Below are 46590 nucleotides of genomic sequence, written 5' to 3' on the forward strand. Positions count from 1 at the left end.
GTTGCTATGGTATTTGCGGTTGCCTGATCATTTTGGGCAATCTGATAATCTATTTCGATATTTTCTCCTTCTATGTACCCCGCTTCTTTTAAAGCATCAACAAAACCCTTATAGCTGGCATCCAGTGCATCATGTCTAACCAATTGGTTTACACCGATTTTTATTACCTTCTCTTTTTTTGAACATCCGGCAAGAAGGCTTCCTGCCATTGCGACAACCAGAAGGGCAATTATTGTTCTCCTCATTTCCTACCTCCTTATATTATATAACCAAATTCCTCTGCTTTATCACTTTGACGCTTTGACGCTTTTAATGGGTAAAGTATACTATGGTTTATAATATTCGTCAATACCTAAATTTAATTGCAAAATAAATTGTGAGGTACAAATACTATATTAAGAGCGTAAGCTATCATTTCATTATTAAAATAAAAAAAAGCTTTGCCTTTATACCCAAACGTAGTTTTAACGGCAAAGCCTTAAAATTCTTAAGATATTTTTTTCAACAACAATTCGTATGCCAATTTTGGATCGTCTACATCGATAACCGTTTGCTCCATCGGACACATTCCGTCTTTATTGCGATTTAAAATATATGGAACCTTTTTTTCATATTCATAATAAATATGATATTTCTCAAGAATATTTATGGCATGATCGCTTATCAGAGGTGTATATATGCTGCGAACCTTGCCGTATATCAAAAGCATTGCCGCAGCCCTGCCTATTACCTCATCTGCCACGTCTGCCCCATTAAAAAACTGCGGATCTTCCTTAAGTTTGCTGATAATAGGCATAATCCCCTTAAGATTTGATTTATAAACCTTATCCTCTTTTACAGCAACACAGGTACAGACCAATTGGTTTAATAATTCTTTTACATAATTTAATGACATTTTATCCTCCACGGTGCGGAAATTTTTCTTTCATTTATATATCCAGATTAATTAAGATATAAACTATTATTAATCTATTGAATTCGCATTGTCAATGGTTATTGCAAATATATTTAGTCTATCTGTCACAGGGATAATATAAACCTCTGTTTCATATATTGATTATATAATAAGGTTCGAGGTTAAGTATGCATATACATGTGGTACAACCGGGTGATACCATACAATCTATTGCTGAAACTTACGGTCTTCCGCCTGAAGTAATAGTACGGGACAACGGACTGGATTTCCTCGATAATTTGGTAATAGGCCAAACTATAGTAATTGCAACACCTCAAATAGTTTATACGGTAAAACCTGGTGATACGCTGACAGAAATTGCAGCATCTCACAATGTTTCGGTAATGCAGTTGCTTCAAAATAATCCGTATCTGGCAGACAGGGAATTTATTTATCCGGGTGACAGAATAGTTATAAGTTATGAAAAAAACGGATATATGGCAACCCACAGTATTACCCTCCCCTTTGTCCATGTCAGGACTTTAAGAAAAACTTTACCCTATCTTACATATATATCCGTAGTTAATTATACTGCTACAGACGAAGGAGATATTATAACTTATTATGACGATACCGAGTTTATCAGGCTTGCAAAAGAGTACAATACAATTCCTTTAATGTTTTTAACTACTTTGACTCTTCAGGGAGAAGCAAATATAAAGGCAGCCTTTAATCTTATTCTAAATGAAGAAATCCAGGACAGACTGGCAGAAAACATTCTTAATATACTTAAGTCCAAAGGGTTTTATGGAATAAATATTTCGTTTGAATTTATAACGCCTTCCAATCTGCCGTATGTCGAAAGTGCTTATGCAAGAATTGCAAACAGAATTATTTCGGAAGGATACCTGGCTTTTGCTACCATTAATCCCGATATCAGAATGACAGGAAGTACCGTAGAATTTTTAAGAATAGATTATTCCCTATTAAATCAAATTATAGACAATGTTCTTTTTATGAACTACGAATGGGCTGTTAATCCCAATCCACCTTCTCCCATAAGTTCCATATATAGTATAGAAATTTATCTGAACTATTTGCTGGAAACTATTTCACCGTATAAGTTGAACCTCGGAATTTCTACAATCGGATATGACTGGGAACTGCCATTTTTTACAGGTGTTTCCCAAGTCAGGGCATTAACCTATGACAGTGCCGTTGCCTTAGCACGTAATGAACAAGTTCCTATCCATTTTGACGAAATATCCCAAACACCGTTTTTTCTGTATACAGAAAACGGCGCCACTCCCAGAGAACATATTGTTTGGTTTATTGATGCAAGAAGCATAAATGCCCTGCTAAATCTGGTTGCCGAAAATAACTTACACGGTATAGGTATATGGAATATAAGCGTTTTTAATCCACAGTTGTGGCTTCTTGTAAATTCTCAATATGATATTATAAAGAGAGAAGTAAGTTAATACAAAGAATCGGCCTACAGCCGATTCTTTATTAATAAACTCGTATATTTAAATATTATTAAATCTTTATTTTAACTGATCCTGCAAAATAAGCACAAAAAAAGTCCTAACCCAGCAAAACTAAGTTGCCAAATTAGAACTTTAAAAATGCACCTCCAGGGGCTCGAACCCTGGACACCCTGATTAAGAGTCAGGTGCTCTACCAACTGAGCTAGAGGTGCTTGTCTTTAACGCCGAACGCAAATGTTATTATAAGCTATGAAATTAATTTTTGCAAGTACTTTTTTGAATATTTTTAATATTTCTTCAAACCATTTTTATACATTATTATTTTAAAAAAAAGACAGGGCAGGATTTTTCGCAACTCCTACCCTGCCGACAATCAAATTATTCTTATTGATTATTTACTGGCATCAAGTTTTTCTTTAAGGACATTCTTAGATACAACCCCGACTACATTGTCAATAGCTTCGCCGTTCTTAAAGATGATCATTGTGGGAATTGACATAACACGATATTTTCTGGTAGTCTCCGGGTTTTCATCTACATTAAGCTTTCCGATTTTAACGCTTCCTTCATATTCTTCTGCAAGTTCATCTATGATAGGAGCCATCATTTTGCATGGTCCGCACCAGTCAGCATAAAAGTCCACCAAAACCAGCTTGTCCGACTCTAAAGCTTCGGTTTTAAAGTTGTCATCTGTAAATTTAAAAGCCATATTTTTTCCTCCATTCTAACTATTTGGGTAGATTAATGTCTATTAATCACCCAAATACAAATGTTACTGTATATTATTCCATCAAGTAAATATTATTATGTGATTTTATAATATGTTAAGATTCCTAAAAAGTCAACTTTTTATATCCGTTTTATTTATAAGTCTTCTTTTTTGTCTTTGTTGCCTTGTTTAATATTTCTTCTACTTCATCCCATGACCTTTTTAGTTTCATGACCTTTTTATTCAGCTTATAGTTACTTCCGGTAATCTTTGCAATTTTATACTTCCAGTTTTTTTTCATATTAAGTCCTTAAACTCTTTTTTTACATTGTATTTGACCGGTGTCAAAATTATACTTAACGGCAGATTTTCATCATATAGATCGGCTTTCCTTGAGAAACAAATTTTTCTTCGTATTCTGTCATAATATTGCCTTTAGCAAATTCGCTGTTATGAAGGTCATAAGTAACCGCTTTAAATTTCCATCCCGCTTCTTTCACTTCGTTTAACGAAAATTCAAAAAGGTCTTTGTTGTCTGTCTTAAAAATTACTTCACCGTCTTTTTTAAGGCATTTATCATACATATTAAGAAAATTTCTTGAAGTTAGACGTCTTTTTGCATGGCGCTCCTTGGGCCAGGGATCGGAAAAATTAAGATAGATTCTTTCAATTTCATTTTCTGCAAATATGTCCAAAAGATATACTGCATCAAAACGTAAATAGTATAAATTATTAATTTCAACTTCTCTTCTTTTTTCCAATGCCCTAAACAGCACGCTGGAATACTTTTCAATTCCTAAATAATTTATATCCGGATTCTGCAAGGCCATTTCAGTTATAAATTTTCCTTTGCCGGTGCCTATCTCAAGATGAATAGGATTGTCGTTTCCAAAAATGCTTTTCCAGTTACCTTTTAATTTTTCCGGTTCTTTTATAACATATATATCATTAGCCACAGCTTCCCTGGAGCCTTTTATATTTCTTAACCTCATTTTCATTCTCCTTATCCGTATTTTTATAAAATTATTTATCGCTATAAGATTATAATTATAATCGGCCTTAACGTCAATTGTTGCAGTTTTTGCGGTAATTAATAAAGGTTAGCCTATTTAAAAAATTATTATTTTATAGTATACTTGAAACGATGCAAAAGTTAATGATTTTTATTATTTGAAATCAAAATAATATATAAGGAGAGATAGCATGAAAGTTATAGCCGTAAACGGAAGCCCAAGACCAAAGGGAAATACATATCATGCTTTAAAAGTTGTCTGTGATGAGTTAAACACAGAGGGTATAGAAACAAAAATTTTGCAGGTTGGGAACATGAAAATCGAAGGCTGTATATCCTGCTACAGATGCAAGGACGGTTATTGCATACATAATGATGAAATTTTAAATAATATGATAAACGAAATATATGAAGCTGACGGATTGCTGCTTGGCAGCCCGGTATATTACTCCGGAATATCCGGCACCATGAAATGTTTTCTTGACAGATTGTTTTATGCCAGCCGCGGAAAGATGCGCCATAAGGTAGGTGCTTCCATAACCGTCCCCAGACGAAGCGGAGGCATGCCGGCCTTCGAGCAACTTAACAATTACTTCCTTATATCCGAAATGCTGGTTGTTTCATCTTATTACTGGAACGTTATCCATGGCGGCAAACCCGGTGAAGTGCTTGATGATGCGGAAGGAATATCTGTATTAAAAAACTTGGCCAGAAATATGAGCTGGGTTATTAAAATGAAGGAGGAAACCAAAAATATTCTGCCCGCACCCGAAAGTTACCCAAGATCATGGATGAATTTCATCAGATAATTGTTGCTAGTTTTGTTTTTACATTAATTTACGGAGGTTTTTATGAAAAAGCTGATTCTATCCATATTATGCATAATAAGTCTAAGCCTGTCCTGTCTAAATACAAATGCTTTTGCATCCGCATATGAAGATACTGATACCTGGCCTCAGGGACCTAGTGTTTATGCTGAAGCCGCTATTGTTATGGAAGCTTCTACCGGGCTTATTTTATATGAAAAAAATATACACAACACTTATTATCCAGCCAGCATAACAAAGATATTATCAGCCTTATTGATAATTGAAAATTCGTCACCCGGAGAAGTAGTTACCTTTTCCCGTGATGCCGTATTTAAGGTAGACTTAGACAGCAGCCGGATAGGAATAGATGTGGGTGAACAGCTTACCATTCAGCAATGCTTATACGGAATTTTGCTGGAATCGGCAAATGAAGTAACCTATGCCGCAGCAGAGCATGTAGCCGGAAATATAGAAGAATTTGCCAGGATGATGAACGAAAGGGCAAAAGAAATTGGTTGCATGAATTCTAACTTTGTTAATCCTCACGGCCTGCCTGACGATAATCATTACACTTCGGCTTATGATATGGCTTTAATAACCAGAGAAGCTTTAAAAAACGATACTTTCAGAAAAATTTTTGGGACAAGAACCTATCAGATACCTCCGACCAACAAGCAATCGGAAACCAGATATCTAAGAAATCATCATAAATTTGTACTTAAGCAGGAATATAATTATGATGGTACGGTGGGAGGAAAAACTGGATATACCAGCAAGGCCAGATATACTCTGGTTACCGTTGCAAAAAGAGGAGATTTGGAATTAATTTGCGTAGTGCTTAAAGACGATTCGAGCAGTCACCAATATGAAGACACTATGAAATTATTGGATTTTGGATTTAATAATTTCTCAATATATCCCATATATGAGTTGGAGAGCGTAGACGTTCAGAAAGAAACTCCTTTTTTCACCCGTTACAATTCTATGCTGGATTATGCAAATACATCGATAAAAACTGATGAAAAAGGCTATCTGGTTCTTCCCAATACGGCATCATTTGAAGATGCAAAACGGGAAGTTATCTTCTATCCTGAAGCGGAAATAAATGAAGGACGCAACGTTATAGGCAAAATTTCATATACTTACGGTGGAAAATATGTAGGCGGTGCGGATATCCTGTTTAACAATGCAGATACTCCTAAGTTAAATCATTATTATGTTGACAGAAAAGAAGTTCAAAATAACGCAGGCGAAACCAATGAGGACAATCCACCCGATGACGATTCTGAGCAAACAAAGTCTAACGGTTATTTTCGACCTGTAATAACAGCAATAATTGTAGGTTTCTTTGTTTTGGTAATAGGTTTGTATTTTGTTCTTGTAGAAATGCCAAGGTTAAAACGCAGAAAAGCTTATTATAAAAGACGGGCCGAAAGAAAAAGATATATGGACGATAATTACCTTGACTTATAAAAATAAGGTTCTATAATAAATGTTGGGGTTTGTGAAACAGTTAGTTCACAACCCCATCTTTTCAGTTTATAATAAAAAAAGACCTCCCAGTGCCAGTCAATCATCTAACCACCAGGAGGTAAATTCAAATGCCTAATAATCTTATCACAGATTTATTAAATTTGGAAGGCATTTTTGTAAAAAAAATTACTCAAGCAGATAATTATTTAAAGATTTTTATTGAAACTAAAGCCACTACACAGACCTGCCCTTGCTGTCATCAGCCTACAAAACAGATACATGATTACCGTGAGCAAAAAATTAAAGATTTACCTTTGCAGTTTAAAGACTGCTATCTCATTCTTAGAAAAAGGCGATATCGCTGCAAGTGCGGAAAACGTTTTTTTGAAAAATATCATTTTTTAGCCCGTTATCAGCAACGTACCACACGTCTTACTCAATACATAGCGAATGAATTGCGTAATTCAGTTTCTATAAAAGCCGTCGCTGATAAAGCTAATGTATCTCATTCAACGGTCACTAGAATTCTGGATACCATTCATTATTCCAGTTCTCCATTGAAAGATGCGATTGCTATTGATGAATTTAAAGGAAATGCTGATACAGGTAAATATCAATGTATTATTGTTAATCCTAAGAAGAATTACATTATGGATATTCTACCTGACAGAACAAGGTCTCATCTTTCTGCTTACTTTAAAGAATTGAATCGTAATGACAGATACCGGGTTAAGTTCTTTGTTTGTGATATGTGGCAGCCATATGTTGATTTAGCTTATAGTTATTTTCCCAATGCAGTAGTTATAATTGACAAATATCATTTCATTAGGCATGTAACCTGGGCAATTGAAAATGTACGAAAAAGAATTCAAAAATCCATGACTCCTACTCTAAGAAAATACTACAAAAGAAGTCGAAAATTAATTCTTACCAGGTATTATAAGTTAAAAGATGAAGATAAAAAAGCTTGTGATCTTATGTTACTTTATAACGATGATTTAAGGAAAGCTCATATGCTTAAAGAATGGTTTTATGATATTTGTCATAATGAAAAGTATTCTATTCAAAGAAAAGAATTATTTGAATGGATAAAGAATGCAGAAAACTCAGGCATTAAAGAGTTTAAAAAATGTGCAGCAACTTTCAGACATTGGTCAAAAGAAATACTAAATGCATTTAAATATGGCTTAACCAATGGTGTAACAGAGGGATTTAATAATAAAATAAAGGTACTTAAGCGTATATCATATGGTATAAAAAACTTTGAAAGATTTCGTACACGTATCTTACATTCTTGCAATTAAATAAAAATAAATATGACTGGCACGAGGTTTATTTGTCATGCCCAAAAACAGGTATTGGTGAGTCAATCATAAAAATAGGCTCTAAGCCTAGTGTTTTAGCATGATTCAAACATATCATACCCCAACACTTGACAAAGAGCCAAAAATAATTATTAAATAAAAAACTGCCGTGATTTTAAATCATAATTTATTATAATTATGACTTAAAATCACGGCAAATGAATTTATATCGGTGTTAAGTTTATGTCATTCTAAATATCTTTAAATAATTTATAATTATATCTTTAAATCATATATAATTAAATCTTTAAATTATTTATAATTAAAATTGTCCTGATAAGATTGCAGCAAAGTAATAACTTCCTTTAACTCTTCTTCGTAATTGATACCCTTGCATATTCCCCTTACAGCCTCTATTATTTCTTTAGAATCCTGATAACTGATATTTGCAGGTATATTCCGATTATTTATCTGTCCTTCTTTTTCATTTTTTAATAAAGTACAGATCTGTTTTAATTCTTCTTCTGTTCTGTTTATACTTTTTTTTAGTGCCGCATATGTTGCTTTTTGTATGTTTAACATCTCTGTCAGAGCCACATCCCGTTTTTTTGCATCAAGCTTTCTGGCTTCATCCCATAGAAGCAACGTTTTCTTATACCTGCCGGATATATGCTCCCAGACGGAATCAAACCATAAATATCCCGTAAGTATAACCACAATTCCTATTCCGATAATACTGAAAAAATCCTGTTTAGGTGCATTTAAAAGATATGCTTCTCCAAGAATAGCTATAATAAAACCGGCACCAAAAAGTATAATGCTTATTTTGCTTTTCATTCGTATCTACCGCCCGCTTTACATTGTCATCATATATATCGGCATAAATGTTTCTTATATTAACTTAAGGGAATTCTTACGGTAAATTTAGAACCTTTGCCAAGCTCACTTTCCAATTGAATAGTTCCTCCGTAATAATTGACTATATGCTTAACAATAGAAAGGCCGAGCCCTGTTCCGCCCATTTTTTTGCTTCTTCCCTTATCAACCCGGTAAAACCGTTCAAAAACCCGGGCTTTTGATTCTTCAGGAATTCCTACTCCTGTATCCTCTACAATAAATATGACTTCGTTGCCTTCTTTTTTAATTATGATATTTACTTTCCCGTTAGGTTTATTATATTTAATTGCATTTGATATAAGGTTGTTTAAAAGTTCCTTCATTTGTCCGTCATTTGCCTTAATAGTAAGAGGTTGACAATTAACTTCTATTGTAATATTGTTTTGTGCCGCCATAGGTTTTAAAGAAGCTATAACCTCATTTACCAGTGGAGTTATTCTTATGTCTTTTATAGTAACCTCCGCTTCTTTTGTTTCCAGACGGGAAATCATTAAAATATCGTTAATCAGGTTTGCCATATTCTGAGCTTCTTTTTTTATCCGGTATAAAAATTCTTTCTTCATTTCTTCATTGGCAGCCATGTCATTTTCCAAAAGTTCAACGTATCCCCTGATAGAAGTAATTGGGGTTTTAAGTTCATGAGAAACGTTTGTGAAAAATTCCTGTCGTACCATTTTCTCAAATTCTATTTTCTTTAAGGATTCTTTTACCACATCCGCCATTCGTTTAGTAGTATCGGCGATTAAATTCAGTTCATAGTATTCATACGTCCGGAAAGAAAACTCCGGAATGTTCTCTTTTAGCTTTAACATTTCTTCGGAAATCTCATATAGAGGTCTTGTAATGGATCTTGCAAGGCTATTTGCCAGGATCATGGAAATCAAAAGTGTAACTCCCAGGCTTAAAATAAAAGCCGGAAGCAGTATAGACATATAACTGAATACCCCTGAAAAGGGTTTTGATAACCTAAGAATATAATTTCCCTGTTCTGACATATAGGAAACATAAAGCATTGATATATTCAGGCTTTGAGATTTCCTCTTAGCATATCCAATACCATCTTTTATTGCTTTTTGAATTTCTTCCCTGTCCAAATGATTTTCCATAGATAAAAGATCTGATATTTCACTATCAACGAGAACATTTCCTTCGGTATCTATAATCGTAAGCCTGGATTCGGCATCCTCTAATATATCGCTTAATTTATTAAGCTGTTTTTTCAAATCTTTTTTATAATCCAGTGATTGGTCTATGATTTTAATAATATTAAGTAGGTTTTCTCTGGTTTTATCAAGCAAAATATTGCCGATTGCGGCACAAAAAATGCTGCCGCTAAGTATTAACGCCAGTAAAAGTATAATTATATAATTTTTAAATATTGCTCTTTTCATAACTCTTCACTAACGGTATCCTTTTATTTTTGCTTTTATTTTTTTGATTTATTACTACTATATTTATTTTTATTTTATAAAACGGTAACCGACACCCCGGATAGTTTTTATTACAGATCCCATAGGCCCAAGTTTTTGCCGCAGGGAACGAATATGAATATCTAAAGTTCTTGATTCTCCCACATATTCGTATCCCCAAATATGATTAAGCATTTCATCTCTTGAAACTACTCGAAAGCTGTTTTCAAAAAGATACAGCAACAGCGCATACTCTTTATAAGTAAGCTCAACCGGTTTATTTTCTACGAACACTTCTCTGGTCATCGGATTTATAGTAAGTGCTCCAACAGTCAAAGGCTCTTTGATTTCTTCTTTATCTACCCTTCTAAGAAGTGATCTTATCCTAGCAGCAAGTTCTAAGATCCCAAAAGGTTTTGTCATATAATCATCGGCCCCGACATCAAGTCCCGCAACTTTATCAAGTTCCTTGTCCTTGGCTGTAAGGCATATTATCGGAATATCTTTTAGCAGTGCATCCTTTCGGATATACTTTATCGCCGAAAGACCGTCCATTCCCGGAAGCATAATATCAAATATGGCCAAATCCGGTTTTTCGTTCTTCATACTTTGTAAAGCAGGTTCCGCAGCCTCAAATGTCCTTATCTTATATCCGAATCCCTCAAGGGCTATCTTAATCAGTTCCCGGATGCTTTCATCATCTTCAATTATATAGATATATCCCATCTTTACCTCCTATTAAGGCTATAACAAACGGATATTGTTCAAGGAGCCGGTTACATGAAATTCGGTCCATTCGCATATATTTACGGCATGATCTCCTATTCTTTCAAAATATTTTGCTATCATTAAAATATCTACACATTGATCCACCTGATCAGACGATGTTTTTAAGATACCGGCAACCTCAAGCTTAACCTTATCAAATAATTCATCTACATAATCGTCCCGTTTTATAATATCTCTTGCTTTATTTAAATCAAGACATGTAAATGCTTCCACAGCATCATGAACCATTGACTTAGCTGCCATTCCTATTTCGGGAATATGCTTAACCAGATCATATATATGCTCTCTTTTTTCACGAATAATAAGCTCAGCTATATCTGCAGCATGATCTCCGATACGTTCCATATCTGTGACCACTTTTAAGGCTGTCGTTACCATCCTAAGATCACCTGCAACAGGCTGCTGTCTGACAATTAAGTATAAGCACCGTGCTTCAATGGCTTTTTCTATATCGTTAATGATTCTGTCCCCCATTATTATATCTCGGGCCAAATTCACATCCTGATTTTTAAAAGCTGTCATTATATTATCAATTGCAGCTTCTATTAAGCCGGCCATTTCATATAAATCATCTTTTAGCAATTTCAGTTCTGTATCAAAATTAATTCTTGCATTCATTATATCCACCTTCATTATAATTTTAATTTCGTTATCTGTCTATGTCAAACTCTCATAACAACTATATGCTGAAAATTACAACAAACATTAATATGCCCTTTAAACTGCTTATCTATAAACAGAAAACTATTTGTAAATTAACCTTATATTTATCCAAATCTGCCCGTAATATAGTCCTCTGTCCGTTTATCTGAAGGTCTTGTAAACAAGTTATCAGTTGAAGCATATTCTACTAATTCTCCCATTAAAAAAAATGCGGTGTAATCGGAAATCCGGGCAGCCTGTTGCATATTGTGGGTCACTATAACTAGGGTATATCTTTTTTTTAGTTCCAGCATCAGATCTTCTATCTTTAAAGTTGAAATCGGGTCCAATGCGGAAGTAGGTTCATCCATTAATAGCACTTCCGGTTCTACAGCCAATGCTCTGGCAATACACAGTCGCTGCTGTTGCCCTCCGGAAAGCCCTAACGCAGGCTTTTTTAGCTTGCCTTTCACCTCTTCAAATAAAGCTGCATCTCTTAAACTTTTTTCTACAATTTCATCTAATTTGGCTTTATTTTTTATTCCATAAAGTCTGGGCCCATATGCCACATTATCATATATTGACATCGGAAAGGGATTTGGCTGTTGAAATACCATTCCTACTTTTTTTCTGAGCAAAGTAGTATTCACTCTTTTATCATATATATCCTCTCCATCCAGTTTTATTGTTCCCGTTAATTTTACTTCCGGTATAAGATCGTTCATCCTATTTAAAGTTCTAAGAAATGTGGATTTTCCGCATCCAGAAGGTCCTATAAGAGCCGTTATTGACTTTTCTTTTATATTCAAATCAATATTTTTTAAAGCATGATTTGAGCCGTAATATAAATTAAGATTTTTAACATTTATTTTGTCTTTCAATATAACTTCCTCCGTTTTATGATATATTTTAATTTCAAATTTATTATCCACATACCGGCCTTTATTTGCGCTTTTTATCCACATTCATCTTGTTTAATAAATATTTTGTTGACACATTAATACCTAAAACCATAACCAGAAGAACAAATGCTATACCGAAGGCTGTATCATATTTTGCCTTTTCCATACTTAGGAATAATTCTATGGTAAGAGTTCCACCAGGCTGCAGAATCTTTTTAAGTAGACCTTCGAAATATTGGCCTAATTTTGGTAGCAAGTGGCCGCTTCCTGCGGTAAACATTAAAGCTGCCGATTCTCCAACAATTCTTCCGACAGACAGAATAATTCCGGCTATAATTCCCGGCATTGCTGACGGAAGTAAAATAGTTCTGATCATATACCACTTTGTTGCCCCTATGCCTAATGCTCCTATCCGATAACTGTCCGGTACCGCCTTTAGGGCTTCCTGGGTATTTCTCGTAATAAGCGGTAGTATAATCAAAGTAAGAGTTAGAGATCCTGTAAGTAAGGAATATCCCAATTTTAATGTCGTCCCAAAAAATACATAACCGAATAATCCGAAAACAACCGAAGGAATTCCGGATAATGTTTCTGTTGTAAATTTAATTAACCTGACTAATCTACCCGGCCTGGCATATTCATTCAGATATATAGCCGAACCCACACCCAAGGGTATGGCTATCAGCAGAGTAAGAATAATAATATATAATGTATTAACAATATTTCCCGCTATTCCTGTTGTACCTTTCAATGCACTGGATTCAGTAGTTAAAAACTGCAAATTTATATAAGGAATTCCCCTGTAACTTATATAGCCTACTATTCCAACTAAAATAATAATTGAAAGAAAAGCACAAAAATATATGATACCGTAAGCTATTATATCCAGTTGCCTGGTCTTTTTTTTATAAAGAGTTCTTTGTTCCACTTTTTAATCCTTTCTTCATTACTTTATTTAAAATTAAATTTATAATCATTATAAAAGCAAAAAGTATAAGGCCTATGGTATATAAAACCCGTTTATGAGTATCTGTGGCATAAGACATTTCCGCTACAACTGCAGTTGTAAGAAAGCGAACCGAGTTAAAAGGTAAAGGCAAATTGGCATTGTTTCCGGCAACCATTGTGATAGCCATAGCTTCACCAACAGCACGACCCACACCTAGAACAATAGCGGTTACAATACCCGATTTTGCTGAAGGCAAGATAACTTTAAAAATCGTCTGGATACGAGTTGCTCCCAGGGCTAAAGAAGCATCTGCAAACTTCTCCGGTACCGATTTTAAAGCTGATTCACTGATATTGATTACCGTAGGTAGTATCATAACAGCCAGGACTATTACTGCGGAGAGCAAATTAGAACCACCTGTATACTGATGGTCAGGCGTATCCGCAAATAATATAAGTTCTATTTTATACATAAGAGGATTTAAAATTATAATTCCTATTAATCCATATATTACAGATGGTATTGCAGCCAGCAATTCTATCGCCGGTTTAACTATTGAAACCAACGGCTTTGGTGCGGCATATGCCAAAAATATAGCGGTTCCGACTCCAATTGGAACACTTATTAAGACGGCCATAAGGGTTCCAACAACAGAAGTCAGTATTACATATAAAATACCATAAGAAGGTACTTCTGCATTGGGTTGCCAAAGTGTTCCGAAAAGTATCTCTTTTATTCCTACTTCATAGAGAGCCGGAATTCCGCTTATTATCATATATACAGAAATTGAAAATACAGCAAAAACCGCAAAAAAAGCACAAATAGCAAAAATTATGTTTGCAGTTCTTTCAATTTTTTCTTTAGATTGATTATTGTCTATAACAGAGAAACTATTATTCATATTGGCTCCTTTTTTGCCTTACAATTTTTATTCTGCCGGAATTAACCCGATGCTCTCTATCAGTCTTTTTCCTTCTTCTGATGTCAGAAATTCAAAAAATGTTCTGACAATTTCATTTTGTTTTGAAATTTCTCCTGCCGTTGCCATAACAAAAGGCCGGCTTAAAATGTATTTTCCTTTCGCTATATTGTCTGCCGTTGCATCTATTCCTTCAATTTTTACTGCATTAACCGTATCGTCCAATATATCAATAGATACATATCCTATAGCTCCCGGTGTTGTTACCACCTTTGCCATAACTCCTCCCGTGCTGTTTATTTCATTTGCATATTTACATTGATCCTCAATACCTAAAATTTCTTCAAATGCTCCTCTTGTTCCCGAACCGGATTCGCGGCCAATTACTACTATCGGTTGGTCTTTTCCTCCAAGTTCACTCCAATTTTTTATTTTTCCTGTAAAAATACCAATTATCTGATCTTTAGTTAAATCATTTACAGTATTTTCTTTATCAACAATTATGGCTATACCGTCTATTGCAACAATATTCTCTACCGCTCCGGCTTCTTTTTCGCTTTCTTTAAGATTTCTTGATGCATTTCCAATATCTACTGTTCCGGCTATTACTTGCTCAATTCCAGCACTGGAACCTATAAATTCAGTTGATACGGTAACATTTGGATATTTTTCCATAAAGGCTTCTGCCATAATATTTGCCAACTTCTCCATAGAAGTAGAACCTGCCATGGTAAGATGACCGCTTAAATTATCTTCTTTAATTGTCTTTTCATGTTCATTATTATCAGTCATACTATTATTGACATTTTTATTTTGTCTGCCGGAACAGGATACCGTAACACAAAAAGTAGTTATTATCATAGTAGAAAATAAAAAATTTTTTAAAAATTTTTTCATTATACATCCATCCTTTTTTGATTTTCTTTTTTTACATTATAAAAATAACATGGTATCCATAACTCCGATACCATGTTTCTGTTAAGATTATGTTAAGTTTATGTAAACCAAAGACATATATATCTTTTATGTAATTAGTTGTCAATAATACTTATTTATAACGCAATAAGGGTGCATAGATATAACTATACATACAGTTTATCTATACACCCTTATTTATATATTTTTATATCGTGCTTAGCGGGATTCGAACCCACGACCTTCCGCTTAGGAGGCGGACGCTCTATCCTGCTGAGCTATAAGCACATAGTCGCAACAAACATATTCTACTATTTGCTTGTCGCTAAGTCAAGAACTTTAATTCAATTTTATTAAAATTCAATTTTTCCCTGAAGCCATATATTACCCTTAAATCTTCTTCCGGGTAATGGTTCGCCGAGAAGATCTTTTTTGTTTATGCAAAGGCGGAATATTATATCGTTGCATACTAAATCAAGGTCATAAACTTCTTCGTTAGTAAACGTATTAACAACTAAGCGGCTATCCAAAATTGTAGCCAATATACTGTAATTATCGGATTCTGAACCGTACGGAATAAAACTGGTCTCTACAATTGAATAAATATCTTCCTTCTTTGCTCTTCTGGTTACCTTTGCATAAGTATCTATATCATCAAAAGTAAGACTGTCTATTGCTTCCTGGTTTCCTTTTTTTGCTTCTGCTATTAGTTTATTTCTGTTTATTCTTTCGGCTGTTATGTTTCTTACCTGAATTTCATCCTTGTTTATGGGAAGTATGGTTCTTCCCTCAAGAGACAAAGCTGACAAAGTAACCGGAACATTTAAATTCAAAAGTTTTTTGCTGTTTTTTCTTTCCAAATAATCGGCCACGTTCTGAATATAAAATATAAGTGAAACACCCAAACGGTAATCATCACACATTCCGGTATAAGATTCGGAATCTACCCTTTTATTGATGGCAATTTCTTCCTTTACACTGATACCATGACTATATAAAAAGGGAAAATAGTTTTCCAGATGGAAAATATCATTATGATCATATTCCCCTCTTACTGTTATTCCAAAGTCTGGTCCAAACCACATGGACATCTCGGTCAGGCTGTTCTGATAATCTATTTGAATGGTTTTTCTATTTGAAGCTTTATCTATTACAAGATTAATAAGCTTATTTAGCTCATTTCTGTTATTAACATTGCTAAACCCTATAGCTCTTAAATAACTGTGCATAAAATCACCTCTTTTTCCGTCAAAATAAATCTATATAACTTACTAATAAATACGCTTATATTCCAAAATACATGTGATATTATTTATATCATACTTTATTCCAAACTGCAAGAAAGATTATACTAATCCATTATGGTATCGGTAATAAACAAAGTCAACTCTTTTGTAAGGTCTTTTTCTATCCATTCGGTAGGTTTTCTGCCGTTGGCATCCTGGATAATTCTTATAACCGGTCTTGTAGGACATTTCGGATTTTGTCTTAGCACAATTCCGATTTCATTTTGATTTGTAATAACCAAAGCACCGATTGGATAAGCTGCTACAGAAGCGACAAAAGCCTTTACCACATCAAGATCAAACTTGCTTTCTGCCTGGCTTACAATAAAATCTATGGCATCATGAACTTTCATTTTCGGAACCAAATTACCGTATACCCTGCTGTCAAATTCGTCACACACCGCAGCAATTCGGCTACCTATACGAATTTTATCTCCTTTTAAATGAAAAGGATATCCCGAACCGTCCATTCTTTCATGATGGCTTAATATAATATCTTTTGAAGTAGATGACAGCCATTTCATCTTTTCTACTGCGGAATAACCGTAAATCACATGTTTCTTGATCTCTTTTTGTTCCTTTTCAGAAAATTCGTCCATTTTACGATTACTAAAGTCTGTTGTAATAAATGTAAAACCAATGTCATGCAAAAGACACCCTATCGCAATCTCTCTGACTTTTTTCTTAGGGAGTTTAAGTTTAAAAGCCAAGATTACCGAAAGGGCACATACATTCAATGAATGAGAATAAGTTCCTTCATCTTTATTTCTTATGCTTGACAGGTTATAAATAACATCCGGTTGCTGCAATATATCATTTATTATTTCATCCGCTATAGTTATAATCTCTTCCAATTCGTTGTCGGTTTGATAAGTATATTTTGTAAGTATTTCTCTTACGGTTTCCTGGCATTGTTCTTTTATTTGATACTCCAGACTTTCTTCCAAATCAATACCTTGTCCGATTTCATCTTCCACATAAATATACTCTATATTTAATGCTTTCAAGCGGCTTACATAATCTTTCTTTACAATTGTTCCGGCTGTCATTAATACAGAATTATTTTCACTCACTATATCTTTTGCTAAACATTCATTACCTTTTACAGAATCTACGGAAATAATTCTCATACCGATCCTTTCAAACCGTATTATTATCGACTATAAACCCTAAAACACAACATTATTCCATAAAAGAATTATATTTAATAGCCTGTTCCAATGCTGTTCTTTCTTCTTTTGACAATTCAAGAAAAGATTCACCTTTTATAATCTCTTTCAGGTATATATAACATCCCTCTCTGCTACTATGTATGGAATTTAGTAATATTCCGTCATTATTTTTATCTAACAGTGCAAGAACAAAACTTAACTTGCCTCCCATTTCTTTAAATGCATCATATTTTACGATTCCGATTTTTTGCATTGAGGTCATTAAATTCTCATTTATTTTTTCTATTTCTTTACAGATTAAATCTCTATCCTCTTTTAATTTGTCAATATCATTAAATCTGTTTATTATTATCGTTTCCAGATTTTCTCCGCTGTTTCCTGTCATGAATTTTTTATATTTTTTGTTTAATTTGCCTTGTTTAATCAACAAAATCAATATGATTGCAAATAATAGAACACTAAAACCGGCAAGACCAATTGTTATATATATTATATTTTGTTCTATCAAATCCATCCAGTTCATTTTTTCCTCCGATGTATTTATAATCTAGTTTATGTAATTAAGAGAATCGAACATTTCCAGTATTCTCTCCAATTCTTCATCAGAATAATATTCTATTTCAATTTTACCCGCATTCTTTTTCTTCCGCTTAATTAGAACCTTTGTACCTAATATATTTTTTAGTTTTTCTTCCAAAGCCTGATATACTAAATTAGCATCTTCCGCTACTGCGATTTCTTTTTCCGCTTTTTTTGAAATAAGCTTTTTTACCAGCTTTTCCGTATCTCTTACACTTAAATTTTCATCAATAATTTTCCTTGCCGTTTCATATTGTAAATCTGAATCTTCCAGTGACAAAAGAGCTCTGGCATGTCCACCGGTAATTTGCTCATTTATTAACATTTGCTGAATTCTGCTATCCAATTTTAATAAACGCAAAGAATTTGTAATGGCTGCCCTGCTTTTTGATACTCTTTCTGCCAATTCTTCGTGTTTTAAATTAAATTCGGTAATAAGTCTTTGATATGCCTGTGCTTCCTCGATAGGATTTAAATCTTCCCTTTGAATGTTTTCTATCAAAGCAATTTCCACTATTTCCTGAGGGCTATAATCTTTAATAATTACCGGAACTTCCTTTAAGCCTGCCAGTCTGGCTGCTCTCCATCTTCTTTCTCCAGCTATAATTTCATAATATTTATCTCTCTTTTGCACTATAAGAGGTTGAATTACCCCAAACTGACGAATAGAATCCGCCAATTCCTGAAGTGCCTCCTGATCAAACTTTTTTCTCGGCTGGGATTTATTCGGTTCAATTTCATTTATAGGCACTAATGTTTCACGTGAAACATTTTCTTCTCCCTCAGTTTCTTTTTCTGAAATCCGCAGTGGTATCATAACATCCAAACCTTTTCCCAACCCTCTTTTTACAGCTGACATAATATCCTCCCTTAATCTTAGCTATATCTTCTTCTTTTTGCTGAAATTTATTTTTTTCTTAGCAATTTTTCTTTTTCATATTTTTCAGCTTCATCATTATCTATAACCTCTTCAGCCAACTGCCTATATCCCTCTGCTCCGGATGATTTTGGATCATATATATTTATCGGAAGGCCGTGACTTGGTGCTTCCGCAAGGCGTACATTTCTAGGTATAATTGTTTTATATATATTCTGGTTTAAATTTTCTTTAACATTTTCTACTACTTGCAGCGATAAGTTTGTCCTTGCATCAAACATAGTAAACACAACCCCTTCCATTCTGAGGCCGGGATTAAGTCTTTTCTTTACGAGTTCAATAGTATGCATCAATTGTGTTAATCCTTCCAAAGCGTAAAATTCACATTGTATTGGAACAAGTACAGTATCGGCAGTCGTCATTGCATTTACGGTTAAAGTGTTCAATGACGGAGGACAATCAATAATTATAAAATCGTAATCATCTTTTATCTTTTCTATGTGATGTTTTAATATGTATTCTCTTTCATTAATTCCTATTAATTCTATTTCAGCACCGGCCAAATTAACGTTTGAAGGCAAGAGATACAGATTGTCAAATGAAGTTTTTATAAGACAATCCTGTAAAGTGCATTCGCCAATCATCATTTGATATATGGTATTTTTTAACGAATGTTTGTTTATACCCAACCCACTGGTCGTATTGCCCTGGGGATCAATATCAACAGCAAGTACTTTTTTATTTTTTTCGGCAAGACAAGCAGATAAGTTAATAGCTGTAGTTGTTTTGCCTACTCCTCCTTTTTGATTAGCTATAGCAATTACTCTTGCCATCTTAACACCGCCCTTTTTTTATTCCACACATAAGTGTTTTATTTTATTATATCATTATTAATATTAGATATCTACTCCAAAAAATTATCATGAATTTTATTTAATATATAATACACCGGAAATTTTTATTTGTCTTTAGGTTATTATGCTTAAACATCATATACGTAGTATATTTAATATAAAAATCTTTACTGTATTATCATTCATAAAATAATTATCTATTGCTTATTTACATATCAAAAGATGTATTTTTAAATTTTTGATTAAAATTATTGTTATTAGATAAATATAGAAACTCAAATTCAAGTAAAAATACAATTAAAATTTTATAGTATAAAATATTAAAGCAAAATTATAAAATTTATGATTACTGATTTTAATATTTTTTTATTAAATAAAAAGACGGTACCGTTTACGATACCATCTAAAATTTTTTCATGTGTAAATTTTTTTAATGTTTCACGTGAAACATATATTAAAATATATCTACAATATTATGTTTTATTGCATATACAGCTGCTTGTGTTCTGTCTGAAACATTTATTTTCTTAAATATATTTGATATATGATTTTTTACAGTTTTTTCGCTTATACTTAAAGTGTATGCTATTTCTTTATTGAAAAGGCCCTCTGCCAATAATTTTAATACTTCTATTTCTCGTTTTGTTAAATTATCATCGTACGAATTAAGGCTTGTAGCTCTTTCAGTCATACGTTTTTTTATCATCGGTCTCAATTCAGGTTGTATAAATGTTTCACCCTGCATTAATGTTATTATTGCTTTTTTCAATAGTGATGAATCTGAATCTTTTAAAATATAACCTTCTACACCGATATCTGCAGCTCTTATCAAATATTCTACTTCATTGTGAATCGTTAATATTAATACCTTTACATCTGTTTTTTTCTCTTTCAAATATTGGAGAACTTTTAATCCATTCATTTCCGGCATATTGATATCCAATAATAATATGTCTGTGTTCTTTTCGTCAAGAAGCTCTATACATTCTTTACCGTTTCCTGCTTCTGCTATAACTTTTATATCTCCGTCCAGCTCCAGAATTTGTTTAATTCCCTCTCTCACCATTAAGTGATCGTCTGCAATCATAACATTAATTGGTCTGTTCATCGATCTTCCCCTTTACAGCTATATGGTACAGATATATTAATAATTGTGCCTTTATTTATTTTAGATTGTATATCCAGTGTTCCGGATAATAAATAAACTCTTTCTTTCATTATAGATAATCCGCATCCTGTATAATCTTGCGTAATTCTTTCCTTGATTTCGTTTGTATCAAATCCTTTTCCGTCATCTTTAATTGTTATATTTATATGATTTTCATCATATTTAATATCAATTTCAATACATTTCGCATTTGCATGCTTAATAGCATTATTACAAGCTTCTTGTATTAATCTGAATATGGATAAATTTATTACCGGTAAAATATCATTTCTCTCTTCGTTATATTTAAGCTTTATTTCAATATCATGATGATTCATCAGTTGATTTATAAATCTCTCAATTGTCATAATCAATCCTAAGTCATCCAATGACATAGGTTTTAGATTAAATATTATTTCTCTGATTTCATTTATCACCGATTTTAGAGTATTTGATATTGTTAATAACTCCAATCTCGTGCGTACAGGATCAATATCAACAAATTTTGTCGATAATTCGCATTTGTGAATTAAACTTGTCAGGTTTTGTACCGTTGAATCATGTAAATCTCTGGCAATCCGCTGTCTATCTTGTTCTTGCAGTTCCAAAATATTTAATCCTATATCTATTTGTGATTTTTGCTGATTTAATATATTTAAAACTGTTTCTAATTGAATTATTCGGTTTTCAGTCTCTTTTATTTCTTTATTTAGATTTTCTATTTTTTCCCTGATATTTCTTAATTTTTCTTCATATTTTTCGATATTATAATCTTTACTGTTTGGTGACAACATTTTTGAAATGTCTGATTTTTCTTCTTTTATAGATTTTATAATATTTTCTGTTTCTGCTAATTCGTTTTGGTAAGATTTCATTTTCTCGATTATCTGATTTTGTCGATACTTATATTCATTTATTAAATCTGAAATTATTTTTTTTGTATTTTCATAATCATTTTCTTTATTTTCTTTTTTGATTGTCATTATAGGTCACCTTTAATTATAAGTTTGTTTCCTTATATACTTATCCTATCATGAAGATTTAAATATATCAAATAATTTTATAGTTGATTGTTTGATTTTGATATAATATTTAAATTTTTCTTTTTTTATTGTTAATTAAATATATAATATACCAATTTTCTCTAATTTTAAAGTACAATTTTCATAATTTTACGGTTAATTTTTTATATTTTTACAACAATTTAAAGTCTTATTGCAGTATCTCATTATAATATAATTTTGGTACAAAATGCTATTTTTTTCTTCATAATAAGACTTAAATCCTATTTTTTTAAACATATCCGTCAATATTTTTGGTACTTCTACAAATATTTTATCGATTGACATTGATTGAGCTTTATCTACCAACATACGTACAATCATGTCTCCGTATTTTTTTCTTCTGTACTCTTTCCTTACAGCCACATATTTTATGTAGGCCTCATCTTTATTTAATTCCAGTCTTCCTACAGCAACTGCCTTGCCTTCATTTAAACCTTCATAAACTAAGGCATGATATACTTTATTTCCGGGTTTAATAAACATATCTTCCTGATTAAATTTCAGTTCTTCAATAAATACTTCATTGAGAATGTCATTAACCTCGCTTATTCTTTCTTCGTTTGAAACCAATTTAGCAAAAACCAATTAAAACCCCCCTCATTATAAAGGTTCTTTTGCAGGTTTTCCTGCAGTTCTGGGATATTTTTTTGGTGTTTCTTTAATTTTCTCGATCATTATCAATGATCTTCGAATATCGGTTAGCGGTAATGTGAATTCTTTATGATTTCTAACCGAACCTCCAAGTGTTTTTATAGCATTTTGGGCTTCCTGCAGTTCATCATTTATATTTCCTGATTTATAAGGAATAAAATATCCGCCTTTTTTTACAAACGGCAGACAGTATTCTGTCAAAACCGAAAGTTTAGCCACAGCCCTTGATGTACACAAATCAAAAGTTTCTCTGAAAGTTTGGTCTCTTCCCAAATCTTCTGCTCGCCCATGAACTGCATCAATATTGTATAAATTTAAATTTTTTATTACTTCATCCAAAAAACTTATACGTTTTTTTAAAGAATCCATAAGTACTACTCTTGTATTCGGAAAAGCAATTTTAATAGGAATACCGGGAAAGCCGGCTCCTGTTCCGACATCTATTATTTTTTCATCTTCCGGACGATATACATTAACAATTGAAAGACTGTCAAGAAAGTGTTTATGGATTACTTCCGGAAGTTCGGTAATTGATGTAAGGTTCATTTTTTTATTCCAGTCAATTAAAATTTGGTAGTAATCCATAAACTGTTTAATCTGATAATCATCTAGTTCAATATTTAAATTTTTTAATCCTTCTTTAAAATTAATAATTCCTTGTCCAATATTATAATCCATACAAATACCTCATACAGAATTATTCAGATTTATTTTTGGAATTATATTGCATCAGGTAAATAAGCAGTACTGATATGTCTGCCGGTGATACTCCGGCAATTCTTGATGCTTGTCCGATTGAAACCGGCCTGAACTTGTCCAGTTTTTGTCTTGCTTCTATTCTTAAGCCCGTTATTGCATAATAATCTATATCTTCCGGTATTTTTTTGTTTTCCATCTTTTTGAACTGGTTTATTTGCATTTGCTGTCTTTTTATATATCCTTCATACTTAATATTAATATTAACCTGCTCAATTACATCATCAGGTAATTCTTTCCTTTCGTGATCTATGCTTTTAAGCATTTCATAATTTAACTCAGGCCTTTTTATAAGATCTGCCAAGGTTACAGCCGTAGTTAACGGTGCACTGTTAAGGCTTTTTAATAATTCCTGAACCTGGCTGTTTGCTCCTATTATTGTATTTTTCAGCCTGTTTATTTCTTTTTCTATAAGTTCTTCTTTTCTTAAAAGGGCCTGATATCTTTCCTCATCTATAAGCCCTATTTTATATCCTATTTTTGTTAATCTTAAATCTGCATTATCCTGTCTTAATATTAACCTGTATTCCGCCCTGGAAGTCATCATGCGGTAAGGTTCAGTATTCTCCTTTGTAATAAGATCATCAATCAATACACCGATATAAGCCTGTGAGCGGTCAAGTACTACAGGTTCTCTTCCCAGTAATTTCATAGCAGCATTTATGCCTGCCATGATTCCCTGGGCAGCCGCTTCCTCATATCCTGAACTCCCGTTAAATTGTCCGGCACTAAACAAGCCTTCTATTTTCTTAAATTCAAGAGTAGGTTTAAGCTGAGAAGGATTAATGCAGTCATATTCTATGGCATATGCATTTCTTACAATTTGAGCATTCTCAAGGCCGGGAACCGATCTGTACATCTTTACCTGAACATCTTCCGGAAGGGAACTTGACATACCTGAAACATACATTTCGTTGGTATAGTTTCCTTCCGGTTCGATGAATACCTGATGTCTGTCTTTGTCCGGAAATCTTACCACCTTATCTTCTATGGAAGGGCAATATCTTGCCCCGGTCCCCTGTATATTACCGTTAAATAAAGGTGATCTGTCAATATTGGCTCGAATAATTTCATGGGTTTCGGGTGTTGTATAGGTAAGCCAACAGGAAACCTGCTCTCTTTTTAAATCTTCCGGTTTATTTGTAAAGGAAAAAGGAACAATTTTCTCGTCACCCTTTTGTTCCGTCATCTTTGAAAAATCTATGGTTCTTTTATCAATTCTTGCAGGAGTTCCTGTCTTAAATCTCATCATTTCTATTCCCAGTTTTTTTAAGGCTTCAGTTAAATGAGTAGCCGCCTGCAATCCGTTGGGTCCCGTATAATGTACCGTTTCTCCATATATGCACCTGGCATTCAGATAGGTACCGGTACATATTATAGCCGCTTTACAAGGATAAATTGCTCCCGAACTTGTCTTTACTCCGGTTACTTTATTATTTTCCGTAATTATATCTATTATCTCGGCTTGCTTAATTGTCAGGTTTGGAGTATTTTCAAGTACCATTCTCATAGATTTCGAATATTCCATTTTATCGGCTTGAGCTCTTAAAGAATGTACGGCAGGACCTTTAGATAAGTTTAACATTCTTGACTGAATAAAGGTTCTGTCTATATTTTTTCCCATTTCTCCGCCCAAGGCATCTATTTCTCTTACCAGGTGCCCTTTAGATGTTCCGCCTATATTAGGATTGCAAGGCATCATGGCAATACTGTCTACACTAATTGTAAACATTATTGTCTTTAATGATAGTCTGGCACATGCCAAAGCTGCTTCACATCCGGCGTGACCTGCACCTATAACGGCTACGTCATATTCTTCATATACAAATGACATATAAATCATTATCCTTTCTAAGTACAACTAAGTTATTTACCCATGCAAAATTCACTGAATATAAGATTTATTAAATCTTCCTCTACATTTTCTCCTATAATTTTTCCGAGCACTTCATATGCTGTCATCAAATCAATAGAATAAAAATCTTCAGGCATTTGATTTTCAATGCTATCTTTTACCATACTTAAGGCTTCAAGGGCTTTTCTGAACGCTTCGATATGCCTGTCATTGGTAATTAATATATCTTCATTTAATTTAAGTTCTCCTTTAAAGAACATTTCCTTTATAAGTTTTTCAAGTTCATCAAGGCCTTTGTAATTAATAAAAGATGTAATTATAACAGGATGATCTGTCTTTTCTTTTAATTCATTTATGTTAATCTTTGGCGGCAAATCACTTTTGTTAAACAATAATATAGCCTTTTTATCCCTTATTAGGGAAAGTATTGCTTCGTCATTTTCGTCCAAAGGTGTGGTAGAATCTATTACATATATAATCAAATCAGCTTCTTTGGCTATCCTGATTGCTTTTTCCACACCGATTTTTTCAACTACATCCTCTGTTTTTCTGATCCCGGCAGTATCAATAATATTTAAAGTTATTTCATTTAACTGAACTGTTTCTTCAAGGGTATCCCTGGTGGTACCTGCTATATCCGTTACTATAGCCCGTTCTTCTTTTACCAGAATATTTAAAAGGCTGGATTTTCCCGCATTGGGTTTTCCGAGAATAACTGTTTTTATTCCTTCTTTTATTAATTTTCCATTCTTTGAATCCGAAATTAACTTCTCAATCTTTTTACAATAACTGTCTATATTATTTAACAAATGTTCCGAAAATCCGTCCAGGCTGTAATTTTCAGGATCATCCAAAGCTGCTTCTATATATGCTACATCCCTTAAAATTCCTTCTCTTAACTCTTTTATAATATCAAATTCTCTTCCTCTTAACTGATTGAGAGAATTTTTAAGGGCCATTTCATTTTTTGCATTTATTATATCACATACGGCTTCTGCCTGCGATAAATCTATTCTGCCGTTTAAAAAGGCTCTCTTTGTAAATTCTCCCGGTTCTGCCAGTCTTACACCCTGTTTTAATACTATATCAAGAATTTTCTTCGTTACTACTATACCCCCATGGCAATTTATCTCAACCACATCTTCCCTGGTATATGTCAAAGGTGCCTTCATGACAGTAACCATTACTTCATCTACTACTTCTTCACCGTCAACTATAAATCCGTAATGTATTGTATGACTTTTTTGTTCTGATATCAATTTATTATTTTTTTTAGACTTATATATTTTATCTATAACAGGTAAAGCATTATTACCGCTTATTCTTATAATGCTTATACCGCCGCTTCCTACTCCGGTTGCTATTGCAGCTATTGTATCCGTGTTCATGAGTTTTCTCCTTTCATAAATCCAGGAAACAAAAATATTGATTCAATTATAAAATTATAAATGAAAGGTGTCTTAAAGTAAAACCTACTTTGAAGACACCAGTAATCTCAAATATTGATTCTCATTATCCTATACTATTTCTGTCGGTATTTGTTCCTTGTTGTCTTTATTTTCCTTTTTATAATCCCGTCTGTATCTTCTTGAATTTTCTTTACCGTATCTGGGCTTTATATCATGATTTGATTTCTTATAACCGATAACTACCTTTCGATACGGTTCTTCTCCCTCAGAATAGGTTTCCACATACTTATCGTTCTGTAATGCAGAATGAATAATTCTTCTTTCATAAGGATTCATAGGCTCTAAAGCAATTGATTTTCTTGTTTTTCTTACTTTATATGCTATATTCCTTGCCAGATTTTCAAGAGTTTCTTTTCGTCTCTCTCTGTAGTTTTCAGTGTCAAGTTTAACTTTAATATACTTATCGCTATTCTTGTTAATGACAAGGCTTACCAAATATTGAAGGGAATCTAATGTTTGTCCTCTTTTACCTATAAGTACTCCCATTTCTTCTCCTTCAATATTTATTTCAAGTAATTCATTTTCTTTATCGTAAACTATATCAAGTTTTGCATTAATGTTCATTGCATCGAATACTTCTTCAAGAAATTTTCTGGCCGTATTTTCAATGCTCAGTTTCATTCTTACTCTTATTTTGGCAGGTCTGCTAAACATTCCGAAAAAACCGGATGATTCTTTTTCTATTACTTCATATTCCAAATTATCTATAGTGGTACCTATCTCCAACATTGCATTTGTCAGGGCCTCATCTACGGTTTTTGCAGTAAATTCTTTCCAATCCATTATTAGTCCCCCTTTTCTATTTTCCTGTTCTTCAGAATATTAGCTATCTCAGATATGCTTTTCGGATTGTAAGAACTTTCTTCTTTTTCTGCATCCCGATCGATGTCATCCGTTTGGCTATCTTCACTATTCTTATCCTTCAAACTATCTGAAACACCATCAATATTTTTTGTTTTGGTTTTCGCCAATTCCTGTATGGAAGGTCCTCCTGTTGTTTTGGATTTCATATATTTCTTGCTTGCCTTCTCCTGACTCTTTTCTGCCAGCTCATCTATATCAATTCGATTCAGATACTTATTTACAAAAAATTGCTGTATTATAGTAATTACAGAGCTTGCAATCCAGTATATACCGACACCGATTGGAAGCGCCAGACAAAAAAATCCTGACATTATCGGCATTACAATATTCATGGAAGACATAGGATTTGGCACATCATTTTTTGAATTAGTCTTAACGTTAAGTTGCTTGCTTTGGATAAACTGCAATCCCATAGATAATATAGGTATTATAATGGATAATGATCTCCAGCTGGGGGTATTGGTTATGCTTAAACCTAAAAAGTTATTGACATCCATAATACTTCTTATAGCATTATTTGCTTCCTGTGAAAGACCTGCCTGAAGCAAACTGTTCCATTGTGAAGTATTAAAAACAGCTAAAGACTTTATTATATTTTCAATTGTAGAAAGATCCAATTTTTCATAATTTGATACAATACCCGACAATATTTCGGTTCCATGGGTCTGAACTGCGGTTGCTACCGTAGTATAATATTCTTTTACTATATTGACATAATCGGGAACATTATTTATAACCCTATATAATGCCAACATAATTGGTAGTGTAATTAGTAAGGGCAGGCATCCGGCAGTAGGGCTTGCTCCGTATTTTTCATAAACTGCCTGTGTTTCTGCCTGTTGCTTTCTGAGTGACGCTTCATCTTTCTTTCCTTTGTATTTTTCCTGTATCTTTTGAATTTCGGGTGTAATCTTTGACTGTAATCTTGAAAATTTCTGCTGTTTTATCGTTAACGGGAGCATCAACATTTTCGTAATAAAAGTAAATACAATTATAGACAGGGCTATATTTTCTACTCCAAACCAATGAAAAAATTCATAAATCCCGTTCATTATCAAACCAAGCAGTTTTGCTATGGGACTTAACAGACTACCTAAAATTATAACTTCCAACTTCAAATCCTCCTTAGGAGCTGATAAAAAATAATATGGATTGGATGCTCCAATCCTGCTTTCCGAACATTTTTAAGGTACCGGATCAAAACCGCCCTTATGAAACGGATGACATCTTAATATTCGCCTTACCGTTAAATATAAGCCTTTAATTACCCCATATTTTTCCAGTGCCTGCGCCGCATAAGAAGAACAGGTAGGAGTATAAATACAAGTACTGGTCTTTTTTAGGGGAGATATATATTTCTGATATAATCGTATGATAAATATAAGTATTTTCTTAATCATTTATGACCCTTCTTTTAAAACCGGCCGATATTTTAAGATTAAATTACCAAAATACCGTGTAACTTCATAAGGTGTAACAATGAACTTTCAATTTCAAAATAATTTTTTCCCTTGGCACCTATTCTTGCGACAACTACTATGTCCAATCCCTTTATACATCTTCCTTCATTTAACCGATAACTTTCTCTAATCAGACGAGTTATTCTGTGTCTTATAACACTGTTTCCGACTTTTTTACTTACCGATATTCCCAGTCTGTTTTCATCTGTTCCGTTTTTTCTTACATACATAACCAAATTTTTATTTGCATATGATACACCGGTACTGTATATTTCTTTAAAATCCAGACTTCTTTTTATTGATTTTGATTTTCCCATTTTTTTACCCAAAAAAATAATAGTTATTCTGCAATTTTTTACATTTTTTTCATAGAAGAAAAGGTCACAATACTGCGACCTTATTTAAACTAAGCTGTCAGCTTCTTTCTTCCTTTTGCTCTTCTTGCCGAGAGAACTTTTCTTCCGCCTTTGGTTCTCATTCTGGCTCTGAAACCATGAACCCTAGCTCTCGGTTTTTTACTGGGTTGGAATGTTCTTTTCATCTCTACGCACCTCCTTTAACTGTACCGGCGCTCTATATCAGATGAGCTCAACTACCATCTATTTTGGAATATCACGTCTATTATATTCTCAATCATTACTTACGTCAAGTGGTTATTTTGTTGATAACTGCTTGCTTTCCCTAATATTTGTATGTGTTTCTTCCTATTTATATATATTACTGTTGATTTTGTAGATAAATTTGATGTTTTTGTGGATAAAATGTTTCTATAATTTTATTAATGTTCGTTTATGCCTTAATTTATCCTCAAAACCAGGTTGTTGGTATTGTTTTTATTTTTATCACCATTTCCACATAATGACGAAAAATTTTATGTGGTATAATAACCATTGAAAATTTAAAAAAATTGTTATAATATATTAATATGTGAGTATCTATGGAGGCTGCAATGAAAAGTATAATAGAAGAAAAATGGGATGAAATATTAGAATATATGGTTTCTGAATATGGCATTACCAATGTTTCGTACAATACCTGGCTTAAACCCTTAAAGGTATATGACGTACATGATAATGTCATTACTATTGTTATAAATGACGAGAAGATCGGACATTTCGGTTATGAACATATAAGAAATAAATACGAATTACTCCTAAAGGTATCAATAGAAGAAATAATGAACGAACCTTTTGAATTAAAATTTGTTCTTGCCAGTCAGTTGGATTCCTTAGACAAAAACAAGGGATCGTCCAGTTCTAGTAATAAAAAAAATATCCCTACATTCCTAAATCCCAGATATACTTTCGATACCTTTGTAGTCGGAGGAAACAATGAGTTTGCAAGAGCAGCCGCATTAGCTGTTGCTGAAAATCCAGGTGAAATATATAACCCTCTTTTTATATACGGGGGAGTCGGACTTGGAAAGACGCACTTAATGCATTCCATAGCTCATTTTGTTTTAAATCAAAACCCGGATACAAAGGTTTTATATGTTACAAGCGAAAAATTTACCAACGAACTTATTGATGCCATTCAGAAAAAAACTACGGCTCAATTCAGGGAAAAATACCGCAATATTGACATTCTTCTGATTGACGATATTCAGTTTATTATAGGAAAGGAAAGTACCCAGGAAGAATTCTTCCATACTTTTAATACTTTGCATGAAGCAAAAAAGCAAATTATTATATCCAGTGACCGCCCACCTAAGGAAATGCTTACTTTGGAGGACAGGCTCCGTTCCAGATTTGAACATGGTCTGATGGCCGACATCCAGTCTCCTGACTATGAAACCAGAATGGCTATATTAAAAAAGAAGGAAGAATTGGACGGTTACAGTATTAATGAAGAAGTACTTAAATATATTGCTACAAATATTAAATCAAATATCAGAGAACTTGAAGGGGCTCTTACCAAGGTTGTTGCCTTTTCCCGCTTAAAGAAACGGGAACTTAACCTTGAACTCGCAAAAGAAGCTTTGCAGGACATTATTTCTCCAAACGAGAAAAAAATTATAACTCCTGAACTTATAGTAGATATTGTAGCCGAGCATTATAATATCAGTTCTTCTGATATTTATTCAAAAGACAGAAGCAGAGTTGTATCATATCCGCGTCAAATTGTTATGTATTTATGCCGGCGCTTAACCGATTTGTCTGTTACCGATATCGGTAAAGCACTGGGCAACAGGGATCATTCTACTATTCTTCATGGTTACGATAAAATAGAAAGTGACATGAAAAAAGATCCTTCATTACATAACACTATTGATGTACTTATTAAAAAAATAAATCCCGAATAAGTCGTTTATAATATGTTGACAACCAGTTGATATGCTGTTCATTGTTTGTGAGTTATTAACTTCAAATTTTTGGAATGTTATTAAAAGATATTCCTTTCCACATTGGTTTTTTTATTTATTTACACGGTTATCATTTTGTTAAACCTTTGATTTATCGGGTGTTTGACCGGATATCAACAAATCAACCGAGCATATTACTAAGACTTCTAAAAATCTTTTATTTATATATTTATAAAACTGGGAAGGAGTTTATTCACATATGAAAATAAAATGCCAAAAATCTGACCTGCTAAATAGTGTTAATATTGTACTTAAAGCTGTACCGGCAAAGACAACCATGCCTATTCTTGAATGTTTGATTATAGAAGCAAATGATTCTGGCATAAAACTTACTGCCAACGATATGGAGCTTGGTATAGAAACAAAGGTAAAAGGAAACATAATAGAAGAGGGAATGGTTGCTTTAAATGCAAAAATATTTTCAGAAATAGTAAGAAGGCTTCCGGAAAACGAAGTAAGTATTTCTACTGATGAAAATTATGTAACAGAAATCATATGTGAAAAAGCAAAATTCTCAATAGTCGGAAGATCCGGCGAAGAATTTCCGTCCCTTCCTGAAATTGAAAAAGAAAATCCCCTTATTCTGTCTCAGTTTACTTTGAAAGAAGTAATAAGGCAGACAGTTTTTTCTATTTCAGATAATGAAAGCAACAAGATAATGACCGGAGAATTATTTGAAATTAAGAAAAATGAGTTAAGAGTTATATCTCTTGACGGCCATAGGATATCTATACGAAAGATTACTTTAAAAGATGAGTACGATGACAAAAAAGTTATAATACCCGGAAAGACTCTGAATGAAATAAGTAAAATATTGTCCGGAGAAACTTCTTCCCTGGTTAATATTTACTTTACGGACAAGCATGCCTTGTTTGAGTTTGACGATACAGTAGTTGTCACCAGGCTGATTGAAGGGGAATATTACAGAATTGACCAGATGTTATCAAGTGATTATGAAACTAAAGTAAAGATTAATAAAAAGGAATTGTTAAGCTGTATAGAAAGAGCATCTCTTTTAATAAGGGAAACAGATAAAAAGCCGATTATTTTAAGAATTAAAGACAATAACTTCGAGCTTAATATTAATACCTCGATAGGGTCAATGAAGGAAGATATAGATATCGAGATGGAGGGCAAGGAAATCGTAATCGGTTTTAATCCCAAATATTTAATGGATGCCTTAAGAGTAATAGATGATGAAACAGTTGATATATATTTAATAAACCCTAAGGCTCCTTGTTTTATCAGAGATGAGGAACAGTCTTATATATACTTAATATTGCCTGTCAATATAAATGTAGCATCATAATTATTTTAAAATTGGAAATAATAACCTAATAAAGAGACTTTTTATTGTAGTATAAACTAAATAAAAAGTAACCTTAAAAAACGTTAATTTTTTGGTAGTTGAAAAGAGGTATATATGCAGGAATTTAAATTAAGGGACGATTTTATAAAGCTGGGACAGGCATTAAAGGCAGCAGGGCTTGTAAAATCCGGTGCAGAAGCAAAGAATGTGATTCAAAACGGAATGGTTAAAGTAAATAACCGTATAGAAACACAAAGAGGGAAAAAACTCCATGACGGAGATACTGTGGAATATAACGGGCAAATAATAAAAATTATAAAATAAGCAATAAATCCGGATAAATGAAACCTGCTTAAATAGAACGTTGGTGCAAAAATGATAGTTAAATCATTAGAACTTAAAGAATACAGAAATTTTGAGCATCTTGAAATTGTTTTTGACAAAGGCATCAATATTTTATATGGGGGAAATGCCCAGGGGAAAACTAATATTCTTGAGGCAATTTATCTCGGAGGAACTACCAAATCTCACAGAGGCAGCAAAGACAGTGAAATAATACGTTTTAACAAAGACGAAGCCCATATAAGAATTAATATTGAGAAAAATCAGGTATCCCACAGAATAGATGTGCATTTGAAGAAAAATAAAGCCAAAGGAGTAGCAATCGATGGAATTCCCATTAAAAAACAAGGGGAATTATTCGGTATGCTTAACCTTGTGTTTTTTTCCCCGGAAGATTTGAATATCATTAAAAATGGACCCGGTGAAAGAAGAAGATTTTTGGATTTGGAATTATGCCAGCTTGATAAAATTTATATGTACCATTTAACAAACTATAATAAAGCATTGGCTCAAAGAAATTATTTACTAAAGCAAATAAGTCTTAACAAAAGTTTACTTGAAACTTTATATATTTGGGATTTAAAACTTATAGAACATGGAAGCGCAATAATTGAATCAAGAAAAACATTTATAAAAAAAATTAATGAGCTGATATATTCCATACATAATAAGCTAACCGGAGGAAAAGAAGAACTAATTCTTAGATATGAGCCAAATGTTAGAACGGATGAGTTTGAAGATAAATTAAGAAATTCACTGGAACGGGATTTAATATTAAAAATGACTAATGTTGGACCTCACAGGGACGACATGTCCTTTTTATTTAATAATATTGATATCAGAAAATACGGATCCCAGGGGCAGCAAAGAACGTCTGCCTTATCTTTAAAATTGGCTGAAATTCAGTTGGTAAAAGAAGTTATAAAAGAAAAACCGGTCCTTTTACTTGATGATGTTTTGTCTGAACTTGACAGAAACCGGCAGAATCACTTGCTTGACAGCATAGGAGACATACAAACAATAGTTACATGTACCGGATTGGAAGAATTTATAAATCACAGGTTTACATACAATAAAATTTTTCATGTATATAAAGGAACTGTAATCTGTGAAAATTAGTTATGATAAGTAATTGATAACCATAAAATTATAGATATTGAAATTTTTTAGGAGGAACGGAGTGAAAAAAATGGAATATGAATATGGTGCGGATCAGATACAAATATTGGAAGGGTTAGAGGCTGTAAGAAAAAGACCCGGTATGTATATAGGATCCACTTCCTCCAAAGGATTGCATCATCTGGTTTATGAGATTGTAGATAATGCGGTTGATGAAGCTTTAGCAGGCTTTTGTGATACCATAGTAGTTGAAATATATAAAGACAATTCCGTTTCTGTAACGGATAACGGCCGCGGCATACCTGTCGGTATTAATCACAAAGCCGGAATTCCGGCGGTAGAAGTGGTATTTACTATACTTCATGCCGGCGGAAAGTTCGGAGGCGGAGGATATAAGGTATCCGGAGGTTTACACGGCGTTGGGGCAAGTGTTGTAAATGCCCTGTCTGAGTGGCTGGAAGTTGAAATATGCATTGACGGGAAAAAATACTGGCAGCGTTATGAAAGAGGAAAGCCTGTAACAAAACTTAAAGAACTGGGTGAAACCGACTGCAGGGGAACTAAGGTTACGTTTCTTCCCGATAAGGAAATATTTGAGGAAACAGTTTTTGATTATGAAACTTTAAAGCAAAGACTCAGAGAAATAGCCTTTTTGACCAAAGGTATAAAAATTATTTTAAGAGATCTTCGGGAAGAAAATCCTGTAGAAAAACAATTTTACTATGAAGGCGGTATAAAGGAGTATGTAAAATATCTTAATCGCCACAAAGATCCTTTGTATTCGGATATAATTTACTGTGAAGGAACTAAAGACAATGTTTATGTTGAAGTTGCAATGCAGCATAACAGAACATATGTTGAAGGGTGCTACAGTTTTGTAAATAACATAACAACACCTGAAGGCGGCACCCATTTAATAGGTTTTAAAAATGCACTTACAAAAACCATAAATGATTATGCCAGAAGTCAGAAGTTTTTAAAAGACAACGAAGCAAATCTGTCCGGTGAAGACATAAGGGAAGGTCTTATTGCAATAATAAGCATTAAGATTCAAGAACCTCAGTTTGAAGGACAGACAAAGCAAAAGTTAGGAAACAGTGAAGCAAGAGGTGCCGTGGAAAGTATAGTAAGCGAACAGCTTACTTATTATCTGGAGCAGAATCCGTCTGTTGCAAGAATAATATGTGAAAAAGCCGTATTAGCTCAGAGAGCAAGAGAAGCCGCAAGAAAAGCAAGGGAACTTACAAGAAGAAAAACGGCTTTGGAAGGGTCAGGCCTTCCGGGAAAACTTGCAGACTGTTCGGAAAAAGATCCTACAAAATGTGAAATATTCCTGGTTGAGGGTGATTCTGCGGGAGGATCCGCAAAGACTGCAAGATCAAGAGCTACCCAGGCAATACTTCCGTTAAGGGGAAAAATTTTAAATGTTGAAAAGGCAAGGCTTGACAAGATTCTGGAAAACGAAGAAATAAAAGCTATGATAACAGCGTTCGGTACAGGAATATCGGATGACTTTGATATATCAAAATTACGTTATCATAAGATTATAATTATGACTGATGCGGACGTTGACGGAGCCCATATTGCTACTTTGCTGCTTACATTCTTCTACAGATTTATGCCTGAGCTTATCAAAAGAGGTCATGTATATATGGCACAGCCCCCCCTGTATAAAATTGAAAAGGGTAATACTATCCGTTATGCTTACAGCGATGATGAATTAAATAAATTACTAAATGAGCTGGGCAGAGACAATTCGGTAAGAATTCAAAGATATAAGGGGCTCGGAGAAATGAATTCCGAACAGCTGTGGGATACAACTATGGATCCGGAAAAAAGAATACTTCTTAGAGTTACTATGGATGAAAACGAATCTTCGGAAATAGATATGACCTTTACTACACTTATGGGAGATAAAGTCGAACCCAGAAGGGAATTTATCGAGGCAAATGCCAAGTATGTCCGGAATCTGGATATATAATAACGGGATTTGTTTGGGTTATAGCATAAAATGATATATTTGAAATTATCGTAATTATCCCGGCAGAGATTGAAAACGGAGGAAAAAATAATGGACGAGTATATCTTCGATAAAGTGCAGGATGTGGACCTTAAAAAGACCATGGAAAAATCTTATATAGATTATGCCATGTCTGTTATAGCATCCCGTGCACTTCCCGACGTAAGGGACGGTTTAAAACCGGTTCAAAGAAGAATTCTATATGCAATGGTTGAATTAAATAACGGTCCTGATAAGCCTCACCGTAAATGTGCCCGTATAGTCGGTGATACCATGGGTAAATATCATCCCCACGGTGACAGTTCCATATACGAGGCCTTGGTTAAGCTGGCTCAGGATTTTTCAACCAGATATCCGTTGATAGACGGCCATGGAAACTTCGGATCGGTAGACGGTGACGGCGCTGCGGCCATGCGTTATACGGAGGCTAGATTAAGCAAGATTTCCATGGAAATGCTTGCAGACATCAATAAGGATACGGTAGATTTTGTTCCGAACTTTGATGAATCTGAAAAAGAACCGTCGGTTTTGCCTGCCCGTTTTCCGAATCTGTTGGTAAACGGAACCTCAGGAATAGCAGTTGGAATGGCAACCAATATACCTCCTCATAACCTTAAGGAGGTTATTGATGCTGTCGTTAGAATAATAGACAATCGGGTAGAAGAAGACAGGGATACCGATATAGATGAAATTCTTGATATCGTAAAGGGTCCGGATTTTCCTACCGGAGCGGAAATAATCGGTACAACCGGTATAGAAGAAGCTTACAGAACAGGAAGAGGAAAAATTACAGTCAGGGCCGTGAGTGAAATTGAAACTCTGCCGAACGGAAAGTCCCGTATTATTGTCAGCGAAATTCCATATATGGTAAATAAGGCAAGGCTGATTGAAAAAATTGCCGAGCTTGTAAAAGAAAAAAAAGTCGACGGTATTACAGAACTTAGGGACGAATCGGACAGACACGGTATGCGGATTGTAATTGATATCCGCAGGGATGTTAATGCCAATGTTTTATTAAATCAGTTATACAAACATACACAGCTGCAGGATACCTTCGGGGTAATAATGCTTGCTTTGGTTAACAACGAGCCAAAAGTACTTAACCTTCTCCAGATGCTTAATTATTATCTGGATCACCAGAAGGAAGTTATAACAAGAAGGACAAAATATGATTTAAATAAGGCCGAAGAAAGGGCTCATATTTTGCAGGGATTACTTAAAGCCCTTGATCATATAGATGAAGTTATAAATATTATAAGAAATTCAAAAAACGGTAATGAAGCCAAGGAAAGATTGATAGAGCGATTTGCATTTACTGATATCCAGGCACAGGCTATTATCGATATGAGGCTTCGTTCTCTTACAGGTCTGGAAAGGGAAAGACTTGAAGCGGAATTTGCCGAACTTACTCAAAAGATAGCCGAATATAAAGCTATACTTAGCGATGAGAAAAAATTATTGGGTGTCATTAAAGAAGAAATTGTTTTAATTCGTGACAAATACGGAGATGAGCGCAGAACTAAGATAAGCTATGACGCATCGGAAATTTCGGTTGAAGATTTAATTCCGGATGAAACTATGCTTATTGCCATGACAAAACTTGGCTATATAAAACGTATGACAATAGATAATTTTAAGAGTCAGCATCGCGGCGGCAAGGGAATAAAAGGAATGCATACAATTGATGAAGACTTTATTGAAGATTTGTTCATGGCAAGGAACCATCACTTTATTATGTTCTTTACGAATCAGGGAAGAGTATATCGCCTGAAAACTTATGAAATTCCGGAAGCCGGAAGAACCGCAAGAGGAACGGCTATAATAAACCTGTTGCAGCTTATGCCGGAAGAAAAAATTACGGCTGTTATTCCGATTAAGGAATATAAAGACAACCGCTACCTGTTTATGGCAACTAAAAAAGGTATAGTAAAAAAGACTTCCGTCAAAGAATATGAGAACATAAGAAAGTCAGGCTTAATTGCCATAAATCTCCGGGAAGACGACGAACTGATAGAAGTAAAAATAACCGACGGAAATAAGGATGTCTTTTTGGTAACCAAAAACGGTATGTGCATCAGGTTTAATGAGCAGGATGTAAGACCTACAGGAAGATCATCGACCGGTGTAATAGGTATGGCTATTGATGAAGATGATGAGATAGTGGGAATGCAGCTTAACAGTCAGGGAGAATATTTGCTTATTGCATCGGCAAACGGTATGGGTAAACGGACATCGATAGATGAATTTAGTTTACAACACAGGGCAGGTAAAGGTGTAAAATGCTATAAGATTACCGAAAAAACCGGTAATGTTGTAGGAGTAAAAGCGGTTAACGAAGAAAATGAAGTTATGCTTATAACTACCGAAGGCATAATAATCCGTATAATGGTCAGTGATATACCTGTACTCGGAAGGATTACCTCCGGTGTTAAATTAATTCATCTGGACAATGATAATGTTTATGTCGCCAGTTTGGCAAAAGTAAGGGATGACGGCAAGAATACGTCCGATGATATGGTTATTGAAAATTTGGAAAAAGAGTTGGATGAAGAAACTTATTCGGATGATACCGACAAAACCGGAGATGATAAATAGTATGAGGGTCATAAATACCGGCGAAATTGTATCAAATATAAAAGAAATGTGCATCGAAGCCAACTATAAGTTGGCTTCTGATGTAAGTACCCGTATTATGGATGCCTATAAAAACGAAACATCCGATCTTGGGAAACTGATACTGGGACAACTCTGTGAAAATATGAATATTGCAGAAAATGAACAAATTCCCATATGTCAGGATACGGGAATGACAATTGTATTTGTTAAAATAGGTCAGGATGTACACATTGAAGGAGGCTCTCTGGAAGAAGCCATAAACGAAGGAATAAGGCAGGGATATAAAGAGGGTTTTTTAAGAAAGTCCGTGGTTTCGGATCCTATTATCAGAAAAAACACCATGGACAATACGCCGGGAGTAATACACTATGAAATTGTAGCGGGTGATTTTATAGAGATAACAGTTGTGCCGAAAGGGTTCGGAAGCGAAAATATGAGCCGTATTTATATGTTAAAACCGTCGGACGGAGTAGAAGGAATAAAAGAAGCCGTACTTAAGACGGTTAAATTAGCAGGTCCCAATGCTTGTCCTCCTATAGTCGTAGGAGTGGGAATAGGCGGAAGCTTTGAAAAATGCGCTCTTCTAGCCAAAAAAGCGTTAACCCGAAATCTTGACGAACCTTCAAATTTTCCTCATATAAGAAAACTGGAAGAAGAACTGCTTGAAGAGATAAATAAACTGGGTATCGGACCGGGAGGTTTCGGAGGAAAGATTACAGCTTTGGGTGTAAAAATAGAAACTTATCCGACTCATATAGCAGGGCTTCCGGTAGCCGTAAATATATGTTGCCATGTAAACAGGCATATAACAAGAATTCTATAACTGAAAGTTTTTATTACCTTGATTTTATAAGTTGAATTTCTAAAATTAAATTGAAGAATAAAAATTTTAAATAAGTTTAAATTAAAATCCATTAATATAAAAATACGGGTAATATTTAAAAATCAAAAGATTTTAAATTATAAATTTTGATAAGGCGAGGAATGGGTTTGGAAAAACATATTGTTGCACCTTTATCAAAAGAAGAGGTTCAAAATTTAAAAGCCGGTGATTATGTATACATAACAGGAGTAATATATACTGCAAGGGATGCCGCCCATAAAAGAATGTATGAAGCCTTGCAAAAAGGAGAAGAAATTCCTTTTTCTCTGAAAAACAATGTAATTTACTATATGGGCCCAAGCCCGGCAAGAGAAGGACAGATTATAGGTTCGGCCGGTCCGACTACAAGCAGCCGGATGGACAAATATACTCCTTTATTGCTGGATACAGGGCTTTTGGGAATGATAGGCAAAGGATACAGAAGCCAAAGTGTAATAGAATCCATTATAAAAAACAAAGCGGTATATTTTGTCGCGACAGGCGGTGCGGGAGCATTGCTGTCCAAATGTATCAAGAAGTCAAAAGTAATTGCTTATGAAGATTTAGGTACCGAAGCTATTCATGAGTTATATGTGGAAAATTTTCCGGTTATAGTTGCTATTGATTCAAATGGAAATAATTTATATGAAAATACAGATATAATCAGTTGACAAAAGAAAGAGCTTTTGATATACTAGGTTTGTTTCCGTTAGGTTTTCCTAATAAAAAAATAATTACTATAAATTCAGCAATTGGAGAAATACTCAAGAGGCTGAAGAGGCGCCCCTGCTAAGGGTGTAGGTCGGCGAAAGCCGGCGCGAGGGTTCAAATCCCTCTTTCTCCGTTAAAAAAAGCGAATCGAAAAATCGATTCGCTTTTTTTCGTGAAAAGTATATGTTTACAGAACAATGAAATAAAACTCATTTATTATTCTGGTTTAATAAAAGGGATTGCATTGCTTTAAAGGTTTTGTCACTTATAACGTGTTCCATTTTGCAGGCATCTGCTGATGCAGTTTGATAATCCACGCCAAGTTTTACAAGAAATTCGGTTATAAGCTGATGACGCTCATAAATTTTTTCGGCTATTATACGTCCTTTTTCTGTAAAAGAAATATGACCTTTATCATCAACAACTATACAGTCTTCATTTTTTAACCTGGATAGAGCTCTGCTGACGGAGGCTTTTGATATGTTCATCTTATCCGATATATCTACGGCACGTACTGCATTACCACTCTTTCCGAGAATCAAAATTGTTTCCAAATACATTTCACCGGATTCTTGCATATTTTTCGCCTCCAACATTCATTTTTCAATATTTTACACGTTATAAAATCTATAGTCAAGTTTGACAAAATTTACTTGACAGGTTACCTTAGGGTAACTATAATTATTTTAATAGGTTAGCTATAGGTAACTCATAAAAGAGGTGATTATATATGATGCCACTTAATTTGGCTGTACCCGGAGAGGAAAATGTAATTAAAAAAATATACGGAAGCCCTGAGATTAAAAGACATCTGGAAAATCTCGGTTTTGTTGCCGGCGGGAGCGTAAGTATAATAAATATTCTTAACGGCAATGTAATTGTAAAAGTAAAAGAAGCACGTATAGCAATTGATGACGAGATGGCCAGAAAGATTATGGTTTAACGATAAATTATTGTGGGAGGATATATAAATGTATACATTGCGGGACGCAAAAGTAGGTCAGACCGTTAAGGTTGTTAAGCTTCACGGAGAAGGTGCAATAAAGCGCAGAATTATGGACATGGGTATTACAAAAGGAATTGATATTTATGTACGTAGGGTTGCACCGCTTGGAGACCCGGTGGAAATTACGGTACGCGGATATGAATTAAGCATACGCAAAGCAGATGCAGAAATGGTTGAAGTTGAATGATTATGATAGGGGAATACCTTTATTTTTTGGTCAACGAGTTAGCCATGGGTAACTAAAATATCAGAAAGAGAGGAAAATTATGAGTTTAAAAATTGCTCTTGCGGGTAATCCTAATTGCGGTAAAACAACTCTGTTCAATGTGCTTACGGGATCCAATCAGTTTGTCGGAAATTGGCCCGGTGTCACCGTCGAAAAAAAAGAAGGTAAGTTAAAAAAATATAATGATGTAACAATTATAGACCTTCCGGGAATTTACTCACTTTCTCCGTATACCTTGGAAGAAGTAATCGCAAGAAACTATTTGATTAATGAAAAGCCGGATGTAATTCTAAATATAGTTGACGGAACCAATCTGGAAAGAAACTTATATCTTACTACTCAGTTAACGGAACTTGGAATACCGGTGGTTATAGCCATCAATATGATGGATGTAGTAAAAAAGAACGGCGACAAGATTAATACGGCAGAACTTTCCCGAAAGTTAGGCTGTAAGGTTGTTGAAATTTCCGCTCTTAAGGAAACCGGTATATCAGAGGCAGCAAAAGCAGCTATCGAAGCGGCAAAGAGTACCGAAACGTTTTCCAAACATATTTTTTCGGAACCGATTGAAAATGCTTTAAGTCAGATTGAAAAATTAATTGAAAGCAAAGTATATGAAAAGCAGTTTCGCTGGTATTCAATCAAAACTTTCGAGCGGGACGAAAAAATTTTGGAAATACTAAAACTTTCGGAGGATGAACTTAATAAAGCGGAAGAGGTTATTAAATCAGTCGAGAATGAAATGGACGATGATGCGGAAAGTATTATAGCCAACGAACGTTATATTTACATAGCTTCGTTAATTAAAGACTGTTATAAGAAAAAGAATGCAGGCCATTTGTCTGCTTCAGATAAGATAGACAGAGTGGTGACCAACCGTTTTTTGGGTCTTCCTATTTTTGCTTTAGCCATGTTTCTTGTTTACTGGATATCCATGGTCGGAATAGGTGCGACTGCAACCGATTGGGCAAATGACGGACTGTTCGGAGACGGTTGGTATTTTCTTGGAATTGGAAGAAGCAAATATGAAGAAGTATCCCAAGAATATATTGATGCATTTAATGCCGTAAATGCTTTTTATGAACTTGATTTAGAAGCAGAGGATTTTAATTCGGATAAAGCACTTGCCGAAATGAAAGCTGTTTCGAAAAAAGAAACAGGTATCGCTTATGTTGAAGACGAAGAAACTCTTGCTATACAGGAAATGACCGTATACTATGATGAGATTCCGAATGATGCGGATTATGAAACCACAATTGGAATTTCTTATCTTGATGCTGTTGCATATTTTGAAGAAAGAGGGTTTGATGAACCGGATCCGGCAGATTACGGTATTTGGATTCCCGGTATACCGGTACTTGTAAGCAATGGACTGGAAAATGTCGGTGTTGCAAAGTGGCTTTCAGGTTTAATCAATGATGGTATCGTGGCCGGTGTAGGTGCTGTTTTGGGCTTTGTGCCTCAGATGTTTGTACTGTTTTTCCTCCTTGCATTCCTTGAAGCCTGCGGATACATGGCACGTATTGCTTTTGTTCTTGACAGGATATTCCGTAAATTTGGGCTTTCGGGAAAGTCATTTATACCGATGCTGATCGGTTCAGGTTGCGGAGTTCCGGGTGTTATGGCTTCGCGTACAATCGAAAACGAACGTGACCGGCGTATGACAATTATGACCACCACTTTTATTCCTTGCGGTGCGAAAGTGCCGTTTATTTCCATGATAGCCGGAGCTATTTTCGGCGGAAGCGCGTGGGTATCTACTTCTGCATATTTTGTAGGTATGGCTGCAATTATTATTTCCGGTATTATGCTTAAGAAAACAAGAATGTTTTTAGGAGATCCAGCTCCTTTTGTTATGGAATTGCCGGCTTATCACTGGCCTGCCCTTAAAAATGTGCTTCGTTCCATGTGGGAGCGCGGTTGGTCATTTATAAAAAAGGCAGGAACAATAATATTACTTTCTACGATTTTAGTATGGTTTACTACCCGTTTTGGATTTGTAGACGGAAGCTTTAGAATGCTTGCCGAGGAAGAATTGGATATGTCTGTCTTGGCAATATTAGGAAGTGCTATTGCATGGATATTTAGACCTCTCGGATGGGGTAACTGGCAGGCTACAGTAGCTTCTTTAACCGGTCTTGTGGCAAAAGAGAATATAGTAGGTACAATGGGCATTTTGTACGGTGGCAAAGAGGCTACGGTTTATGAAACCATTGGCTCGGTATTTACTCCCGTAACCGGCTACTCATTTCTGGTATTTAATCTGCTTTGTGCTCCTTGCTTTGCAGCTATCGGTGCAATAAGAAGAGAGATGAATAACGCAAAATGGACCTGGTTTGCAATCGGATATCAATGTTTATTTGCCTATGCCGTATCACTCATGATTAATCAATTTGGAGTATTTTTTACCGGTAATTTAAATTTAGCCGGATTTATTACTGCTTTATTATTGTTGGCACTGATGGTATATATGTTGTTCTTTAAAAAACAAGCTAAGACAACCAAACTTTCCAAAGTTAGGGTTTAAGGATAAGTGGCAAAGGAGCTGATTGGGATGAATTTTATAATAAGTAATCTAGCTACTATAGTTGTAGGGCTTTTACTTGTTGCAATTGTAGCGGGTATTATAATTCAGATGCGTAATGACAGGAGAAAAGGAAAATCCTTATGCGTAAGTAAATGCAGTTCGTGTCCGATGGGCAGCTCCTGCCATAAGCGTTAATAAGAAAAAGTACGAAAGAGCCTAAAAGGGGAATGATGTTATGTATAGAACAATTATTGGCATAGACGGAATGGTATGTTCTATGTGTGAAGCGCATATTAACGACGCTTTACGCAGAGCATTTTCCGTAAAGAAAGTTTCATCATCTCATAAAAAGAAACAGGCTGAAATCATAAGTGATGAAAGATTAGATGAAGAGGATTTACGTAAAACCATAAATGAAACCGGTTACAGCATATTGTCGATTCAGACAGAACCTTATAAAAAGAAAGGTTTTAGCCTTTTTAAAAAGTAAGCCGGGGAAAAATGATTTAAAAATAATAATTTGATTGTAAAAAAGATACGGCCATATTTAATATTGTTTAAGGTGAAAAAAGAACTCTGATACGATATATTATCGCTTTCAGAGTTCTTTTTTCTGTAAATAAAGTTAAATAAAAGTTAATAAATAAGTTTAAAATTGCCAAGCCGTATAAGAATTAAATAAAGGGTATTGAAAAATTAGTTTATTTAAATCATAATGTAATTAATTTAAGTAAAAGTGCATTTAATTATATATATTAAATCTTTTGGAGGCAAATATGAGAAAAAATAGATATTTTCTTTTAATTATGTTTTGTCTTTTTATAGGATTGACATATATATCATGCACTAAAAAACAGGATATTACCGTAGAAAATGAATATACTTCCGAAGGTGATACTATAAATGACAATGATTCAAAGGATGAAGAAGCAAATGAGAAAATAAACGAAACTGAAGACGAAGATATAAAAAAAGATAAAAATGAGAATGAAAAATCTTCTCTTACCATACGGGATATACCGTCTATGGAACTCATTAAAGAGTTTAGCATAGGCTGGAATCTGGGTAATACTTTGGATGCTACCGGAAGTTCTTATCTTAGCAGTGAGACTTCCTGGGGTAATCCCTATACCGAGAAAGAAGTATTTGATACCGTAAAAGAAGCAGGTTTTAACATTGTAAGAATACCGGTATCATGGGGAAAACACTTAGGTCCCGAACCGGATTATAAGATACAGGAAGAATGGCTTGACAGGGTAAATGAAGTAGTAGATTATGGAATAGATAACGGTTTATATGTCATTTTAAACATGCATCATGAAGAATGGCATTTTCCTTCATATGAGAATTTTGAAAAAGCAAATACCATTTTAACGTCTGTTTGGGCACAAATTGCCGAACGCTTTAAATATTATGACGAACATCTTATATTTGAGGGAATGAATGAACCCAGGATGAAAGGAACTCCTTATGAGTGGACCGGAGGAAATGCCGAGGCCAGGGATGTAGTAAATAAACTTAACCAATCTTTTGTAGAAACAATCAGGACGGGAGGAGGCAATAACCCGTACCGACATTTGATGATACCAACCTATGCCGCATCGTCCGATCCTAAAACATGGGAGGATTTTATAATACCGGATGATGAAAAAGTTATTGTATCAATACATGCGTATACTCCTTATAATTTTGCCTTAAATAAAAACGGAACTTCCGTATGGAGTCCGGATAATCCGGAAGATACAGCTGAAATAGACAATTTAATGAATAATATATATGAACACTTTATCAATAACGGCCATCCTGTAATTATCGGAGAGTTTGGAGCTATGGATAAAAATAATCTTGAGGATAGGGTTAACTGGGCCGAATATTATGTTCAAAAAGCATCCGAAAAAGGTATACCGTGTATTTGGTGGGACAACGGAGGATTTACAGGTAGCGGTGAACTGTTCGGATTATTGGACAGAAGAAGTTTCACCTGGAAGTATCCCGAGATAGTCAAGGCGCTAACAGGTAGGTCTGTTGAATAATAAAAATTAATTATTTAAATTATTTTATTGACTAAAAACAGATTTAGATGTTAATTATATATAGTACGGCTGTATCAGGTTTGTCTTTATCTTTTGTCAGACAACTGATATGTCCGAAATATATATAAAAAAGTTTTATTTTGCAATTTATTAGGAATTGGAATTTATTGTTGTAGCCTTTGTTCAAAAAATTATGAAAATTAAAAAATAAAGTTGTTGACAAAGGAATTTCTGTGTGATATTATTATTTCTGCTGACGCGCCAAGGGAGCTAAAAAAATCGGATAGGCGATAAAGTCAGTAAGGAACA

48 protein-coding genes and 3 tRNA genes (1 of these 51 cut by a window edge) are annotated in these 46590 nt (G+C 34.2%); 19 read left to right on the plus strand and 32 right to left on the minus strand.

Going from position 1 to position 46590, the window contains the following annotated elements:
* Positions 1 to 209, minus strand: partial view of an ABC transporter substrate binding protein gene (locus tag HHT355_RS12305; protein ID WP_242967677.1) — the 5' end (the start) only. The gene continues 715 nt to the left of window position 1, outside the view; only the first 209 of its 924 coding nucleotides appear in the window; it begins with the start codon at positions 207 to 209; the stop codon falls past the left edge of the window.
* 278 nt (positions 210 to 487) lie between these two features.
* Positions 488 to 895, minus strand: coding sequence for a DUF1893 domain-containing protein (locus HHT355_RS12310; protein WP_103203744.1), 408 nt, complete (start codon positions 893 to 895; stop codon positions 488 to 490).
* Positions 896 to 1083: 188 nt separating this feature from the next.
* Between HHT355_RS12310 and HHT355_RS12315 the strand changes: the two genes are divergently transcribed.
* Positions 1084 to 2376 (plus strand): LysM peptidoglycan-binding domain-containing protein, encoded by a 1293-nt coding sequence (locus HHT355_RS12315; protein ID WP_103203745.1) that lies wholly within the window; start codon positions 1084 to 1086, stop codon positions 2374 to 2376.
* Between the two features lie 148 nt (positions 2377 to 2524).
* On the opposite strand, the gene HHT355_RS12320 is transcribed toward HHT355_RS12315, so the two are convergent.
* From HHT355_RS12320 to trmB, 4 genes are all read right to left on the minus strand, one after another.
* Positions 2525 to 2597, minus strand: a tRNA-Lys gene (locus HHT355_RS12320).
* Between the two features lie 179 nt (positions 2598 to 2776).
* Positions 2777 to 3094, minus strand: coding sequence for a thioredoxin (gene trxA, locus HHT355_RS12325; protein ID WP_103203746.1), 318 nt, complete (start codon positions 3092 to 3094; stop codon positions 2777 to 2779).
* 151 nt (positions 3095 to 3245) lie between these two features.
* On the minus strand, positions 3246 to 3395 hold the full coding sequence (locus HHT355_RS13670) for a hypothetical protein (protein WP_158245965.1): 150 nt from the start codon (positions 3393 to 3395) through the stop codon (positions 3246 to 3248).
* A 55-nt stretch (positions 3396 to 3450) separates the two neighbouring features.
* Positions 3451 to 4086 carry a tRNA (guanosine(46)-N7)-methyltransferase TrmB gene (gene trmB / locus HHT355_RS12330; protein ID WP_103203747.1) on the minus strand — a complete coding sequence of 212 codons (636 nt, stop codon included), beginning with the start codon at positions 4084 to 4086 and terminating at the stop codon, positions 3451 to 3453.
* Between the two features lie 211 nt (positions 4087 to 4297).
* On the opposite strand from trmB, the gene HHT355_RS12335 reads away from it, so the two are divergent.
* The 3 genes from HHT355_RS12335 to HHT355_RS12345 all read left to right on the plus strand — a co-directional run bounded on the left by HHT355_RS12335 (position 4298) and on the right by HHT355_RS12345 (position 7692).
* Positions 4298 to 4915, plus strand: coding sequence for a flavodoxin family protein (locus HHT355_RS12335; RefSeq protein ID WP_103203748.1), 618 nt, complete (start codon positions 4298 to 4300; stop codon positions 4913 to 4915).
* A gap of 42 nt (positions 4916 to 4957) precedes the next feature.
* Positions 4958 to 6388 (plus strand): D-alanyl-D-alanine carboxypeptidase family protein, encoded by a 1431-nt coding sequence (locus HHT355_RS12340; protein WP_103203749.1) that lies wholly within the window; start codon positions 4958 to 4960, stop codon positions 6386 to 6388.
* A gap of 128 nt (positions 6389 to 6516) precedes the next feature.
* Entirely contained in the window at positions 6517 to 7692 is a 1176-nt protein-coding gene (locus HHT355_RS12345) for an ISL3 family transposase (RefSeq protein ID WP_103203750.1), read from the plus strand.
* Positions 7693 to 8004: 312 nt separating this feature from the next.
* Here the strand turns inward: HHT355_RS12345 and HHT355_RS12350 are convergent, their stop codons facing one another.
* From HHT355_RS12350 to rpmH, 25 genes are all read right to left on the minus strand, one after another.
* Entirely contained in the window at positions 8005 to 8529 is a 525-nt protein-coding gene (locus HHT355_RS12350; RefSeq protein ID WP_103203751.1) for a hypothetical protein, read from the minus strand.
* A gap of 59 nt (positions 8530 to 8588) precedes the next feature.
* A complete protein-coding gene (locus HHT355_RS12355) occupies positions 8589 to 9980 on the minus strand; it encodes a sensor histidine kinase (RefSeq protein WP_103203752.1) in 1392 nt (463 codons plus the stop codon).
* 69 nt (positions 9981 to 10049) lie between these two features.
* Positions 10050 to 10724: a response regulator transcription factor gene (locus tag HHT355_RS12360; RefSeq protein ID WP_103203753.1), complete on the minus strand. Its 675-nt coding sequence runs from the start codon at positions 10722 to 10724 to the stop codon at positions 10050 to 10052.
* 18 nt (positions 10725 to 10742) lie between these two features.
* Complete coding sequence (phoU, locus tag HHT355_RS12365) at positions 10743 to 11405, minus strand: phosphate signaling complex protein PhoU (protein WP_103203754.1); 663 nt, start codon at positions 11403 to 11405, stop codon at positions 10743 to 10745.
* A gap of 149 nt (positions 11406 to 11554) precedes the next feature.
* Positions 11555 to 12313, minus strand: a complete 759-nt coding sequence (gene pstB, locus HHT355_RS12370; RefSeq protein WP_242967678.1) for a phosphate ABC transporter ATP-binding protein PstB — start codon at positions 12311 to 12313, stop codon at positions 11555 to 11557.
* 58 nt (positions 12314 to 12371) lie between these two features.
* Positions 12372 to 13259 carry a phosphate ABC transporter permease PstA gene (pstA, locus tag HHT355_RS12375; RefSeq protein WP_103203756.1) on the minus strand — a complete coding sequence of 296 codons (888 nt, stop codon included), beginning with the start codon at positions 13257 to 13259 and terminating at the stop codon, positions 12372 to 12374.
* Positions 13237 to 14181 (minus strand): phosphate ABC transporter permease subunit PstC, encoded by a 945-nt coding sequence (pstC, locus tag HHT355_RS12380; protein WP_103203757.1) that lies wholly within the window; start codon positions 14179 to 14181, stop codon positions 13237 to 13239. Before pstC ends, pstA begins: the two co-directional genes overlap by 23 nt.
* Positions 14182 to 14208: 27 nt before the next feature.
* Positions 14209 to 15096 carry a phosphate ABC transporter substrate-binding protein gene (locus HHT355_RS12385; RefSeq protein ID WP_103203758.1) on the minus strand — a complete coding sequence of 296 codons (888 nt, stop codon included), beginning with the start codon at positions 15094 to 15096 and terminating at the stop codon, positions 14209 to 14211.
* A 232-nt stretch (positions 15097 to 15328) separates the two neighbouring features.
* Positions 15329 to 15402 (minus strand) — tRNA-Arg (locus HHT355_RS12390).
* A gap of 65 nt (positions 15403 to 15467) precedes the next feature.
* Positions 15468 to 16343 carry a DUF3881 family protein gene (locus HHT355_RS12395; RefSeq protein WP_103203759.1) on the minus strand — a complete coding sequence of 292 codons (876 nt, stop codon included), beginning with the start codon at positions 16341 to 16343 and terminating at the stop codon, positions 15468 to 15470.
* Positions 16344 to 16465: 122 nt separating this feature from the next.
* On the minus strand, positions 16466 to 17530 hold the full coding sequence (locus HHT355_RS12400) for an HD-GYP domain-containing protein (RefSeq protein ID WP_103203760.1): 1065 nt from the start codon (positions 17528 to 17530) through the stop codon (positions 16466 to 16468).
* A 52-nt stretch (positions 17531 to 17582) separates the two neighbouring features.
* Positions 17583 to 18095 (minus strand): DUF4446 family protein, encoded by a 513-nt coding sequence (locus HHT355_RS12405; RefSeq protein WP_103203761.1) that lies wholly within the window; start codon positions 18093 to 18095, stop codon positions 17583 to 17585.
* Between the two features lie 24 nt (positions 18096 to 18119).
* Positions 18120 to 19010: a ParB/RepB/Spo0J family partition protein gene (locus tag HHT355_RS12410; RefSeq protein ID WP_103203762.1), complete on the minus strand. Its 891-nt coding sequence runs from the start codon at positions 19008 to 19010 to the stop codon at positions 18120 to 18122.
* 47 nt (positions 19011 to 19057) lie between these two features.
* Positions 19058 to 19861 (minus strand): ParA family protein, encoded by an 804-nt coding sequence (locus HHT355_RS12415; RefSeq protein WP_103203763.1) that lies wholly within the window; start codon positions 19859 to 19861, stop codon positions 19058 to 19060.
* 475 nt (positions 19862 to 20336) lie between these two features.
* A complete protein-coding gene (locus HHT355_RS12420; RefSeq protein ID WP_103203764.1) occupies positions 20337 to 20990 on the minus strand; it encodes a response regulator in 654 nt (217 codons plus the stop codon).
* Entirely contained in the window at positions 20987 to 22012 is a 1026-nt protein-coding gene (locus HHT355_RS12425; protein WP_103203765.1) for a sensor histidine kinase, read from the minus strand. The genes HHT355_RS12420 and HHT355_RS12425 overlap by 4 nt, the downstream gene beginning before the upstream one ends.
* A gap of 195 nt (positions 22013 to 22207) precedes the next feature.
* On the minus strand, positions 22208 to 22678 hold the full coding sequence (locus tag HHT355_RS12430; protein ID WP_103203766.1) for a GNAT family N-acetyltransferase: 471 nt from the start codon (positions 22676 to 22678) through the stop codon (positions 22208 to 22210).
* A gap of 15 nt (positions 22679 to 22693) precedes the next feature.
* Complete coding sequence (gene rsmG, locus HHT355_RS12435) at positions 22694 to 23422, minus strand: 16S rRNA (guanine(527)-N(7))-methyltransferase RsmG (RefSeq protein WP_103203767.1); 729 nt, start codon at positions 23420 to 23422, stop codon at positions 22694 to 22696.
* 19 nt (positions 23423 to 23441) lie between these two features.
* Positions 23442 to 25334 (minus strand): tRNA uridine-5-carboxymethylaminomethyl(34) synthesis enzyme MnmG, encoded by a 1893-nt coding sequence (gene mnmG, locus HHT355_RS12440; protein ID WP_103203768.1) that lies wholly within the window; start codon positions 25332 to 25334, stop codon positions 23442 to 23444.
* Between the two features lie 32 nt (positions 25335 to 25366).
* Complete coding sequence (gene mnmE / locus HHT355_RS12445) at positions 25367 to 26743, minus strand: tRNA uridine-5-carboxymethylaminomethyl(34) synthesis GTPase MnmE (protein ID WP_103203769.1); 1377 nt, start codon at positions 26741 to 26743, stop codon at positions 25367 to 25369.
* Positions 26744 to 26872: 129 nt separating this feature from the next.
* Positions 26873 to 27607: an RNA-binding cell elongation regulator Jag/EloR gene (jag, locus tag HHT355_RS12450; protein ID WP_103203770.1), complete on the minus strand. Its 735-nt coding sequence runs from the start codon at positions 27605 to 27607 to the stop codon at positions 26873 to 26875.
* Between the two features lie 2 nt (positions 27608 to 27609).
* A complete protein-coding gene (locus tag HHT355_RS12455) occupies positions 27610 to 28800 on the minus strand; it encodes a YidC/Oxa1 family membrane protein insertase (protein ID WP_103203771.1) in 1191 nt (396 codons plus the stop codon).
* A gap of 72 nt (positions 28801 to 28872) precedes the next feature.
* A complete protein-coding gene (yidD, locus tag HHT355_RS12460; RefSeq protein ID WP_103203772.1) occupies positions 28873 to 29088 on the minus strand; it encodes a membrane protein insertion efficiency factor YidD in 216 nt (71 codons plus the stop codon).
* Positions 29089 to 29126: 38 nt separating this feature from the next.
* Positions 29127 to 29465 (minus strand): ribonuclease P protein component, encoded by a 339-nt coding sequence (rnpA, locus tag HHT355_RS12465; protein WP_103203773.1) that lies wholly within the window; start codon positions 29463 to 29465, stop codon positions 29127 to 29129.
* A gap of 89 nt (positions 29466 to 29554) precedes the next feature.
* Complete coding sequence (gene rpmH, locus HHT355_RS12470) at positions 29555 to 29689, minus strand: 50S ribosomal protein L34 (RefSeq protein ID WP_103203774.1); 135 nt, start codon at positions 29687 to 29689, stop codon at positions 29555 to 29557.
* 408 nt (positions 29690 to 30097) lie between these two features.
* Between rpmH and dnaA the strand changes: the two genes are divergently transcribed.
* From dnaA to HHT355_RS12515, 9 genes are all read left to right on the plus strand, one after another.
* Complete coding sequence (gene dnaA / locus HHT355_RS12475) at positions 30098 to 31450, plus strand: chromosomal replication initiator protein DnaA (RefSeq protein WP_103203775.1); 1353 nt, start codon at positions 30098 to 30100, stop codon at positions 31448 to 31450.
* Positions 31451 to 31709: 259 nt separating this feature from the next.
* Positions 31710 to 32819 carry a DNA polymerase III subunit beta gene (dnaN, locus tag HHT355_RS12480; RefSeq protein ID WP_103203776.1) on the plus strand — a complete coding sequence of 370 codons (1110 nt, stop codon included), beginning with the start codon at positions 31710 to 31712 and terminating at the stop codon, positions 32817 to 32819.
* A gap of 114 nt (positions 32820 to 32933) precedes the next feature.
* Positions 32934 to 33143 carry an RNA-binding S4 domain-containing protein gene (locus tag HHT355_RS12485; protein WP_103203777.1) on the plus strand — a complete coding sequence of 70 codons (210 nt, stop codon included), beginning with the start codon at positions 32934 to 32936 and terminating at the stop codon, positions 33141 to 33143.
* Between the two features lie 51 nt (positions 33144 to 33194).
* Complete coding sequence (gene recF, locus HHT355_RS12490; protein WP_103203778.1) at positions 33195 to 34280, plus strand: DNA replication/repair protein RecF; 1086 nt, start codon at positions 33195 to 33197, stop codon at positions 34278 to 34280.
* 70 nt (positions 34281 to 34350) lie between these two features.
* On the plus strand, positions 34351 to 36261 hold the full coding sequence (gene gyrB / locus HHT355_RS12495; protein ID WP_103203792.1) for a DNA topoisomerase (ATP-hydrolyzing) subunit B: 1911 nt from the start codon (positions 34351 to 34353) through the stop codon (positions 36259 to 36261).
* A 90-nt stretch (positions 36262 to 36351) separates the two neighbouring features.
* Positions 36352 to 38895, plus strand: coding sequence for a DNA gyrase subunit A (gyrA, locus tag HHT355_RS12500; RefSeq protein WP_103203779.1), 2544 nt, complete (start codon positions 36352 to 36354; stop codon positions 38893 to 38895).
* 1 nt (position 38896) lies between these two features.
* Positions 38897 to 39739 carry a fumarate hydratase gene (locus HHT355_RS12505; protein ID WP_103203780.1) on the plus strand — a complete coding sequence of 281 codons (843 nt, stop codon included), beginning with the start codon at positions 38897 to 38899 and terminating at the stop codon, positions 39737 to 39739.
* A 167-nt stretch (positions 39740 to 39906) separates the two neighbouring features.
* Positions 39907 to 40449, plus strand: coding sequence for a Fe-S-containing hydro-lyase (locus HHT355_RS12510; protein ID WP_103203793.1), 543 nt, complete (start codon positions 39907 to 39909; stop codon positions 40447 to 40449).
* An 83-nt stretch (positions 40450 to 40532) separates the two neighbouring features.
* A tRNA-Ser gene (locus HHT355_RS12515) sits at positions 40533 to 40622 on the plus strand.
* A gap of 76 nt (positions 40623 to 40698) precedes the next feature.
* Here the strand turns inward: HHT355_RS12515 and HHT355_RS12520 are convergent.
* The gene (locus HHT355_RS12520) at positions 40699 to 41067 is read right to left on the minus strand and encodes a metal-dependent transcriptional regulator (protein WP_103203781.1); all 369 of its coding nucleotides are present in this window, start codon (positions 41065 to 41067) and stop codon (positions 40699 to 40701) included.
* Between the two features lie 152 nt (positions 41068 to 41219).
* Here HHT355_RS12520 and HHT355_RS12525 point away from each other — a divergent pair, with 152 nt between their 5' ends.
* The 6 genes from HHT355_RS12525 to HHT355_RS12550 all read left to right on the plus strand — a co-directional run bounded on the left by HHT355_RS12525 (position 41220) and on the right by HHT355_RS12550 (position 46281).
* Complete coding sequence (locus HHT355_RS12525) at positions 41220 to 41432, plus strand: FeoA family protein (RefSeq protein WP_103203782.1); 213 nt, start codon at positions 41220 to 41222, stop codon at positions 41430 to 41432.
* A gap of 28 nt (positions 41433 to 41460) precedes the next feature.
* Positions 41461 to 41682, plus strand: coding sequence for a FeoA family protein (locus HHT355_RS12530; RefSeq protein WP_103203783.1), 222 nt, complete (start codon positions 41461 to 41463; stop codon positions 41680 to 41682).
* Between the two features lie 79 nt (positions 41683 to 41761).
* A complete protein-coding gene (gene feoB, locus HHT355_RS12535) occupies positions 41762 to 44248 on the plus strand; it encodes a ferrous iron transporter B (protein WP_103203784.1) in 2487 nt (828 codons plus the stop codon).
* Positions 44249 to 44275: 27 nt separating this feature from the next.
* Positions 44276 to 44443 carry a FeoB-associated Cys-rich membrane protein gene (locus HHT355_RS12540; RefSeq protein ID WP_103203785.1) on the plus strand — a complete coding sequence of 56 codons (168 nt, stop codon included), beginning with the start codon at positions 44276 to 44278 and terminating at the stop codon, positions 44441 to 44443.
* Between the two features lie 40 nt (positions 44444 to 44483).
* Positions 44484 to 44738, plus strand: coding sequence for a heavy-metal-associated domain-containing protein (locus tag HHT355_RS12545; protein WP_103203786.1), 255 nt, complete (start codon positions 44484 to 44486; stop codon positions 44736 to 44738).
* A 286-nt stretch (positions 44739 to 45024) separates the two neighbouring features.
* A complete protein-coding gene (locus HHT355_RS12550) occupies positions 45025 to 46281 on the plus strand; it encodes a glycoside hydrolase family 5 protein (protein WP_242967674.1) in 1257 nt (418 codons plus the stop codon).
* Positions 46282 to 46590 lie beyond the last annotated feature (309 nt).

Origin of the sequence: Herbinix hemicellulosilytica (assembly GCF_002904165.1) — a bacterium.
In the GTDB taxonomy this organism is placed as follows: domain Bacteria; phylum Bacillota; class Clostridia; order Lachnospirales; family Lachnospiraceae; genus Mobilitalea; species Mobilitalea hemicellulosilytica.

Coding starts and splice junctions, on each gene's coding strand:
- HHT355_RS12310 (WP_103203744.1), bottom strand. CDS start 895: ATGTCATTAAATTATGTAAAAGAATTATTAAACCAATTGGTCTGTACC.
- HHT355_RS12315 (WP_103203745.1), top strand. CDS start 1,084: ATGCATATACATGTGGTACAACCGGGTGATACCATACAATCTATTGCT.
- trxA (WP_103203746.1), bottom strand. CDS start 3,094: ATGGCTTTTAAATTTACAGATGACAACTTTAAAACCGAAGCTTTAGAG.
- HHT355_RS13670 (WP_158245965.1), bottom strand. CDS start 3,395: ATGAAAAAAAACTGGAAGTATAAAATTGCAAAGATTACCGGAAGTAAC.
- trmB (WP_103203747.1), bottom strand. CDS start 4,086: ATGAGGTTAAGAAATATAAAAGGCTCCAGGGAAGCTGTGGCTAATGAT.
- HHT355_RS12335 (WP_103203748.1), top strand. CDS start 4,298: ATGAAAGTTATAGCCGTAAACGGAAGCCCAAGACCAAAGGGAAATACA.
- HHT355_RS12340 (WP_103203749.1), top strand. CDS start 4,958: ATGAAAAAGCTGATTCTATCCATATTATGCATAATAAGTCTAAGCCTG.
- HHT355_RS12345 (WP_103203750.1), top strand. CDS start 6,517: ATGCCTAATAATCTTATCACAGATTTATTAAATTTGGAAGGCATTTTT.
- HHT355_RS12350 (WP_103203751.1), bottom strand. CDS start 8,529: ATGAAAAGCAAAATAAGCATTATACTTTTTGGTGCCGGTTTTATTATA.
- HHT355_RS12355 (WP_103203752.1), bottom strand. CDS start 9,980: ATGAAAAGAGCAATATTTAAAAATTATATAATTATACTTTTACTGGCG.
- HHT355_RS12360 (WP_103203753.1), bottom strand. CDS start 10,724: ATGGGATATATCTATATAATTGAAGATGATGAAAGCATCCGGGAACTG.
- phoU (WP_103203754.1), bottom strand. CDS start 11,405: ATGAATGCAAGAATTAATTTTGATACAGAACTGAAATTGCTAAAAGAT.
- pstC (WP_103203757.1), bottom strand. CDS start 14,181: ATGAATAATAGTTTCTCTGTTATAGACAATAATCAATCTAAAGAAAAA.
- HHT355_RS12385 (WP_103203758.1), bottom strand. CDS start 15,096: ATGAAAAAATTTTTAAAAAATTTTTTATTTTCTACTATGATAATAACT.
- HHT355_RS12395 (WP_103203759.1), bottom strand. CDS start 16,343: ATGCACAGTTATTTAAGAGCTATAGGGTTTAGCAATGTTAATAACAGA.
- HHT355_RS12400 (WP_103203760.1), bottom strand. CDS start 17,530: ATGAGAATTATTTCCGTAGATTCTGTAAAAGGTAATGAATGTTTAGCA.
- HHT355_RS12405 (WP_103203761.1), bottom strand. CDS start 18,095: ATGAACTGGATGGATTTGATAGAACAAAATATAATATATATAACAATT.
- HHT355_RS12410 (WP_103203762.1), bottom strand. CDS start 19,010: ATGTCAGCTGTAAAAAGAGGGTTGGGAAAAGGTTTGGATGTTATGATA.
- HHT355_RS12415 (WP_103203763.1), bottom strand. CDS start 19,861: ATGGCAAGAGTAATTGCTATAGCTAATCAAAAAGGAGGAGTAGGCAAA.
- HHT355_RS12420 (WP_103203764.1), bottom strand. CDS start 20,990: ATGAACAGACCAATTAATGTTATGATTGCAGACGATCACTTAATGGTG.
- HHT355_RS12425 (WP_103203765.1), bottom strand. CDS start 22,012: ATGACAATCAAAAAAGAAAATAAAGAAAATGATTATGAAAATACAAAA.
- rsmG (WP_103203767.1), bottom strand. CDS start 23,422: ATGGATTATAATATTGGACAAGGAATTATTAATTTTAAAGAAGGATTA.
- mnmG (WP_103203768.1), bottom strand. CDS start 25,334: ATGTCATTTGTATATGAAGAATATGACGTAGCCGTTATAGGTGCAGGT.
- mnmE (WP_103203769.1), bottom strand. CDS start 26,743: ATGAACACGGATACAATAGCTGCAATAGCAACCGGAGTAGGAAGCGGC.
- jag (WP_103203770.1), bottom strand. CDS start 27,607: ATGGATTGGAAAGAATTTACTGCAAAAACCGTAGATGAGGCCCTGACA.
- yidD (WP_103203772.1), bottom strand. CDS start 29,088: ATGATTAAGAAAATACTTATATTTATCATACGATTATATCAGAAATAT.
- rnpA (WP_103203773.1), bottom strand. CDS start 29,465: ATGGGAAAATCAAAATCAATAAAAAGAAGTCTGGATTTTAAAGAAATA.
- rpmH (WP_103203774.1), bottom strand. CDS start 29,689: ATGAAAAGAACATTCCAACCCAGTAAAAAACCGAGAGCTAGGGTTCAT.
- dnaA (WP_103203775.1), top strand. CDS start 30,098: ATGAAAAGTATAATAGAAGAAAAATGGGATGAAATATTAGAATATATG.
- dnaN (WP_103203776.1), top strand. CDS start 31,710: ATGAAAATAAAATGCCAAAAATCTGACCTGCTAAATAGTGTTAATATT.
- HHT355_RS12485 (WP_103203777.1), top strand. CDS start 32,934: ATGCAGGAATTTAAATTAAGGGACGATTTTATAAAGCTGGGACAGGCA.
- recF (WP_103203778.1), top strand. CDS start 33,195: ATGATAGTTAAATCATTAGAACTTAAAGAATACAGAAATTTTGAGCAT.
- gyrB (WP_103203792.1), top strand. CDS start 34,351: ATGGAATATGAATATGGTGCGGATCAGATACAAATATTGGAAGGGTTA.
- gyrA (WP_103203779.1), top strand. CDS start 36,352: ATGGACGAGTATATCTTCGATAAAGTGCAGGATGTGGACCTTAAAAAG.
- HHT355_RS12505 (WP_103203780.1), top strand. CDS start 38,897: ATGAGGGTCATAAATACCGGCGAAATTGTATCAAATATAAAAGAAATG.
- HHT355_RS12520 (WP_103203781.1), bottom strand. CDS start 41,067: ATGCAAGAATCCGGTGAAATGTATTTGGAAACAATTTTGATTCTCGGA.
- HHT355_RS12525 (WP_103203782.1), top strand. CDS start 41,220: ATGATGCCACTTAATTTGGCTGTACCCGGAGAGGAAAATGTAATTAAA.
- HHT355_RS12530 (WP_103203783.1), top strand. CDS start 41,461: ATGTATACATTGCGGGACGCAAAAGTAGGTCAGACCGTTAAGGTTGTT.
- feoB (WP_103203784.1), top strand. CDS start 41,762: ATGAGTTTAAAAATTGCTCTTGCGGGTAATCCTAATTGCGGTAAAACA.
- HHT355_RS12540 (WP_103203785.1), top strand. CDS start 44,276: ATGAATTTTATAATAAGTAATCTAGCTACTATAGTTGTAGGGCTTTTA.
- HHT355_RS12545 (WP_103203786.1), top strand. CDS start 44,484: ATGTATAGAACAATTATTGGCATAGACGGAATGGTATGTTCTATGTGT.
- HHT355_RS12550 (WP_242967674.1), top strand. CDS start 45,025: ATGAGAAAAAATAGATATTTTCTTTTAATTATGTTTTGTCTTTTTATA.